This window comes from Clostridium sp. MCC328, from assembly GCF_018785465.1.
GTDB classification, from domain to species: Bacteria; Bacillota; Clostridia; order Lachnospirales; family Lachnospiraceae; genus Pilosibacter; species Pilosibacter fragilis.
In genome coordinates this window covers 140,147-192,662 of sequence record NZ_WQPW01000018.1, presented here as the reverse complement: position 1 = coordinate 192,662, position 52,516 = coordinate 140,147, and the positions used below count along the sequence as shown (strand labels likewise).

Genomic DNA, 52,516 nt, shown 5'->3' with positions numbered 1-52,516 from the left:
AAAGCAATATTCAGCTAAAATACAGTAACTATGTGGCTTTCAGCCACTTTCACGGCTGATCCGTGAATAATCTAGGTTTAATATTGTCTTCTTCATTTGGTCCGTTCTCTCTCACCCCCTCTCGTCCTCTGTTGCGAACAGGTATTCTAATGTGTGTTCTGGGAAAAAGTGATCTCTAATTCTCACACATTCTGAATATTCCCACGGCACTTTACCATTGAATCTCGAATGAATCGTTCTATATGAAACTCCCAGATATGTTGCAATTTCAAGGCGAGAGACTTTTTTTCTTTTCATCTCAGCCTCAAGATTATCAATTTTTACCGTGCACAACTTTTTCACCTCTTTCAAATTGCGTAATTATGCAATTCATACCTTTGCTATATTGCATTATTGCGCGAATGTCAACATATTATTTGCAGAATTTTGCAATTTTGTGTTTACTTTTTTGGCGCAATATTGTAATATCATCGTAGGAGGTATACACATGGATCAAAGAGCTGAATTACTACGGAAATTGATGGACTCAAAAAACATGAAGGTTTCTGATATTGTAAAGATATCTGGTCTTCCCTACTCTACAGTAAAAGCAATCTTAGAGCGTGGGGCAGAAAAAGCCGGTTATATAAATGTTTGTAAAATATGTAATGCTTTAGGAATTACCGCGGATGAATTGGAGCGAATGGTTGCAGAAAATAACTATCAACCTACCACCATCGCCGCCCACTTCGACGGTGACGATTTCACAGAGGATGAGCTGGATGAGATCCGCCAGTTCGCTGAATTTGTTAAGAATAGAAAGAAATCATGATCCCCAGAAAGGAGACGCACATGACAACTACAGAATTTATTCAGTTCCTGCTGGAACGTTTTCAAATAGAATGGAAGCGCCGTGACCGCTCCGGAATCTACGGTCTCACTCAGCGCTTACTTGCTTATAACTCCAATAAAATCGAAGGCAGCACTCTGACGGAAGAACAGACGGCGTCTCTCTTTGATACCGGCACACTTCCAAAATCAGATGATTATTATCGTGCAAAAGATGTAGAAGAAATGAACGGACATTTCTTAATGTTCAATAAGATGTTAGAAACAATTGACCAGCCTCTCAGCCAGGAACTGATCAAACAGTTCCACTATGAACTGAAAAGCGGTGTCTTTGAGGATCGCGCCAACGGGTATGCGATCGGTGACTACAAGAAACGTCCGAACATTGTCGGTATGTATGAGACAGTTCTTCCAAGCAAAGTTCCGGAAGAAATGGGAAAACTGCTCTCCTGGTATTCCTCCCAGGATGTCACTCTTAAAATTCTGGCTGAATTTCATGTTCGCTATGAAAGCATTCATCCTTTCCAGGATGGAAACGGACGCACTGGTCGAATGATCCTTTTCAGGGAATGCCTGCGTCATAATCTTTCTCCGTTGATCATCGAGGCTGCTCACCGGCCGGAATATCTGGAAGCGTTGAAAGAATATCGTGAAAACGGATCCGTGGCAAAAATGTGTTCTCTATTCCATCTGGAACAGGATTATTATCGGAACCGCTGTCAGTATTTTATGGAGGAATAATTTTTACGGAGGCTCTTATGAATTCATACGAATATCTACAGGAAGAAGCCCGCGAAGATGGAGTCAATGTGATCGACTATCCTTTCGACAGCAACCGAATCCGCGGTCTGTAATGTGATGGTACGGTAGCTATCCGTCAGGATATGACCACGGTAGAAAAGTCCTGTGTTCTCGCGGAAGAGCTTGGTCACCACCGCATGACAGTCGGCAATATTTTAGATCAGAATGATGTGGCTAATCGCAAACAGGAACATCTTGCAAGGCTGTGGGCCTACGACCGTCGGATCGGACTCTCCGGGATCATCCTGGGATACCGGAACCATTGCCATAACTTGCATGAATTAGCAGAATGTCTGGAAGTGTCAGAAGAATTTCTGAATGAAGCCTTGGAATGCTACCGGGAAAAATATGGCTGCTACACAGAGCTGGATGGATATGTGATCATGTTTGAACCGCACTTGGCGGTGATGGAAAAGATATAGAACGAACCTTGAAAATAATATACTTACCCGGGGAACCGAAGGGGCGATTATGTCAGCCGCCGGACACGAAAGTGAAAGGAGTCTGGTGCTGATGGTTACATATTCTGATCTGTTTCAGTTTGTAATTATGCTTTGTGCTGTAATAACCCTCGTTGCTTATTTTACACACAAAAAATAGCGCCCTCGTCCTGGTAAGATAAGGCGCTATTTTTTAGGTTGATGCTTGCCGGCGGCTAGGTGTACTCTAGCTTTCGGCTCTCTCGTTAAGTATATTATACAGGTCCGGAAATAATTTGTCAAATCACATAAATAGAAAAACCGCCCGGTGTTACCAGCACCGAACGGATTTTCATAGATTTTCTCTTGCCGGATGCTCCGGAAAGATATAATCAGCCTGAACAACTGAATTATATCATCTTCCAGGCATCTCGGCAAGGGGTGTATTTTTTATACCTTTTTCTGGAGGTGTTATATGAAAAAAGTCGCTATTTACGTCCGGGTCTCCACCCAGGAACAGGCCGTTGAAGGATATTCCATTTCGGAGCAGATCGACCGGCTTACAAAATTCTGCGAAGCTCATTCCTGGAAGCTCTATAAAGTATATACGGATCCGGGCTTTTCTGGCGGAAATATGAACCGTCCATCTCTCCAAAAGCTCTTTGCTGATTGCACACAAAAACGTTTTGATACCGTTCTTGTCTACAAACTGGATCGATTATCCCGTTCCCAGAAAGATACCCTCTATATTATCGAGGACCTTTTCCTTACAAACCATGTGGATTTCATCTCCATGTCGGAAAATTTTGATACCAGTACCCCGTTTGGGCGGGCCATGATCGGAATTTTAAGTGTCTTCGCGCAGTTAGAGCGGGAACAAATTAAGGAACGAATGGCAATGGGACGGGAAGGACGGGCAAAGCAGGGAAAATGGCACGGCGGCGGAAATGTCCCAATCGGCTATGACTTTATTAACGACTATCTTATCCCGAACGAATACGAAGCAGCGCAGGTTAAACAGATCTTCGATCTGGCGATCCGCGGATATTCCTATTCTGATATTGCCCGCTCCATGTCTGGATACACTACCAAATATGGACCTTATAAAGTTGGTTATAATACGATTTCTTTAATACTGCAAAATCCTATCTACATTGGAAAGATAAAAACAAATACTGGATATATGAACGGGATCCACGAACCACTTATAGACGAAACCACATTTAATGAAGTTCAGAAAAAGGTTACCCAGATCGCTGAATACTACAAAAAAGAACATACCGGGCACTACGGTCAGTATCTTCTCTCTGGGCTATGCCGATGTGCTTCCTGTGGGGCCACATATTCTGCTCATTATGTAGGCACGAAAAAGCATCGCTATAAATATTACAAATGTCGTAATCGTGCTTACAACTGGCGTGATGGATCTCCAAAATGTATGTCTCCCAACATAAGAGTCGAGGTCTTAGACAATGCTGTTTTAAATGAAATCCGTCATCTCCAGCTGGATCCTGATTATTTTGATGAAGTTTCCAATTCCCCCGCTGCGGACTCTTCATCTCTTGTTGAAACATTAAATAAACGTCTGGAAAATATACAAAAGCAAATTGCCCGCACGATCAGGCTCTACTCGCTTGGTTCAGTCGAAGAAAAGGATATAGAAAATCAGCTGCAGATCCTCTATTCCGAAAGAGATACCCTCTCTCTTGAAATTGAGAATGCTACAGCTGATCAGAAAGATACTGCCGATTTCAAATGGAGATTTTGAGATTCATTGGACCTTTTAGGTTATGAGTGAATATCTTCGATCGCCTTACCAATATCATGTCTCATATACTTATTCTCAAATGATATCCATTCCGTAGCCTCATAAGCCTTCTTTCTGGCTTCCTTCAGATCTTTTCCGGTGGCGGTCACACCGAGGACACGGCCGCCGTTGGTGACGATCTGACCGTTTTCGTTGAATTTTGTGCCGGAGTGGAAGACATAGTAATCGTCTTTTCCCTTGAACTTCTCAAGTCCCTCGATCGGGAATCCTTTTTTATACTCTACCGGGTAGCCGTCGGACGCTAAGATCACACATACTGTCGCGCGGTCATTGTCGAACTTTAAGTCGACCTGATCGAGCGTTCCGTCGATACATGCCTCGAAGACGTCCACAATATCGTTTTCCAGTCTTGGGAGAACGACCTGCGCCTCCGGGTCGCCGAATCTCGCGTTGTACTCCAGGACCTTCGGGCCGTCCGGGGTCAGCATGAGACCGAAGAAGATAACTCCCTTGAACGGTCTACCCTCTGCCTTCATGGCATCAACAGTCGGCTGATAGATATATTTCTTACAGAACTCATCGACTTCCTTCGTGTAGAACGGGCTCGGAGAGAAGTTTCCCATACCGCCGGTATTTAAGCCCTGGTCGCCGTCCTTTGCACGCTTGTGGTCCTGAGCAGAACTCATGATCTTCACGATATTTCCGTCCACGAAGGACAGTACGGATACCTCACGGCCTGTCATAAATTCCTCGATGACGATCTCATCACCTGCGGAGCCGAACTTCTTATCCATCATCAGGGTCTTAACGCCCTCTTTTGCCTCTTCCAATGTCTGGCAGATCAGAACGCCCTTTCCAAGCGCAAGACCGTCTGCCTTCAGTACGATCGGCATCTTTGCGGTCTCAAGATACTCCAGCGCCTTTTCCGGGTCTGTAAATGTCTCATAAGCCGCTGTCGGGATATTGTACTTCTTCATAAGATCCTTGGAAAATGCCTTGGAACCCTCGAGGATCGCCGCGTTCTTTCTCGGTCCGAATACACGGAGTCCCTCTTTCTCGAAGACATCAACGATTCCGCCTACAAGCGGATCGTCCATACCGATCACGGTAAGATCGATCTCTTTTTCTTTCGCGAAAGCAACTAATTTATCAAATTCCATGGCACCGATCGGCACACACTCCGCTACTTCAGAAATACCTGCATTGCCCGGTGCACAGTAGATCTTATCGACCTTCTTGCTCTGTGCGACCTTCCATGCGATCGCATGCTCTCTTCCGCCGCTGCCAACGATTAAAACCTTCATTCGTTTTTCCTCCTGCTTATCAGTGAAGCCGTTCCTGTATACGCCCCGCGCAGCCAGGAACGGCTGTCTTCTATCCTGTATCAGATCTCTCCGTTTGCGATCATGTCGATGGCCTTCGGCAGGATCTTCCACTCTGCCTGTTCCATGACGCGGCGCTGAAGGACCTCCGGCGTGTCACCTTTTTCCACTTCAACAGCCTTCTGTAAGATGATCGGACCGGAATCCATTCCCTCGTCCACAAAATGTACCGTCGCACCGGTGATCTTTACACCTCTCCGAAGAGCAGCCTCATGGACCTTCAATCCGTAGAAGCCGACACCGCAGAAGGACGGAATCAAAGACGGGTGGATATTGATGATCTTATCTCTGTATTTTTCGATCATGGCTGCAGGGATCTTCACGAGATATCCTGCCAGCACGATGAGGTCCAGCTCATAGGAATCGATTTTAGCAACCAGGGCCTCATTGAACTCCTCCCTGGACGCAAAATCCTTCGGTGAAAGACACTCAGCCGGAATCCCATGCTTTTTCGCGCGCTCCAAAGCAAACGCGCCTGCGTTGTTGCTGATGACAACCTCTACCTTCGCATTGCGGATCGTTCCCGCGTCGATGGCATCTAAGATCGCCTGAAGATTCGTTCCTCCGCCGGAAACAAGAACGCCGACTCTTAACATAAGGTCACTCCCTTTTCTCCTGCCTCGATGGATCCGATGATGTATGGGATATCTCCTGCTGCCTTCATGGCTGCCATCGTTGTGCGGACATCTTCCTCAGCGACTGCAACGACCATGCCTATTCCCATGTTGAAGGTATTGTACATGATCTTCTCATCGATCTCGCCCTTTTTCTGCATCAGCGGGAAGATCGGCGGGATCTGGTAGCTGTCTTTATGAATCACAGCGCGGACGCCATCCTTTAACATACGCGGAACATTCTCGTAGAAGCCGCCGCCTGTGATATGGCTGCATGCCTTTACGGTAACGCCTGCTTTTTTCACGTTCTTTAAAGCTTTCACATAGATTCTTGTCGGAGCGAGAAGTGTCTCACCAAGAGTCTTTCCAAGCTCGTCGTAATATGTATTTAAGCCCTCCGCAGTCATCTCTTTCTCAAATACCCTGCGGACAAGAGAGAAACCGTTGGAGTGAACGCCTGTGGAAGCCATTCCGATCAGCACATCACCCGGCTGAAGATTCTCGCCTGTGATCATATCCTTTTTATCGCAGACGCCAACGGAGAAACCTGCAAGGTCATACTCATCCTCTGCCATAAGACCCGGATGCTCTGCGGTCTCACCGCCGATCAGGGCAGCTTCAGACTGGAGACAGCCTTCCGCAACACCTTTTACGATATCCGCGATCTTTTCCGGATAGTTCTTGCCGCATGCAATATAGTCTAAGAAGAATAACGGCTCACCGCCTGCACACGCGATATCGTTGACACACATGGCAACTGCGTCGATACCGATGGTGTCATGCTTGTCCATGATCATCGCAAGTTTCACCTTTGTTCCACATCCGTCAGTACCGGAAAGAAGGACCGGCTCCTCCATATCTTTGATCTTTGCGAGGGAGAATGCACCGGAAAATCCGCCAAGACCTCCTAAAACTTCCTCACGCATGGTCTTCTTAACATGCTCTTTCATCAGTTCTACAGACTTGTAACCAGCCTCGATATCAACTCCGGCTTTCTTGTAATCCATATGTATTTCCTCCTGGAGAATCTTATGTTCTCGGACATTCTCTGCACATTCTGCATGTTGCATGCGCGATCATGTCCCGATTTCTATATTTTTTATGCTTATATGAGTTTACACTGTGTCTTCAGCAGACCCTGCTGGAAACACAATGCCCGGCAGCTACTCATCTTTCTGTCTGCGGGAACTCTGTTTTTAATATCTCTGTTACTTGTCATTTTTTCATGGAAGCAAGATACTCTTTGTATCCGATCTTGTCGAGCTTCTCAGCCTTGCTCTCAACTTCCGTCTTCATCTTCTCGGAATAAGCTTTTAATTTTTCAAGGAGTTCCGGATCGGATGCCGCAAGGATCTTTGCCGCAAGGATTCCGGCGTTCTTTCCTCCGTTGATCGCTACGGTCGCTACCGGGATTCCGGACGGCATCTGTACGATAGAATAGAGGGAATCCACGCCGCCTAAGTCAGAAGTCTTCATCGGGATTCCGATGACCGGAAGCGGGAAGATCGCTGCGCACATACCCGGAAGGTGAGCTGCCTTGCCTGCGCCGGCGATAATGACCTTCATGCCTTTGCTCTCGGCACTCTTCGCGTACTCGAAAAATGTATCCGGCTCTCTGTGAGCGGAAATGATCGTCATTTCAAAATCAATACCAAACTGTTCCAGTACCTCGGCAGCCTGTGCCATGATCGGCATATCAGAGTCACTGCCCATTACAATTCCAACTTTTGCCATTGTTTTTTCTCCTTATGAGTGTAACGATTATTGATAAGTCATTCTAATAAATAGCTTTTTAGTAACAATATTTCCTTATCAATCATAATACAAGGTTTTTTTATGCGCGTCAAGTAGGAATCCGTAGATTCTGCCAACTTCATGCAGTGATGTGATACTGCAAAATATAATATTCTTCCCATCCATCGGTCTGTCAGCGGCTTTTCCTGGGATCACAAGTGTCCAAACTCAGTGTAATTATGTAAAAACACCCTGAAATACATAAATGAATTACATATTTCAGGGTGTCCTGTCATCAGCTGCATAACCACTGTGTTCATAATTTTCTCTATGCTATTCCGGTTTTGCAGTCTGATAAAACTTTTTGTAACGATTCTGTATCTTCACAGTTACAACTTTTTCTTATTTTTCATCCAGCGGCCTATTTAATTCATCCAGCCCCGCCAGCACAAACCTTCCGTCCAGAATAATATCTGTCTTCGTTCCGTCTGTATGGACTGTGGAAATTCTCTCCAGCTCCTTATATGGGATCGTGATATCCGTGTGGACACCGAAGTACGCCTTCGAGACATCTTCCTTCCTTAATATAGAAACTTCGTTGTCTCTCGCGATCATCTCCTTGCCGTCCGGATTGTACATCGGGCTGTCCTCAGACCAGCTGTAGCAGGTGTCGCCAACTGCAAAGTGCGGTCCCATCTTCTCGACGATAAGGATCGGCAGGCGGTCCAGAATTCCAAACTTCTCCGCCATGGCGTAGGCCGTCGTGTTCGTTCCGATGGCAAACTCGCCGAGGGGCAGCGTCTCATGACCGTTCATGATTCCCTGCACGATGAGACGGTGTCCGGCTTCCTGATCGATCACTCCATTTTCCACGAAGTTATCGCATACCGCTGAAACCACACGGCCGTCCTTGAATTCCATGCGGAGATTCCGGTACTGGATATCTCCGATATAAACCGTTCCCACATTTAAGATTCCGTTCGTTCCCGCAAGCTTCGGGGAAGTGAACACCTCGCCAAGCGGAATATTTACATCCGCCACACAGTTCTCAAACTTCGTCTGCTTTTCCGGGTTGGAAATCGCAGCCAGCTGGACCTGCATGTTCGTCTGGTTCTCCCCTTTTCCGGTGATCTCCACATACTCCGCCGTATCGAGAACATCAATGATCTTCTGCTGCATGTCACGGTAAAGTTCGTAATCCAGGGTGTTGATCCGGATCGTCTCCTTAAAGATCTCCGGGAACAGTTCCCCGATTGCCGGAACCGGGAACGCGATGATCGTAAAGCTCGTCTCATCCCCCGGAATATATTCGTTCACCACCGGCATAGAGAGATTCCTGTACTCCAGATAAAGGTTCTGCTGTTTCTCCGTAAACGCCCATGCCTCCGGCTTATTCACTGGCTCAAAGCCCGGCTCGCCGAAGGTCTCGATGACCGCCGGTCCCGCGTAAGCGGCTGCGTCCTCTTTATACTGCTCGTAGGCCGTCTTTAAGACACCGATCTTCCGGTCACGGAACGCCTTATCCATATAGACTGCGCTGTCATAACGATGGTCATAATCATACTGTCTGTTCGGGGAAGAGGATGCGTATCCGCTGTGTCCTGCCGGATTCCGGTTGATGCTGCCCACAGCACTTCTGCAAAAGATCACCGAAAGCCCCGCTGACTCGAAATTTTTTACTGCCTGGCGTACCATGCGTTCAAAACCGATCGGATAACGCACTGACACCGTCTTCTTCTTCGAAAGATCCCGGCCCATGACCTCAAATCCACGGATATATCCGTCAGTATAGGTATCTGCCATCTTCCTGATCTCTTCCTCCGGCAGGCTGTTTAAGAACGCCGCTGTCTTCTCCTCTTCCGGGGAAATATACGCACCGAACCGGTAGAGATACGAGAGATCGGAAAGGTCACTCTCCATGATGATCTTTTTCGCGAAGTCAAGCTTTGGATCCACGCCTTCCTGTACACGGTAAGTCAGAGTCACATCACAGTAGTCGCTGGCGCTCCAGTAGAGCACGTCCTTGATCTCCTTCGCTGCCGGAAGTGTCTCGCCCTCAAAGAGGTTGTAGATCTCGATCAGTGCCTCGTTTCCGATCACGAGATCCAGAACACGTCCCTCAAACGCGTAAATGATATCCCCGCGGATCTCCGCATAGAGATAGGAAAGAAGCTTTCCGTACTCCTCCCCCAGTGTCTTCACCGCGTAAGCCGGATTCGTATAGCTTGTCTCATAGTTTTCTGGAAGAACATCCACATAAAGCTTATGGTTTAACGTTCTTCCCTCTTCCAGTGTCATCTGATCCAGGCTTCCGTCCTCTTTCGCCTTTAAGACCTCGCCGCACTGGATAATGAACTCTGTCACTTTTCTAAAATAATCCCGGTAGTTTTCCGGTACCGTCTCTTCCGTCAGAATTTCCTGGATCCGCGCCATGGAAAGGTCATAGCGCTCTCTGATCAGATCTTGTTCCATGTGTCATGCCTCCATTTCACGTTCATTTTCCGCACCTGAAAAAGATGCGCTCCGGACCGCTGTTCCCGGTTCCGCCCTGTCATCTTTACAGCGCAAACACGATCATCAGTACCCACACCAGCAGCAGGATCCCCGCCGCCGCAAGGCTGATCTTCGCCAGAAGATAATTCTTCTCTTTCTCCATCATGGCAAATACACCATAGACCACCGATGACACCGCAATGATAATACTGCAAAAACCCAGAGCCGCAGCCGCAAGCGGTGCATTCCCCTGGGTATAGTACGAAAAGCTGATGGCGGCGGCATAAAAGACAAGTGCCGCCGCTGCGAGCCCTGCCGCCACAAAACTGTTCTTTGCAAACGGCTTTTTTATATACGATACTTTATTTCCGATTCGTTCCACTGTATCTCTCCCAAACGCCTCTCGCAAGGACAAAAATAATATACCCGGCAAAACCACCGATGGTATTTAAGAGCAGGTCATCCACATCAAAGCTTCCGACTTTGCCGACAAGCTGCATCGTCTCCACAAGAAGACTCATGGCAAAGCTTAAGAGTACTGTGATATACCAGTGTCTCGTCCGCACCCAGATGACCGGCAGAAAAAAGCCAAAGGGCATAAATGCCAGCACGTTACCGAAAATATTCAAGAACACCGCGCGCCAGCCAAGAATGTTCCTGTATAAAAGAAAGCGCCGAATCTCTTTAAAAAGGGTCAGGTTGTAGGAATATTCGGCCCTCGCGTCGGGGCTGCGCCCCATTTCTTCGGCGAAAAACAGGAAATATGTCAGCAGAACCAGATACAGGACAAAAAGAACCGCCCCGAGAATCCGATGTCTGTGTTTTTTCATTTTCAAAATTCTCCATTCCCATCAAAACAGGGGTTCCTGTTTCGTGGTCCTTCTCTCCGGATACTCTCCGAATTTTTAAGCAGGAAAGGAGATGCCGCCATAAAGGCCACATCTCCCACTCCGCTCATTTCACTTTTCAGGCATGCTTCACCGCTCTTTTTGTTTTCACAGCCGCGTTAAAACCGCCCTGATCCGATTAAAACGTAATCTCAGATTTTCTCTTAAGAAGCAGTGCCCCGTTCACGATCGCGATGATTCCGGCAGCAAGTCCGACAGATGCAACGATAACTCCAACCGCGATGCTCGCTGCCCCTGTGTTTCTCATGGTCTTATAAATTTTTTCCATAAAACCGCTCCTTCTTATTTTACGCCATACTGCTCATAGTATGCGTCGATCGCTGCTTTTAATGTGTCGTCGATGATAACTTTTCCCTTGTACTCTTTGTTGTAAAGGTGCTCAACTACTTCCTTCATGGTTACGATCGCTGTTGTGCGGAAACCGTATTTCTCCTGAATCTCGGCAAGAGCGGACTTCTCACCTTTACCTCTCTCGCAGCGGTCTACGGATACAACAAGACCGAGAACATCGACATCGCCCTGTGCCTTGATGATCGGAAGTGTCTCCTCGATGGATGTACCCGCTGTTGTCACGTCCTCGATGATAACGACCTTGTCACCGTCAGCGATCGGGCTGCCGAGAAGGATTCCCTTGTCACCGTGGTCTTTTACTTCTTTTCTGTTGGAGCAGTACTTGATGTCTGCGCCGAAGTGCTCACTGATCGCCATGCTTGTTGCAACGGTCAGCGGAATTCCCTTGTAAGCCGGTCCAAAGAGAACATCGAAGTCTGTTCCGAATGTATCATTGATCGCTTTTGCGTAGTACTCGCCAAGCTTTCTGAGCTGGGTGCCTGTGCGGTAGAATCCTGTGTTTACGAAAAACGGAGTCTTTCTTCCGCTCTTTGTTACGAAATCTCCAAATTTTAATACGCCGCAATCAACCATGAATTCAATAAATTCCTGCTTGTACTTTTCCATGACCTAAAAACTTCCTTTCAAAATAATATTCTTAGTGCACAGCACCAATTAACTCGTGGATATCTTCCACACCGTACTTCTTCATGTACGCCTCGATGCCCTTGATCACCTGGATCGTCGTATCCGGGTTGATGAAATTCGCGGTTCCGATGGACACTGCTGTCGCACCTGCGAGGATGAACTCCAGCGCGTCCTCAGCCGTCATAATGCCGCCCATTCCGATCACCGGGATCTTCACAGCGTTGGCGACCTGATATACCATGCGGACAGCCACCGGTTTGATCGCCGGGCCGGACATACCGCCGGTCTTGTTTGCCAGGGCGAATGTACGCTTGTTGATATCGATCTTCATTCCCGTGATGGTATTGATCAGAGATACCACATCAGCTCCGCCTGCCTCAACGGCTCTCGCCATCTCAGCGATATCCGTAACGTTCGGGGAGAGCTTCATGATCAACGGCTGCTTTGCGACCTTCTTTACCGCCTTTGTGATCTGCTCCGCGCATTTCGGATCCTGGCCGAATGCGATTCCGCCCTCTTTTACGTTCGGGCAGGAGATATTGATCTCAAGCATATCTACATCAGCGTCAGCGAGACTCTCCACAACATCCACATAGTCGCTCTCGGACTTTCCGCAGACATTGACGATGATCTTTGTGTCATGCTGTCTTAAGAACGGAACGTCGCGCTTCATGAACACGTCGACGCCCGGTCCCTGAAGACCGATAGCATTTAACATTCCGCCGTAAACTTCCGTCACTCGCGGGGTCGGATTTCCCGGCCACGGCACGTTTGCGATTCCTTTTGTTACAACAGCGCCGAGACGGTCAAGATCGATCATCTCGCCATATTCCATACCGGAACCAAAGGTACCGGAACAGGTCATCACCGGATTCTTTAACTCTACACCGGCAAGTGTTACTTTTGTATTCATGCCTGCTCCTCCTTTTTGATCATGATGCCGGAGGCGATGCGCTCGCGCTGCTCGTCCGGAGTCAGAAGTTCTACCTCCTCTGCGCGGAATACCGGACCGTCCTTGCAGATTCTCTTGTTTCTCACGTTACTGTGCTCATCAATGTCCTTGCTGTGGCATACACAGCCAAGACAGGCACCGATTCCGCATGCCATCTTTTCTTCCAGAGAGATATAGCACTCGATCCCGTTCTCCATTGCGTAGGTCTTTAATGCCTTCAACATCGGAGTTGGTCCGCATGCGTAGATAATATCCGCGGTAAGCTTCTCCGCGCGGATCGCGTCGATGACATTTCCCTTTGTTCCGACACTTCCATCCTCTGTCGCGATCACGACATCGGCGTATTTGCGAAGCTCGTCTGCGAGGAAGGTCTCTTTATCTCTGTAACCGATGACTGCTGTCTTCTCGCAGTCCAGGTTCTTAGCAAGCTCTAACATCGGCGGGATTCCGATTCCGCCGCCGATCAGGAATGCTTTTTTCTTCTTTAAGGGGAATCCATTTCCCAGCGGTCCCATAATATCGAGGGTATCGCCTTCTTTGTATGCGGAAAATTCCTTTGTTCCGGCTCCCGCGATGCGGTAAACGATCCGAAGTCTTCCATTCTCCTTGTCCGCCTCGCAGATACTGATCGGACGCGGCAGAAGCTTTGACTGGTCATTGGTGTAAACAGCGATAAACTGTCCCGGTACGGCTGCTTTTGCCATCTCCGGTGCGTCAAGCCACATGCTGTAGATTCCCTCTGCCAGTTTTTCCTGGCTGTGGATCACAGCGTTTACTTTTTTCTGTGCCATGGTTTCCTCCTGGTGGTTTACTATCAGTATTCCGGTGCTTTTCCAACTTTCCGGAACACTGTTTTTATATGGTTACAACACATCAGCCACGGACATACGCCATGGCTGATAAATTTTCAATGTACTATTATAATACGGAGTTGATATCCGCGATCATATCCACAACGGCCTGTCTGGATGCCTCTGCGAAATGTTCCGGACCGAACTTTGCGTATTTCTCCTGCTTATACGCAGCGATGATTCCTCTGGAGGAGTTTACGACAGCTCCGAGACCATCCTCGTTGAAGCAGTGCATTAAGTCTTTCGCGGTACCGCCCTGTGCGCCGTAGCCCGGTACAAGGAAGTATGTCTTCGGCATGAGCTTTCTTAAGATCTTGCTCATCTCCGGATATGTAGCGCCCACAACAGCGCCTACGTTGCTGTAATCGCCGTCCATGCTTGCTTCGCCCCACTCAACGACCTTCTCTGCGACTAACTCGTAGAGCGGTCTTCCATCTACAAGGCGGTCCTGAAACTCGCCGCTGGACGGGTTGGATGTCTTAACGAGAACGAAAAGGCCTCTGTCCTCATCGTTGCAGACATTGACGAACGGTTTGATTCCGTCTGTTCCGAGGTACGGGTTTACGGTGATAAAATCCGTATTGAAACCGCGGCATTCATTGCTTCCAACTTTTACACTTCCGATATGTCCAACTGCATATGCGGAGGAAGTGGATCCGATATCGCCTCTCTTTACATCTCCGATCACAAGGAGTCCCTTGTTCTGGCAGTATTCGATCGTGCGGGCATATATTTTAAGACCCTCAATGCCAAACTGCTCATACATTGCAATCTGCGGTTTCACTGAGGGAATCAAATCATAAGTGTTATCAATAATTTCTTTATTAAACTGCCATACAGCCTCGGCAGCTCCTTCCATGGTCTCGCCGAAGTCCTTAAATGCTCTCTGGACAATATGGTTCGGGATATAACCTAACATAGGGTCAAGACCGACGCAGATCGGTGCCTTTGTCTTCTGAATCTTCTGTATGAGCTGACTGATCATAGTTTCCTCCTCCGATGTAGTTGCGTTTCTACAACACCTTATTCTTTCCAATTTTAGCATATGGTGTTTCCGGTTTCAAGTAGAAATATAGAGGTTGGGAAAATTTCTGCAATTTGAGGAGAATCGGGGAATATTGTGACAGATGGGGAGGAGGCCGATGGAGCTGGTCTCCCCTCTTATACTACTTCCCAATGTCCTTTATGGCTGGTACCGACACGTTTGATAATGTTCTGCTGCCTCATCCTATTTACATGATATTTTACCCTGTTGATTTTCCAACCTAATTTTTCTGCAATCTCTTTCTGAGTCATGTCTGGATCCTGGCTTATTATCTGCAAAATAGTTTTGGCCTCTTGGCTTAGTTTCGTTTGGGTGGTACTTTGGGTGGTATCTTGGGCGGTTTGGGTGGTGTCATGCACAGTTTGGGTGGTACTTTGGGTGGCTTGGATATTACCTTGGGTGGCTTGGGTGCCACTTTGGATATTTTCTTCCGCACATCTTATCACTGTATCTTCCGTATTCCGATAAAGATTAATACGGAACCCGATCTCTAAATCCTGAAACTCTGGCTCCCGCAGTCCATACTCTTTCATCGCCTCCAACAATTTCGGAATCCCACTGCCCCATGCTTCAATCAGATTCATGTATGAAAAAGCATGTGCCAATGCACGATTTCGAATTTTAGAGTATCCCTCTCTCATTTTATCCAATGTCACACCTGGCATCAAACCGCCCGGAGAGGTGATCTCCAACCGATCATCATAAATCGCCACCTGGATATGTGAACTTTGTAAATAGCTACAGTTCATCACAGCATTAATAATCAACTCACGAATACTGTCCGGCGGTAATTCATAAATATCTTTCCGATAAATTCCCTCAAGTTTTGCGCCTAAATGAATATTTCTCAATACAAACTGGAACGAATCATCGATCTGCTGCCATAATGGACCGCTATACTCACGCTTGTCCACAAATACAGCACGTGTTTTTCCTTTGAACATTCCACATTGGATATGTGACAAGAATTCATCCTTTCCCAACAGGAAAACATATCCATTTGTAGGATGTATATTTCCATCTTCTGCTTCTGCCAGTAGTCCCCAACTGAGCAGTACATTCTTTGTTATATCCTTAACCGCTTCTTTCTGCGTCTTTGACTTTCCATTCGCAATAGCTACTTCTTTCATCTGCCTGCACAGTTCTGCAATCTCTTCATCTGTGACTGTCAAATCTCTGCGAATAACCTTGTCATAGGATCGTCCCTCATCCTCATAATACATTTCAGCTGTTAGGTCACGTCCAGCAGGACGGGATGTCCCAGAAACCCGGATATAAGTGCCATCCTTAATTCCCATGGACTTGATATAATACGGTCTCTGTTTTCCCGGGCTGATCTCAGCAATAATGATCGTCTTATCCTCAATCGTCTGTAAGTAAACATCTGGAATAACGACCGGTTCACAGCTGTCCGATATTGCTGTAGTAATCGCATCAATCTCCGAAAAGACATTTTCCTTAGGAATACCGACTACCTCACGAGTATCATCATCAACACCAAATACAATGCGTCCACCCTCTCCATTTGAGAAGGCAATAACTGTTTTCATGTATTTTATACTATCCTTCGGTCTCTGGACTTTAAACTCTACATTTTTTGATTCACCTGCTAAGATTTCTTCAATAGTCAATAAATTCACCTCCACTCAGTTTCTACTATATTTCGCAATTATTTTCCATTTCCATATGGTGTCTTCGTTTCCGCAACCATCGATAATGTATCCCGACTATTAAAATCGTAAGTTACTATCTTTTGCTCCGGCTCAGTAAATGTAGATGAGCCACCAATTCCAAAATATTTTTCAAAGAATTGTTTCAATTTGTCAATAACGCCCTGCTTCTTCTTTGCTCTTCCACCGCCGCCGAAACGAGATATTGGCGGCATAAGCCTATCTATATCCGTTCCCGCCGTCTTGATCTCTCCATCCCGGAATGCATTCTCCATAAATTTTCTGGTATCTTCCGGTTTCAGGCGTTCTTCCGCAATAATATTATCGAGGTCATGATCTCGCTGCTCTACCACATAGCTATGCCACTCATTCATAACATCATCCACATCATTGATTCCCGCTATAAAGGTTTCAATGAGCTGTTTCTTACTGCGCAGTTCCGGACTGGCGTCAATTGCCTTGTTGATGGTTATCAATACTTCTTTATCCTCGCAATGGGTATCATGATACTTCTTCACAAGCATCAGAATATAATCAATATTGATTTCTATCTGACGAATCAGTTCAATCTCAAATACCACATCATCTGTAATATCCGTACTTTCCTGCCGCTTGCGTTTCCACTCATCGCGCAGATCCTGATAACGACCAAGATAATCCTGCAGATCACGCTCAGTAATCAATTCTTTCTCTTTAAATTCATCAAATGAAATCAAAAGATTTCTCATTCGGAGAATTGCCCCAAACAAGGCAATAAACTCTTTTTGATTTTGTTCCCCGATGATCTGGGGTTCTGACAGTGGAAACTTATCATTCAGTTCTTCCACCATATCCACATATCCCGGCATCGGTTTGCCATCTACCGATTCATATCCATAATAATAATCCTTAAAGCTCTGCAGAAGAACAATGCCTCCTGCATTCTTGTCCCCAAACAGGGAAATGGCACTGTCCACCCGCTTTTGCAGATTGCGAAAGCATACAATATTTCCAAAGGTTTTAATAGAATTCAAAATGCGGTTTGTTCGCGAGAATGCCTGTATTAATCCATGCATTTTCAAATTCTTATCCACCCACAAAGTATTCATGGTTGTCGCATCGAAACCAGTAAGAAACATATTTACTACAATCAGAATATCCAATTCCTTATTCTTCATACGAAGAGACACATCTTTATAGTAATTCTGGAATTTATCACTTGAAGTGTCATAATTTGTATGGAACATCTGATTATAATCTTCTATTGCCTCTTCCAAAAAATCTCTGGACGGCTGATCAAGTGCAGAAGTATCTTCGGAGTTTTCCTCATCCAGAATGCCATCCGATTCTTCCTCATTTGCGCCATAGCTGAAAATAGTCGCAACACGTAATTTCTTAGTCGGATCTGCTGACATCTGCTTTTTGAATTCCTGATAATACAGCTTTGCCATCTGGACACTTGATACAGCAAAAATAGAATTAAAGCCACTGATTCTCTGTTTCTGCTTGATTTCCTCTACTTCGTCCCTTTTAGCTGAAGCAACCTCTGCAATGTTCGTAAGTGTGTTGTATATGTATGTTTTATCTCCACGATATGTCTTCTGGTCAAAATGTTCCAGTATATACTGTGTCACAATATGAATACGCTCAGGAGCCATCATAACCTTTTCCCTATTGATGTCCCATACCATCTCATCCATGATTTCTTCCTCAGCATCCATCGTTTTAATATAATCGACACGGAACGGGAGAACATTTTTATCATTAATCGCATCCACGATCGTATAACTGTGAAGCTGATCGCCAAAAGTCTGTCCTGTTGTGAAAAATTCTGGATTCTTCGCTCTGCCGGAATTGACCGAGAATATTGGCGTTCCTGTGAATCCAAATAAATGATATTTCTTGAAATTCTTTACAATGGCCGTATGCATGTCGCCAAACTGACTGCGGTGACACTCATCAAAAATGATGACAATATGCTTCGTGTACACTTCATGCCCCGGATTTTTCTTTATGAATGTAGCTAATTTCTGGATTGTAGTAATAATAATATGGGCATCCGGGTCTTCAAGCTGACGTTTTAATACAACGGTTGAAGTATTGCTGTTTGCAGCTCCTTTTTCAAAACGGTCATATTCCTTCATGGTCTGGTAATCCAGATCCTTACGATCAACCACGAACAATACTTTATCAATATACGACAATTTTGACGCCAGTCTTGCTGTCTTAAAAGAAGTGAGTGTTTTTCCTGATCCTGTGGTATGCCAGATATAACCTCCACCTTCAACACTGCCATACTTTTTATAATTATTAGCAATTTCAATGCGATTGAGAATTCTCTCTGTAGCCGTGATCTGGTATGGACGCATAACCATCAGCATGTCCTCAGATGTAAAAATACAATACTTTGTGAGGATATTGAGAATCGTATGTTTCGCAAAAAATGTCTTGGTAAAATCAATGAGATCAGGGATCACTCGATTATTAGCATCGGCCCAGAAACAAGTAAATTCAAAACTGTTGCTCGTCTTTGTCTTACTGGCACCACGTTTTTCATGTTCCTTTTCTGCATTTCGTCTGGTACTGTTGGAATAATACTTTGTATTTGTTCCATTTGAAATTACGAAAATCTGAATATACTCGTATAATCCACAACCCGTCCAGAAAGAATCCCTCTGATATCGATTGATTTGGTTAAACGCCTCTCGAATAGCAACACCTCTGCGTTTCAGTTCGATATGTACGAGCGGCAGGCCATTCACCAGTACCGTAACATCATAGCGGTTGTCATGCTTTGCACCATCTTCTGTACCGATCACATATTGATTGATGACCTGCAGTCTGTTGTTATGAATATTCTTTTTATCTATGAGCGTGATGTTCTTGGAAGAACCATCATCACGAGTCAGTACCTGAACATTATCCTCCTGTATCTTTCGGGTCTTTTCCACGATATGCTCATTTGGATTAGCAACAGCATTTTTGAAAAAATCTTCCCATTCTGTGTCAGAAAATCGATAATTATTCAGTTCTTCTAACTTTTTACGGAGATTTGCAATCAAATCTTTCTCCGTGTGAATAGGCAGATATTCATAGCCCTGCTCACACAACAAACGAGTAAACCCCTGTTCCAATTCCGCTTCACTCTGATAACTGTCAGAGCGCTTCTTGACTGGTTCATATTCTGCGACAACAGTATTTTCTGATGTCTCCGCTACAATATTAAAGTATGGCACATGATCGCCTCCTTATCTTTGTAATTCTTTAAAAGATAACAGCTTGTCTCTGTAATATTCATATTGCTTTTGACGTGCCTCGATTTCAGCTGGAAGACCCGCGGTCAGGTCATTGCAGAGATTATCAAAACGGTTGAGTATAGAAATAATTCTCTTTTGTTCTTCCAAAGACGGTACGCAAATCTTAGCTCGGCTAATATTATCATTATAAAGTCTTGCAATTGTTCCTCCCGTGGACACCGCCCAAGGTTGAAGTTGATAGCAATATAATAAATATTGATTTAGAGCAATGCTTTCATCGTTCGCAATCCATACAATATTTGAATCCTGATAATATGCATCCTCGCCATCATACACAATAGTTTTCCCTATTGTTCCGGCTGCAGAAATTAAAATATCCCCCTTATTTGGATATGAATATGTATTTCGATATTCTTCGAATTTTTGCTTGGTAATATATGCATCCGGTTGCTTTCCAAATGTTCCAATTTTGTAAAATGGAACATCGCCATCAGAGCTTGTTTCCGCTTTCATTATACGTTTACACATGGATACCTTGCCAACACTCCCTAATTCAATTCGCACATACCCAAACACATATTGAATGAGCTTAATTGCATTCAGCTCTGTCTGTCTGTCTGTCTGTCTGTCTGTCTGTCTGTCTGTCTGTCTGTCTGTCTGTCTGTCTGTCTGTCATAATCGTGCTGCCCATTTCAGTGAATGTCAAGAGCAAATCTCGATAATATTCATATTGTTTTTGACGCGCTTCAATTTCTGCTGGCAAACCAATATTTAAATCTGTACAGATAGATTCAAAATTATCAAGTACATTAACAAGTCTTTTTTGCACATCCATTGATGGAATAGGAACAGGAAATTGATTTAGCATTGGTCTCCGAATAGATGCCACAGAACCCTGAAACATAGTTTTCTGGATATATGGCAAAAATGCTGATCTCATATAGTGAAAATAGTATCGTGGTAATACATCTGGCGTATTTATATGAATTCTGTATGCTCTTTGATGCAAAGCATATTTTCCTTCAACATAATGAAATACCTTCCCCACACCGACTCCATCACCAGCTGTAATAATAGCTGTCTCATCATATTCATATTCATTTTTTCGCAACGGTTCCTGTGAACGAACATAAAAAGGATACTTTCCCTCTTCAAGACCTTCATTAGTGTTACTACTGCCAGTACTAATATCAGCAATATCAGCTAATGAAACCATTTTAATACTGTTATCAAATGTCAGTAGTCTATTACGATAAAATTCATACTGTTTCTTCCGAGCTGTAAGCTCGGCTGTAAGCTCGGCTGTAAGGAACGTGAAAGAGTCCAGCACGCGGACTATTTCACGTTGTACCTCCAGAGGAGGTACAGGGAGATTATACTTCATAACAGCCTCTTTATCACCTCTTGGCATTTTAGCCCCCTTTGAATTTTGTACATCGTATAAGAAAAATTTATCTGAGGACATTACATAATACAAGAATTCGGGAGTGATTTGAGTTCTATCATTAATTTGAATCGCTAATACATCTCCATTTGTCCCCCCAGCACAATCTGACAACCATATTTTTTTCAAATATGGGCGAATATTACCTATCAGAATATCCCCTTTTTCAAACTGAATTACTTTTCCATTGTTTGGCACGCTACTAGAAATCGTTTTCCCCTGTTTATTTTGAAGTAGATTTTCAACCCCTACATAGGTATTTTCATTGATTTCCGTAGCGTTAATCCTTTTTTTTGCATAATGCGCTATTTCGTTCAGTTCCTTATATTCCACGCCATTTGGGCAAAACTTTTCTATCAACTCTGCTAATTTACTCATCGCATCATCCCCATTATTTGTTTATATGAATAATCTTCACCTTGTTTACGCAGTGAATATTCATCACTCATTATATACGTGTCATCATAATTGATCTTTGCAATTGGTGAAAAATAGTGACCATATCCCTTTAATACTGGCCTAAAATCACTTGTAACAGCACAAGTCACCTTTGTCGTGTTTTTTCCTTTATAATCTCCTAAACGTAATGCAACTTCACGAAGTGAAAGTTTTTTAAACCCTTGTTCAAAAAATAAAAAGCAAATACCTCCTGCTCTGGCTTCTGAATGATACGCAAGACAATCTGGTTTTTCACGTTCTATTCTATTGATAAACTCTTTTTCGTGATTTGTTAGTTCTTCGTGATTTCCAACCTTTTTCAAAATCTTGTCAAAGCCAAAATGGATACCATCTATTATCCGAATATTTTCGACTGGATAAATTGTAGGGATAAAGCTACTTCCGTCATCATATGCCCAAAATGTCAGAATATTATTACCAGCTTTCCACTTTTTTATCTCTGCTCTCGCCGTTTGAGAACTATCCGCCCAATATGATAGTTTTTGTCCTGGAAAGAGATTCGAATACCTATTATCTTTTCTACTTACTCTAAGGTTTCCACAGTGAAGTTCACTTACCGTTTTCCCATAATAGGTGCCTTTAAATTCAAGACATCTAAAAAAGTTAAAATCATGCGATTCTATTATTGGCAACTCCTTATGTTTCCATATGTCCATGCCCCAATACTGGTTTGGAAAAAGTTCTCCCATAAAATCACACCTCGATTTCTGCAATAATTCTATCAATCTCATCACGAAGCACCTGTTCACGAGCAACAATTTCTTTAATTTCAGCATTCAACTTCACAATATCAATTTTTTCTCTGGTATCCTCAGCTTCAACATATGTAGATACCGATAGATTATAATCATTGCCGGATACTTCCTCATAACTTGCCAGATGTGCAAAATGCTTTACTTCTTCCCTCTTTGCAAACGCATCTACAATATGCTCAATATTCTCTGGTGTCAGTTTATTATTGTTGGTAACCTTCACGCACTCATTTGTAGCATCAATAAATAACGTCTTATTATCTGTCTTATTCTTCTTCATGACCATGATACAGGTTGCAATTGAAGTACCAAAGAACAGATTACTCGGCAGCTGAATGATACAATCCACATAGTTGTTATCAACTAAGTACTTGCGGATTTTCTGCTCTGCACCTCCGCGGTACATAATTCCCGGGAAACATACAATAGCGGCAGTTCCGTTGGAGGCAAGCCATGACAGACTATGCATAATAAACGCCATATCTGCTTTACTTTTCGGTGCTAAAACTCCCGCCGGTGCAAAACGTGGGTCATTGATCAGCAGTGGATTTTCCTCTCCCGCCCATTTGATCGAATATGGCGGATTGGACACGATCAGCTCAAATGGCTCATCATCCCAGTGTTGCGGACTAATCAAAGTGTCTTCACATGCAATGTTGAATTTATCGAATCCTACATCATGCAGGAACATATTAATGCGGCACAGGTTATAGGTTGTAATATTGATCTCTTGACCATAAAATCCGTTGCGGATTGCATCTTTGCCAAGAACTTTCTCTGCTTTTAAAAGCAACGAACCCGAGCCACACGCCGGATCATATACTTTATTGATTTCTGTTTTTCCTACCGTTCCAAGCCGTGTAAGCAATTCTGATACATCCGCTGGAGTGAAGAACTCTCCGCCAGATTTTCCGGCATTTGATGCATACATCATCATCAAGTACTCATACGCATCACCAAACGCATCAATGGAGTGGTCTTTCACATCTCCCAGTTTCATTTCACCCACACCATTCAGTAATTTCACAAGCTTTTCATTACGTTTTGCAACCGTAGAACCCAATTTATTGCTGTTCACATCATAGTCATCAAACAGTCCGGCAAAATCACTCTCCGCCTCACTGCCTTTCGCAGATTCCTCGATATGACGGAATACCCGTTCCAATGTTTCATTTAAATTCTCGTCATCTGCGGCATTGGCCCGAACATTGCAGAACAGTTCGCTCGGCAGAATGAAAAATCCTTTTTCTTCTACAAGTCCCTCTCTTGCTTCCTCCGCATTTTCATCTGCCATTTTTGCAAAGTCAAAATCGGTATTGCCTGCATCGATCTCACCGCTATTTACATAATTACACAGATTCTCTGAAATATAACGATAAAACATCGTACCCAGAACATAATTTTTGAAGTCCCATCCATCAACTGCTCCGCGCAGTTCATCCGCGATTGCCCATATTGCACGATGCAGCTCATCACGTTCCTGTTCTTTTTTTGTATCAATCATTCCCTCTTCCTCCATTATCCTCTGGTACAAATTCCAAAATATCATCCACTCCACAATTTAAAACACGGCACATGCTTTCCACGCTTTCCAAAGAAATATATCCGTTTCGTTTCAAACGTGTGATAATATTAGCCGAAAAGCCAGCCTCCTGTTGAAGCTGCGCATTCGTCATATCTTTTTCTATTAACAAATGGAATAATTTTTTATAACTGACTGCCATACCATATCCTCCATTATTTTGTTAGCAGGTATATGTAAATATTATCACGACATCGTGAGTTTTTCAACGACCACGAGTTAAAAACAGCCACTTGAATTTTCATATTCAACCAAACTGGTTGTTGATCTATTATCTCGAAAATGATTTACTTTTACCAACACTTGCATGTATGGAAACTTATAGTGATTTATTTCAGAAATAAAGAAAAATAAAGCAGCGTTTACATCCGTACAAATCGTCCTCAAGTTGAGGACGATTTGCCGTATATGACTTTCCGAAATAAGTATACATAAAAGCGGCACCCAGTATTTACACCAGATGCCGCATCCTGTTATTTTCTATTTTCTTCCCTCAACTATGAAACACAATCGTACAGACATACTCCCCATTCTTATAATCCTTCTTAGCAAACTGCTCCTCCACCAGCGTCTCCATGTTCATCCAGTATTCCTCAGCAGCCAACATGATATGGGACAGCATGATTCCCATGTTGAACTCTTTTAATGCCTTTGCTCCTTTTCGGGAGAAAGGAGCGGTCTTTTTCATGAAGATGTAGAGGCGGTCGGAGTAAACGACGAATCGCCAGGGCTGGGAGTTGAAGGAAGACGGGGCGAGGCGGGCGGCGCGGAGGAGCGACTTTACCTGTTCTCCCGGTTCATCCTTGAAGGCACAGAGAGCTGCCAGGGAGTTTCTGTGGGCCATGGACGAATCGCGGAACGGCTTTGCGGATGCCTTGCCGAAGGCGATGACGAGAAAGCGCTTCAGTCCGTCTTTTTTATCCTCCCCTGCTTTTGTCGCGCCGAGATAGCAGGTTCCGAGTTCCTTTGATGTAAGGTAGAGGACTGCCTGCTCTGCTGCGTACCCGGCATTTCGCATGGAAAGGCGGTCGTCACCGCAATATACCGCAAGGTAATACGGCGCTTCCGTCTTCCAGAGTCCGTGGACTTTCAGCTTTTTGTCGGTGTTGTCCACGATCTCAAATTCTACCGGCTTTTCCTCATCTAAAAGCGCTACGGTTTTCAAATACCGTTTCAACGCTTCCAATCTCTCCGGCTCAATCTTTTCCATCCGGTATTCTCTGACGGAACACCGGTTAAAAATTGCCTCATAAATACTCATAACTACTCGCCTCTTCCCCTCATGCCGAATCTCTATCTCTTGATCGGCAAACACTGAACTCTGATTTCATAATTGATAAGCTCTGGCCCGCACTGCATTGGCACGGGCCAGAATCGCTTTTTCCAAACTTATTTTTTTACGCCAGCTCTTCCATCTCATCCAGCAGATCTTTAAACACCTTCACAGCCTCATTCACAACCTCCGGCTCTTCCATGTCAAGACCTACAAGCTTCAGTAATTCCACCGGTGTCCTGGAACAACCGCCTTTTAAGAAGCGGAAATAGCCTTCCTTCGTCTCCGGGTCGCCTGCCAGGATCCGTTTCGCGATGGCCATCGCCGCCGAAAATCCGGTGGCGTACTGGTACACATAAAACTGCATGTAAAAGTGCGGGATCCGCTCCCACTCGTGGTCGATGTCGGAGTCGATCACGGTCTCTTTCCCATAATACTCCGAATTCAGCTCATGGTAAAGACCACAGAGCAAATCTTTTGTGAGCGGGGTTCCATTCCAGGAAAGCTTATAAGTCTCCCACTCGAACTCCGCGAACAGGGCCTGACGGAAAAGTGTCGTGCGGAACCGTTCCGCAAGCTGGTTCACCAGATAAAACTTCTCTTTTCTGTCCTTTGCCTCGTTGATCATGTAGTTTAAGAGCAGAATCTCATTGCAAGTGGAGGCCACCTCAGCCACAAAGATCCTGTATCCGGCATAGGTATAGCTCTGGTTCTCGTTGGAATACCAGGAGTGAATGGAATGCCCCATCTCATGGGCCAGCGTGAGGACAGAATTCAATGTCCCATCAAAGCTCATCAGCACATACGGGTGAACGCCGTAAGCGCTGTTGGAGTACGCGCCGCTTCTTTTTCCCTCGTTCTCATAGACGTCGATCCAGCGGTTCTCAAATCCTGTTCTCAGGAGATTCAGATACTCCTCTCCTAACGGCTTCAACGCCTTTAAGATCAGCTCCTGCGCCTCCTTGTAAGTGTAGGTCTTCTCATAATCTTCCGTCAGCGGCACATAGAGATCATACATGTGGAGCTCAGAGACATTCATATAGCTCTTTCTGAATTTCATGTACCGGTGCATCAGCGGCAGAGCGTTATGGACGGACTCGATCAGGTTGTCGTAAACCTTTTCCGGGATCTCATTCCCCGCCAGGTACATGGCTCTTGCGGACGGATATTTTCTCATTCTCGCATAGAAATTTCCCTGCTTGACATTTCCCTCATAATTCGCAGCCACGGTGTTCGCAAACTGGCGGTAAGAAGCATACAGGGAGTGGAACGCCGCCTCGCGGACATCTCTGTCCCTGCTCTCGATAAGTTTTCCGTATCTCGCATGGGTCACATCCACAAGCTCTCCGTTTTCATCCTTCACCGGCTCAAATTTCAGATCCGCGTTGTTGAACAGGGCAAACACCGATGACGGAGTTCCGGAGATCTCAGAAGCCGCAGCTAAGATCGCCTCCTCCTTCTCCGATAACATGTGGGCCTTTTTCTCCAGCAACCGTTCCAGCTGCTTCTTATAGTGGGCAAGCTCCGGAGATGCAAGAAATCCTGCCATCTTCTCATCCGGGATACTTAAGATCTCCGGGTCTGCGAAGGAAGATGCCGCCATTGCCTTCACGGCCAGGGACCGGACTCTCGACACAAGCGCCTGATTTTCGCTGACCGAGGTATCCTGATCCCGCTTCTGCATTGCGTAAGCAGAAAGCAGGGAAAGCGTCTCGTCCACTGACTCATCATATGTCAGATAGTTCTTCAGGTATTCCGCGGAGTTTCCAAGTTTTTCCCGGTATGCCTCATACTCCTGGATCCGCTCCTCCACACCGTCCATGAGTTCCTCGAACTTTTCCGGTGATTCGATCATGTCCTCCAGTTTCCAGGTATCCTGTTCTTCGATCTCTGAACGTTTCTTTACACTCTCAGCCATGGCTTTCTCTCCTTCTTAAATCAGATCTTTTTCATGATCTAATTTTTGCACAATCCCGCGCAAAAATCCATCCCATTTTTAATTTTTTCTCAAATTATTGCGTGTCCCCCCACTCCGTTCATCACGAAGCAAAGGTCATGAATGTTCACCAGTGACAGAATTCAATGTTGGTATATTTCGTTTATAAAAGAATGTGCCCTGATACATTGATTTGCCCCGCACAGCCACGTACAGCAGCTTACACATTTGCGCAGGTTCATGCATTCAGGACACATTTCTCCATTTATTGGTCGGACCAATGCAGCTATAAAAATACGTCTAACGATCAGATCAATCCCGACATGATCGGCACGCTCACAACCGTCATAAGTCCTGCTACCGCGATAGACAGGCTGCTCATGGCACCTTCCACTTCACCAAGCTCCAGGGCCTTTGCTGTTCCAATAGCATGGGCGGATGTTCCCAGTGCCAGGCCTTTCGCGATCGGCTCCTTGATTCCGATGAGCTTGAACCAGCCGTCCGCAACGATATTTCCAAGAATTCCTGTGATGATGATGCTCACGATGGTCATGGTCACGATCCCACCTGCTTCCTCAGATACGCCCATTCCGATCGCTGTGGTGATGGACTTCGGAAGCAGGGATACATAGTGCACATGTTCCAGCTTAAAGACCATGGACATCACATAGACGCTGACAACGCTTCCGATGACACCCGCGGTGATCGCCGTCGCAACAGCCGTCAAGTTTCTCTTCAACAGTTCCAGCTGCTTGTAAAGCGGGATCGCAAGGCATACCGTCGCCGGGGTCAGAAAATAGCTGATATAGGACGCTCCCTCATTATAATCCGTGTAGGTGATCCCCGTGGCCTTTAAAAACGCGATTACGAGAATGATCGCCACAAGCAGCGGATTTAACACCGGCCAGCCGAATTTCTTCTTTAATTCCATACCGATCAGGTATGCGAAAAGACTGACAAATACTCCAAAATATAACGGCATCTCTATTTCTCCCCTTTCTTCTGTCTCTTGATGATCCACTCTGCCGTTACTCCGGTGATGGACATGACGATGAATGTGGTCACGAAGGTAATGATGAGCATCGGGATCATGACAGCCTTCAGCTCTTCGATCTTATCAATAATTCCCACAGCCGCCGGGATAAACATCACCGGCATCAGATCCAGAAGCAGGTTTCCCGTAACTTCCACGTCAGAGAGCTTAATGATTCCGCTGCACAGACCGCCAAGAAGAATGAACAGACCATATACTCCGGCAGGTACCGGAAGCGGAATGAACTTATTTAAGAGTTCTCCGACCATTGTGATCCCGAAGATGATCACAATTTCCTTCACGTACTTCATAATGTTTCCTCCTCATTTTGTTGTCTCACGCAAAGACTAGCAACCATTTTAGCACCGCTTATGCGGAACGGCAATAGAAAAAAGCACGGAATTTTTCTTGAATTGGTCGATTTTTCTGTATATACTTATGTTCATGATATTGGAGACAAAAAGCTTTTACTCTCTCCGATACAGGATCACTCCGCACTGCGTGCTCTGGCAATCCGCAAAGCATTCCACTGCCCGGAATCAGTATGGTATTCCAGTAAATGACTTTCGGAAATTTTCCGGCTTTTTTCAGGAGGATTTTTTTATGAAATTACACAGGGTCCATTCCCTTGATTCTTCCCAGATCAGACAGCTCCAAACCATGGTAAATAAATGCACCGATTCTGACAGAACCAGACTTTCGTTCCCGTTTGATGAGGCTGATCTCTTTCTCTATTTTGAACACGACGGTTCCATCGTCTCCGCCATCGCTTTTATCCCTATAGAGGGCCTGCTCTATGAATGCTCTGCCTTCACGGATCCGAAGTTTCGCGGTCATGGACTCTTTTCTGGGCTTCTGGATGCGGGAATCGATGAACTTCCGGAAGATTCGGAGTTGATTTTTTATGCGGATAAGAGAAATTCTGCCGCTGCTGCCGTTCTGGAGGCGATCGGAGCAGAAATGAATTCCGAAGAACATATGATGAAGCTACTGCCAGAAAACTTTTCCATCACTGACTGCCGCTCCAGCCAGACAGGATCCGATGTCAGTGCCCTTGATTTAATTGCTGATATTCACTCGGAATGTCTGAATCTTGACGGCGCTCTGACTCTCCGCTTTCACTCTGACCACGCCGTTATCAACTTCTCCGTCTTCCCTTCCCACTACTACCTCTATGGCTTTGAAGTGGAAGAATCCTGCCGCGGTAAGGGATATGGGACAAAGTTTTTAAGTACAGTACTTGCACAGTTGCTGAACGGTAACGCAGCCGCCATCGAGCATTCACCACTTTCGCCGGAAACTTCGTACCATATTTCAGACGTGAGAAGCGCAGGTGCCGCTGCTGACAATACTGCCCCACGCCCGGTCCTTCTCCAAGTATCCGGCGGCAACGCCCCGGCTCTCACCCTGTACAAAAAAACAGGGTTCCGTATCACCGAAACCCTGTGCTGCTATCTCTATTAAGTTATACCTTATCGGGACTGCTGTGGACTTTACGCTTCCGAAGTCCCCGAACCGCTCCTTACATCGGATCCTTATCGAACTGGAGCAGATTTTCCTTACTCTCCCGGTCCTCGATCTTCCGGCGGAGCGACAGCATCTTTAGATCTGTCTGCGCGATCACCTCAGCGCATTCCTTCAGCTCTTCACTGATCTCACTTGCATCTTCCACATCTTTCTTATACTTCATCTGGTGGTCCAGACTAGCCCAGAAATCCATCGCGATGGTCCGGATCTGGACCTCCACGCGCATATTTTCTTTCCGGTCGGAAAAGAATACCGGAACTTCGATGATCATATGGTAACTGCGGTATCCGTTGACCTTCGGGCATCGGATATAATCCTTTACCATAAGGACATTGATATCATCCTGGCGTGCTAACATCTCAGCCACCGTATAGATATCGTCCACGAAGGAACAGATCACGCGGATCCCCGCCACATCGTAAAGGTTCTCCCGTACCGATTTTACGGAGATCGGGAAACCGCGGCGGTGAAGCTTCTCAATAATACTCTCCGGCTTCTTCACTCTGGATTTGATCATCTGGATCGGGTTTCTCTGATTCCGGATCGCCAGATCATCGTTCAATACCTCTAATTTCGTCTTCACTTCCCGGATCGCACATGTGTAACGCATATTCAATTCCCGGAACTGACGTGCCTCATTTAAAAAACTCTCCGGGATCTCGATCGTTCCCGGCGCGTTGACAGCAGACTGATACAGTTCGCCGTTTGGGTTCATACTGATGTTCATTGGTAGCTTCCTGCACTTTCCTGATTTTATTTATACCGGCAGATCTTGTCCAGATATCTGCCGCCATGCCGCGAAAAGCTGCTTTGCTTCCGCCCTGCAAGATTTTCATAATTACGCGTAACTGTTCAGTACCCTCACAGTTACGCGCAAAAATCCATTCCAAATCGGCTGCGCCGATAGGATTTTTGCCTTCCAGCCTAATTTTTCTTACGGTCAGCGCAGTAAATGCGCAGACCTACTGAACAGTTACAATTATTCTATATTATACATGAAATTCTCACATATGACAATGGGAAAATATAGGGCGTTTTATACAATACGTCCAAAAACATTGGCTGAAATGCTTCCTCTTTCCTTTACTTTCCTCCTGTTCCATGCTATGATAGCAATAGAATAATTTCAGTTATATCCGAAAAAATTTTTCGTGAATTCAGGAGGAAATGTAAATGAAAACACTTGGCTACTACAACGGCAAATTCGGGCCTCTGGAAGAGATGACCGTTCCGATGAACGACCGCGCATGTTACTTCGGAGACGGAGTATACGAGGCAACGCTGGCAAGAAATGGAAAGATCTTCGCCCTGAAAGATCATCTGGATCGTTTTTTCAACAGCGCAGGTCTGATCAAGATCGATATTCCCTATACTAAAGACGAGCTGGCAGCAATTCTCTATGATATGCTGGCAAAGATGGACGATAAGGATATCTTCATCTACTGGCAGATGACCCGGGGAACCGGTATCCGTCAGCACCAGTTCCCGGAAAAAGGAACAAAGCCGAATCTCTGGATCTTCATGAAACCTGGAAAACCGGCCGACTCCGGCAAACGCTTAAAGCTCACTGATATGGAGGATACGCGTTTCCTGCACTGCAATATCAAGACTCTGAACCTTCTTGTCAACGTCATGGCTGCAGAGAAAGCGGAGTCCCTCGGATGCGGCGAATGTGTCTTCCACCGCGGCGATATCGTCACTGAGTGCGCCCACAGCAACGTCTCCATCATCAAGGACGGCGTATTTAAGACCCACCCGACAGACCACTATATTTTACCGGGAATCACAAGAATGCACATCATCCAGATCTGCAAGGATAACGGAATCATCGTCGACGAGACACCATTTACCATGGCAGAACTCATGGATGCCGACGAGATCATTGTCTCCAGCTCCACAAAATTCTGCTCCCCGGCCTGCGAGATGAATGGCACTCCGATCGGAGGAAAGGCACCGGAGTTAGTGGATCTGATCCAGAAGAAGTATACGGAAAAATTTGAAAATGAGACCATGTAAATGATCAGGGGCTGCCGCTCAGCGATATTCACATATCACTGAGACGGCAGCCCCCATTTTTATCCGTAACTGTTCAGTACCCTCACAGTTACATACAAAAATCCATTTCAGATCGGCTACGCCGATGGGATTTTTACCTTCCAGCCCAAGTTTTCTTACGGTCAGCGCAGCAAGTGCGCAGACCTACTGAACAGTTACCCTTATCCATCTTTTCTCTGGAACACGCCTCCAATTCCAAGTTCCATCCGGTACTTGGCAACGGTTCTTCTCGATATCGGCATTCCTGCATCCTGTAAAAGACCCGCGAGCTGTTCATCGCTCCAGGGCTTTTTCTTATCCTCCGCCGCAACCAGTTCTTTCAGCTTTGTCTTTACTGTATTTCTGCTCACATCGCCGTTTCCGTCCGATGAGACGATTCCAGTCGTAAATAAGCTGCGGAACAGGACACATCCCGACGGCACTCTCAGATATTTGTCACGGATCGCGCGGCTGACCGTGGATTTGTGGATCTCCAGTACATCGCCGATATCCTCCAGTGTCATCGGTTTCAGCTGACCTTTTCCGAGGAAATAATCTTCTTGTCGTTTCAGGATTTCCCGTGTGATTCCCAAAATTGTTGTTCTGCGCTGCTCCACCGCGTTCATAATAAAGCGGGCTCTGCGCAGTTTATTCTCAAAATATGATTTTAATTCCTCATCCTGGGCGGTCTCCATCATATGAATGTAGAAATCGCTGACCTGGAGATTTCCAGTCCATTTATCATTCAGTTCGATGTTCCACTGCCCATCCTGAAACTCCAGGATCACATCCGGGAGAATATATTGGGCTTTCTCACCGCCGATCCCATTTAATGGGCGCGGATTTAAGTTCTTGATCACATGGATCAGTTTTCTCACCTCTGCTGAAGAGATTTTCAAGCCCCGCGAGATCGTGCTGATCTTTCCTTCCGCGATGTCTTGGAGATGGTTCCTTATTATGTCGGACAGGAGTTCTTCCTCGTCCATCCCACGAACCTGCATCAGAAGACATTCTTCAAGTCCTGACGCAAAGAGTCCCTGCGGCTCCAGCTCCTTCAACATAGAGAGAACTTCCTCCACCTGTTCTTCCGCAACTCCAAGATCTTTCGCAATATCTTTAGGCGGAATCATCAGATATCCACTCTGTTCCAGGGACTGGATACAGAAGTCCACGATCTTTCGTTCCGTCTCCCCGATCTGCTCCCACTGGAGCTGCGTATTCACAAGGTCTTCCAATGATTTCTCGCTGTCCTCAATCTCGTACAGCTCATTTTCCCTTCTCTCATCCCGGTCTGTACCATTGTAAAACCGTTCCGTCTCTTTATAGGTAATCGGCGCTGCTTCTTCTTTTCCCGATGTATATTCCACCAGCGGATTTTCGATCTCCTCATTCTGCAGAAAATCCTTTAACTCCGTCATGGACATTGCCAGAATATTCAGAGACTCTACCTGAAGCTGCGAAAGCTGCTGCTTTGTCTGCAATGAAATTCCTGTCTTTATCTCCATGTCTCTTTACTCCACTCCGTTCTTCTCACAAAATTCTGCCAGACAGCATTTGTCACAGTACGGTTTCGTCCGCGCTGTACAGACAGCCCGGCCATGTTCTACAAGTCTGTGGCAGAAATCATTGCCCTCTTCCGGCGGGATGATCTTCCAGAGAGCCATCTCCACTTTTTTCGGCTCCTTGATCCCGTCCACAAGACCGATCCGGTTCGTCAGGCGGATACAGTGGGTATCAGTGACGATCGCCGGTTTCCCGAATACATCCCCCATAATAAGGTTTGCACTCTTTCTTCCAACGCCCGGAAGCTTTAAGAGGGCATCGAAATCGTCCGGTACGTTTCCGTGATACTGCTCGTAAAGAATCTTCATGCAGGCGCTGATGTCCCGGGCCTTGCTTCTTCCAAGGCCGCAGGGGCGGACGATCTCCTCGATCTCGTCCACATCTGCTTCCGCCAATGCCTTCACATCCGGAAACTTTTTGTAGAGATCCTGGACTACCACATTGACTCTGGCGTCGGTACACTGAGCCGCAAGACGGACACTGACTAAAAGTTTCCACGCCTCGTTGTAATCCAGGGTGCAGCCGGCATCCGGGTATTCTTTTTTTAATGCCGCAATCACTTTTGCCGCAAGTTCCTTCTTTTCTTCAAGTGTTTTTTCCATATGTATGCTCCTGTATATTTCCTGCCTGTTTTCCCCGCATGTCCAAAATCAGCTGCCGTTTATGTTTTTCATAGACACCAGCCAAAATTTTCTTCGGCAGTTGTTCTAGAATTTGATGCTGTCCGCAATTTTCTGGCAGTCAGTTTTTCTGATTCAGCTGATCCAGCATGTCCTGGACCGTCATATATTCCACATGTTCCGGCATCTCGATCGTCACGCCGAACCGGTCATCCACTTCCGATATAAAGTATACGATCAGGAAGGAATCAAGCCCGAGATCACTGATCAGAAATGCGTCTTTTTTGATCGGTGTGTCGATGTACGCTTCCAGGATCTCTCCGAGAATTTTCAGTTCTTCCTGTTCTGTCAGATCATTTTTTTGAGGATCCATTTATCCACCTCCGTTTATGTGCTCCCAGGATCTGAAGATCCAGGAAGACGAAGTTACGTTCCTTTTAGTATAACGCTGAAATGTCTGGTTTACAATGATTTTCCTTTCAAAAAGATGCCGCATGCCAAATCGGCAAAATCCACTACCACTACTGTCCTGTACGGAATTTTCAGTTCAGAAAATTCCTACCCGTGTACAGTAATCTGCAATGCACACCAGTATGAAATTGCTTGCCGCCGCGAACATCTATGCCAGGCATATGGATGTGCCAAGACATATTTAGAACATGATTTTCCGAGATATAAAACTCGTTCCACTATAAGAAATCCCAGGTTCTGCTGTCCTGTCATAACTCCGATTTCTGTTAAAATTACTTCTCAAAATTTGAATATTTTGGAAAAAGGTATGGACGAAACATGATTTTTGTGAGAAAATGAAACGGGTATGATGTGATTTTTTTAACGAGCATTAAGAACCATATATTGAAAGGAGTCTCAACATGATTTATTCACATGAAGTAGAACAGATGTGCACGGTTGCGCAGGGCGTGAACCATGGCGCAGCTCCGATCCCGGAGGAAGCGAAATGGGTACAGTCTAAGGAAATCAAAGATATTTCCGGTCTGACACACGGTATTGGCTGGTGTGCTCCGCAGCAGGGTGCCTGTAAGCTGACCCTGAATGTAAAAGAGGGTATCATTCAGGAAGCACTTGTAGAAACCATCGGATGTTCCGGTATGACCCACTCCGCAGCTATGGCAGCAGAGATCCTTCCGGGCAGAACGATCCTCGAAGCATTAAACACAGACCTTGTCTGTGATGCGATCAATACAGCAATGAGAGAGCTCTTCCTCCAGATCGTTTACGGAAGAACTCAGAGCGCATTCTCCGAAGAAGGACTTCCGATCGGCGCAGGTCTTGAGGACCTCGGTAAAGGTCTCCGTTCCCAGGTTGGTACCATGTACGGTACTTTAAAGAAAGGACCGCGTTACCTTGAGATGGCTGAAGGCTATGTAACCGGTATCGCTCTTGACGCTGAGGACCAGATCATCGGTTACCAGTTCGTAAACCTTGGCAAGATGACTGACTTCATCAAAAAAGGCGACGATCCGACAACTGCTTACGAGAAGGCAAAAGGACAGTACGGCCGCGTAGCAGATGCAGTGAAGATCATTGATCCGCGTCAGGAGTAAAGTAAAATTTCACGCCTTGTGGGAAATTTTACGCTACGCAAACGGAGCAGCGCGGAGTTCGCGTTTCCCGTTTTCACAAAGAATAACTGACGTGACATTTCCGTGAGGTTTAATGGAAGAAGGAGAATAAAATGGCATTATTTGAATCCTATGAGAGAAGAATTGACAAGATCAATTCCGTATTAAACAGCTATGGCATCGCATCCATCGAAGAAGCTGAGAAGATCACAAAGGATGCTGGCCTTAACGTATATGATCAGGTAAAGAAGATCCAGCCGATCTGCTTTGAGAACGCATGCTGGGCTTACACGGTAGGCGCTGCGATCGCGATCAAGAAAGGCTGCCGCCGTGCCGCAGACGCTGCTGCTGCGATCGGTGAAGGTCTTCAGGCTTTCTGTATCCCGGGTTCCGTTGCTGACCAGCGAAAAGTAGGTCTTGGACATGGTAACCTCGGTAAGATGCTCCTTGAGGAAGAGACCGACTGCTTCTGCTTCCTCGCAGGACACGAATCCTTCGCTGCTGCTGAGGGCGCGATCGGTATCGCAGAGAAAGCAAACAAGGTTCGTAAAAAACCGCTCCGCGTTATCTTAAACGGTCTTGGAAAAGATGCGGCACAGATCATCTCCCGTATCAACGGCTTCACATATGTTGAGACAAAAATGAACTACTATACCGGCGAGGTTGAGGAAGTATTCCGCAAGTGCTATTCCGCTGATCCGGAAAGCCCGCGTGCAAAGGTAAACTGCTACGGTGCTAACGACGTAACAGAGGGCGTTGCGATCATGTGGAAAGAGGGCGTAGACGTTTCCATCACCGGTAACTCCACAAACCCGACACGTTTCCAGCATCCGGTTGCAGGTACATACAAGAAGGAATGCGTAGAAAAAGGCAAGAAGTACTTCTCCGTAGCATCCGGCGGCGGCACAGGCCGTACCCTTCACCCGGATAACATGGCAGCAGGTCCGGCTTCCTACGGTATGACAGATACCATGGGCCGTATGCACTCTGACGCACAGTTCGCAGGTTCCTCCTCCGTTCCGGCTCACGTTGAGATGATGGGTCTGATCGGTATGGGCAACAACCCGATGGTTGGTGCGACAGTTGCTGTTGCTGTTTCCGTACAGCAGGCTGCTGATGAAGGTAAGTTCTAAAAAATCCTTATTTTATGGGACTTTTAACTTAAATATAATATTTAGGGAGAGCATCGCTGCTCTCCCTTTCTTCATACATATTTTCACTCAAAAATCTATATTCAGGCCACATTCCGCGGTTCTTTATCCGCTTCCGCTGCTTTTCCTTTCAGCTCCTTCAAAATCCCAAGTACGATCACCGCTCCCAGCACAAATGTCAGAGCATCCGCCACCGGCTGGCACCACTGCAGCCCTCGGATTCCAAACCGGACCGGAAGAACGAACAGGGCCGGGATCAGGAACAGTCCCTGACGGCCTGCAGCGACGAAGGACGCCCGGAATCCGTATCCGATGGTCTGGGTCAGCATGTTGGACATAACGATCCAGGCGGAAAGCGGCAGGGTAAGGCACTGGAACCGCATCGCCCAGGTTCCAATCTCGATCACGTCAAGATCCTCCTTCCGGAACACCCGCATGATCTGCGGCGCGCCGATAAAGCTTACAACCGCCAGTGTCATCAGAAATACCGCTGAAACCTTCACACAGAACCAGAAGGACTCCAGCACACGGTCATACCGCTTCGCTCCGAAGTTGAATCCACACACCGGCTGGAAGCCCTGCCCGAATCCGATCATGGCGGAGCCGATAAACATCATGTAGCGGCTCACGATCGAAAGTGCCGCGATTGCCGCGTCCCCGAAGGGGTTTGCCGCAAGGTTTAATGCCGCAGTGGCAATACTTGCAACGCCCTGACGGCAGAGGGATGGGATTCCTCCGTGGAGGATCTCTCCGTAGAGTGAAAGGGAGAGTGTGATCTTTCCCGGCTTTAAATGGACACAATCTTTTCTTAATAAGCTCTGGAAAAACAGGATCCCGAAGCTGATGCACTGGCTTATCGCTGTTGCCAGCGCCGCGCCGGAAATTCCGAGGTCCAGACCGAAAATAAAGATCGGGTCTAAAATCATATTTAAGATTCCTCCGGTGGTGATCCCGATCATGGAGTAAACCGCCAGTCCCTGAAATCTTAAAAGGTTATTCATGGATAATGCTCCCGTCATCACCGGAGCCGCGATCAAAATGTATCTGGCATAATCCTTCGCATATGGCGCGATGGTATCGGTAGCTCCTAAAAGCCGCACCACCCGGTCAAGATTCGGCAGGCAGATCAGCGCAAACAGAAGTCCCACAAAAATTGCGGAGTAAAACCCCGTGGAGGCGATCCGCTCCGCTTTTTCCGTATCCCGGCTTCCGAGGACTCTCGATAGATAGTTTCCGCTTCCCATTCCAAGGGTAAATCCCAGGGCCTGGATCATGGACATCAGGGAATAGCTGACACCCACAGCGGCCGACGCGCTGGTGCTGATCTGGCTCACAAAAAAGGTGTCCGCCATGTTATAGATAGATGTCACCAGCATACTGATGATCGTTGGTACCGCAAGGCTCGGGATCAGCCGTGAAATCGGTGTCTCTGTCATTTTTATGTAGCGCTGTTCCTGGGTCATGGGACTGCTCATGTTCTTTTTCCTCCGTTTTCTCTATTTCCTATACCGAATTGCTCCGCACTGCGTGCTCCCACGTCTTCGCTTCGCTCCGGCCGGGTCCCAAGGTCAAAAATCCTCCTACAGGCAGGCTCGCGTCGGACTTCTGACCTTTTGCCCCCGGTATAAGCATAAAGAGCCGCCAGCGGAAGAATCCCCTTCCAACGGCAGCTCTCTATATAATTATGATTTACGCACCCGCAGCCGGACCACGTCAGCGGACCCGGTATACGGCCTGCTTTTTATTATTCTGCTTTCTTACCGCTCAGATACTCATGGATTCCGCGTGCTCCTGCTTTTCCTGCCTCCATGGCGAGAATTACGGTAGCGGCACCGGTTACGGCATCTCCGCCTGCGAATACACCCTCGCGGGATGTCTGGCCATTTGCCTCATCTGCAACGATGCATCTGTGCTTGTTGATCTCAAGTCCACCTGTTGTGGAGGAGATCAGCGGGTTCGGGGAAGTACCGAGAGCCATGATGACGGTATCGACATCGATGGTGTAGTCGGAACCTTCGATCTCTACCGGACGGCGTCTTCCGGATGCATCCGGCTCGCCGAGTTCCATCTTTCTTACAGTCATGCCCTTTACCCAGCCCTTTTCATCGGTCAGGATCTCCGTCGGGTTTGTTAAGAGGTTGAAGATGATTCCCTCTTCCTTTGCGTGGTGAACTTCCTCCGCTCTTGCCGGAAGCTCAGCCTCACTTCTTCTGTATACGATATGAACCTCCGCACCGAGACGGAGAGCGGTTCTCGCTGCATCCATCGCAACGTTTCCACCGCCGACAACAGCAACCTTCTTTCCTGCTGCGATCGGAGTATCGTAGTCATCGCGGAACGCCTTCATCAGGTTGCTTCTTGTGAGGTACTCGTTCGCGGAGAATACGCCGTTCGCGTTCTCACCCGGGATTCCCATGAATCTCGGAAGTCCGGCACCGGAACCGATGAAGACTGCCTTGTAGCCCTCCTCGTCCATCAGCTCGTCGACCGTTACAGACTTACCGATAATTACGTTTGTCTCAATATCAACACCGAGCTTCTTCACATTCTCGATCTCCGGCTGTACGACACCCTGTTTCGGGAGACGGAATTCCGGGATACCGTAGGTTAAAACTCCACCCGGCTCATGAAGAGCCTCGAAGATCGTTACCTCGTAGCCAAGTTTCGCGAGATCACCTGCACAGGTAAGACCGGACGGACCGGAACCGATGACAGCGACCTTGATGCCGTTTGTCTTCTCCGGCTTCTCCGGAACGACACCGTTCTCTCTGGACCAGTCAGCTACGAAACGCTCGAGCTTACCGATGGAGACAGCCTCGCCCTTGATGCCGCGGACACACTGGCCCTCGCACTGGCTCTCCTGCGGGCAGACACGTCCGCAGACAGCCGGAAGCGCGGAGGATCTGCCGATGACCTTTGCAGCCTCTGCGTAATTTCCTTCTTTTACTTCTTTTACGAATGCCGGGATATCGATCTTAACCGGACATCCCTGTACACATCTCGCGTTTTTGCAGTTTAAGCATCTGGACGCCTCTGCGACTGCCTCTTCTTCATTATATCCATAGCAGACTTCCTCGAAGTTCGTTGCGCGAACCTTCGGCTCCTGCTCTCTTACCGGGACTTTTTTCATTCCATCCATGTCATTTCCTCCATATCACCGATCATTCGCTGCAGTTACCGCATCCGCCGTGGTGGGTATCGCCCTCACGGAGTTTTAAAAGTGCACGGCCTTCCTCGGTCTTATACATCTGCTGACGTTTCATTGCTTCGTCGAAGTTTACGGCATGTCCGTCAAATTCCGGTCCGTCTACGCAGGCGAATTTCACCTTGCCGTCTACGGTCACACGACAGGCACCGCACATACCGGTTCCGTCTACCATGATCGGGTTTAAGCTTACGACTGTCGGAATCTCAAGTTCTTTTGTGAGAAGACATACGAATTTCATCATGATCATCGGTCCGATCGCAACGCAGACATCGTATTTCTTACCCTGATTGTTGACAAGATCCTTGATGACCTCGGTAACCATTCCCTTGTGTCCGTAAGAGCCGTCATCTGTTGTCACATAGAGATTTCCGGCAACAGCCTTCATCTCCTCCTCAAGGATCAGCAGATCCTTTGTCTTGGATCCCATGATGACATCAACATCGATCCCATGTTCCTTTAACCATTTTACCTGCGGATATACCGGAGCTGTTCCGACACCGCCCGCAACGAACAGATATTTTTTCTTCTTTAATTCTTCAATGTCTTCATTTACGAAATCGGACGGGTTTCCAAGCGGTCCGACAACATCGCGGAAGGAATCCCCTGCCTGTAATGCGGACATACGCTCTGTGGACGCGCCCACTGTCTGGAATACGATGGTGATCGTCTCCTTCTCACGGTCATAATCACAGATCGTAAGCGGAATGCGCTCGCCCTTCTCATCCATCTTCACGATCACAAACTCACCCGGTTTGCAGTTCGCGGAAATTCTCGGGGCTTTTACGACCATCAGATAGATCTTATCTGCAAGCTTTTTTGCCTCTAAAATAGGGTACATATCCCATACCTCCTGTTTCTTGGGTCTTTCTGCGCCTGAGCTTTGCGGCACAGAAGTCATACGATTGCAGCACAATAACTGCTTTCTCATCCATCACACACTGATTGCAGATCCGACTCCGATTCATTTTCGGATATCAGACCATTCACACACACTTATTGCCCGCTGTTCTTGCAGCAATATGGCAATATTAGAGATATTTTATCATCTTTTGCCTGGATGCGCAACATAGTTTCCTTTATTTTTCTGTACTTCTGTATCACTTTCCTGTAACGCAGTGATTATTTGTAACTGTTCAGTAGTTCTGCGCACTTGCTGCGCTGACCGTAAGAAAACATAGACTGGAAGACAAAAATCCCATCAGCGAAGCTGATCTGGAATGGATTTTTGCACGTAACTAGGAAGGTACTGAATCGTTACGATTATTTTCACAAGCCCACTTCTTTTCTGCAGCTGTACCTGACAATTTCTAGACTTCTCCCAGTTCCAGCGCTTTCTTTCCAGTCCGCTCATATCTGCGGAATTCATAGCAGAGATCAAAATATGTCTGCTCATCGCTGTCCGCTGTAACTTCCCAGTCCGGGTCTTTATCCAGGTTCGGAAGCCAGGTGTCCGCCATGTACTCGTAATCGATCCATGTGATGTGGGCTGTGTCGCAGTACGGGAGGAATGCCTCGTAAATTTCAGCGCCGCCAATGATGTAGATGTCCTCCGACTTGAACTGTTTTAAGAATTCCATGGCATCCTTTAAATTATGAAAGATCTCGCATCCTTTTACTTTGTACGCCTCATCTCTCGTGAGGACCACATTTTTTCGTCCTGCCAATGGCTGTCCTGCCGGAAGACTTTCCAGTGTCTTTCTTCCCATGACGATCACTTTTCCCTTTGTCTCCTCACGGAAAAGCTTCTGGTCATCCGGGATCGTCACCAGGAGTTTTCCTCTGTTTCCAATGGCCCAGTGTTTATCTACTGCCGCAATGATATTCATGGCTGTTTCCTCCTTTATATCCTGCCGTTTCGTAACTGTTCCGTACCTTCGCCTGCTGAACCTGCCACCGACAGTTTTTTCCTGGTCCACGGCAGCAGTTACGCTGTTTATTACATTGTTTAACATTTTATCGTTCTGGATCCGCGTCATTCATGCATTCCCGCCGGATGACCTTCAATGTCGCCGCCGCGTTTAAGAGAAACGCAAAATCCGGCTGTTCTTCCTGCTTTACGCCTTTATGGTATGTTGCGAGCATGATTTTCAGCTGCTCTTCCTCTGTGGGGTATTTCCTGATGATCTCAACGATCTCATCTTTTGTCCGTTTTAATCCCGCTTCCAGATAATCCCATACCCGGTCCGCGGAAAATTCTTCCTTCTTTAAGCCCGGAAGCAGCGCTGTCCCTGCGTCCTCCGGTGTCAGAATCCCTACATGGGTGATGAATATCCTTTTTGCTCCCGCATGGCGCAGCTTTTCCAACGCGTCCAGAGACATCTGATACCCTACAAGATAGCATGGCATGTAAACCCCGCTGGTGGTCACACCCACAGTCTCACTCGCAAAGATCACATCATGGTCTACCATGTAGGACAGGGAACATTTCGTGTGTCCCGGTGTCTCGAATACCGTGATCTTATGATCACCGAAATCCAGGATATCTTCCTCTTTTACGACCTTGTCTACCACAAGATCTTCATCCCGGTAGTCCGGGGCTTTTGTAAGTCCAACTCCCTGCGCTGCCGCGTCAGAGAGCTCACGCATCGTCTTTTTCGCCGACGGCTTTTCCAGGATCTTCTTTGCGTAAGCACTTCCATAGACCACAAGATCCGGCCATTCCTTTCTGAGAAACGGGACACCGGAAATATGGTCATAATGGGAATGGGACAGGAGAACCGCGTCTAACGGCCTGTCTCCCAGTTCCCGTTTTATATTTTTGATCATTTTGTCCGCAGAATATGCCATTCCAGCGTCAAAGAGCACGTTTTTTTCTCCCTTTATGAGGTAAGCTGCCCGGCTCGCGTCTCCGCAGACGCAGACGATATAGTCGTTTTTCATTTTGTCCTCCGTTCAACCGGCACACGCCGAAGTCCATTTTTTTTCGAATCCCTATTATAATGAATTTCTCTGTGATTGGCAAGTTTTCATCTTGTGTATACAAAAAAAAGCCGTTATAATGGGAATGCATCCGGCGGTGTGGACGGTGCTCAGAAGCACCGGACTGCTTTTTCGCCAGACTTTAACCAAGGAGAGAACACATTATGATAAAATTTGAACGCACAAGCGTCATGAACTTTGAAAATGCCATGCGCGGAGCAAGAAACCCGATGAACAGCTGGGGACGTATGGACAGCAGCTATGATGAGGACGGAAACTTTGTCTTTGGACCGAACGATCTCGATCTTGCGAAGCGTCTCCGCATGGCTGGAAGCGACCACAGAAAGTTTATCCGCCAGATCTTTGTATCCGTGGATATTACGGCTCCGCTCTACTGGTGGAAGGAATATGACACCTACAAAGTGGCGACTGTTGCAAACTCCACAAGCACCATGCATAAAATCCACTCCAAGCCGTTCGACATCGATGATTTCAGCCATGACCATATGACTCCGGACACTCTCGCTTACATGCAGACCGTTGTAGACCGCCTTGAGCAGATCCGTCTGAAATACATGAACGAAGGAAAAAATAAGGAGGACTGGTACGACATGATCCAGCTTCTCCCGTCCAGCTACAACCAGATGCGCACCTGCACGATGAACTATGAGACACTCGTCAATATTTATCATGCGAGAAAGTCTCACAAGCTTGTGGAGTGGCATACCTTCTGCGACTGGATCGGGACTCTGCCGTATGCAAAAGAGCTGATCATTGCGGACTGATTTTTTTGTGATAACTTCATAACTTGAAAAAGAATGTACCTTGGCACATTCTCGCACCTCGCGCGGTCGCTTGCGACAATCTACGTCTTCGCGCGAGTACGCATCTTTGTGCCTTTTTATGTAACAGGGAATTCCTCTGAATTTCCTGTTACATAAAAAACCGCTGCCCGGCGCCTTAGTTATGGTGCCGGGCAGTTTTTGATCATATCTTATCATAAATTGATCGGGACCGGAATCTCTTTCTGCAGCGCCAGAGAGTAGATCACGGCTTCCTTCACCTTTTTCCCGGTGATCTGGGCAAGTGCCTTTGCGTAGTAGAAGAGCTGGATCTGGTAGCGGTCCAGAAGTATATTCTCTCCGCCTTCTTTTACCCGGTCTGTCTTGTAATCCACAAGTACGAGACCGTCATCCTCCTCGAACCAGGCGTCGATGATACCCTGTAACAGGATCAGCGCATCGGAATCCGCCTTGTTCATCTCCCGTGCAGGGATGCCCACCACAAACTGGCTCTCTTTCTGCAATTTTCCGTTCCGGTCCGCCTGTTTCATGCGGGCTGCAATATCTGAGTGGAAAAACTTCGTCAAAACGCCCGGATAAACCATATCGATGGCGGTCTCCTGCATCCGCTTTTCCTCACGGATCCGGTCGAGTTCTTTCACGATATCATCGTAACCGGAAATTTCCGCGAAGTGGATCAGCTCCAGGGCACGGTGGTAAGCGGTACCGCGGTCGGAGGCACTCTTTATTCTGGCTTTTTCTTCGGCCGCTGTATCAGACACTTTATCAATAATTTCTGAATCTTCTTTTTCCCTGACGTTCTTAATCAAAAACGCACTCTCCGCGTCATCCACGAACTGCCCCTGTTCCTTAAGCTCTGAAACCGACATCTTTGCGTGCAGCGCAAGGTCCGCCGCGTAAGGATATTTTACCCCGATGAGCCCCGGAATTTCCTCCGGCTGCGCTTTCCGCAGCTGTTCCAGTTCCAGATAGATCTTTGCCTTCTCCTCCTGGTTCTTCGCCTCCTCCACGAGAAGGTCCTTCACCGGAACATTCTTCACATCGAGGGTGTTTTTCGCCCCGTTTGACGCCATCAGGATCCAGTCCAGATAGGAGGATGCCGCGCTTAAGATCGTAAACGGCAGCGCGCCGCCAGCCGGGATCCCACCCCATTTTTCCAGCTTGTTGTCCATATACTTGTCGCCTGCGGTAATGATCAGTTTTTCCTTCGCACGGGTCATGGCAACATAGAGGATACGAAGCTCCTCGCCCATGTTTTCCAGATTTGACCGTCTCGCCAGGACATTTTTCTTTAACGTCGGTGCCTTGACCTTCTTCTCCGGGTCGAAGAAATCCGCTGCGATTCCAAGCTCCTCGTCGATCAGGATCCGTCCTCTCGCGTCCTGTCTGTTGAATTTCTTTCCGCATCCGGCTAAGAACACCACCGGGAACTCCAGACCTTTGCTCTTGTGGATGCTCATGATCCGCACCGCGTCGTCATGTTCCCCGGAGCGGGAAGCCTCACCGAAGTCGGTGTTGTATTTTTTTAACTTCTCGATGTACCGGATAAAGTCGAAAAGTCCCTGATAACTGGTCTTCTCGTAATCTTCCGCTTTCTGCACCAGCATGGCGAGGTTCGCCTGCCTCGTCTTTCCTGCCGGCATGGCGGCGGCGTACTTGTCGTACCCGGTGAGGTCGAAGATCCGGTAGATCAGGCGGGAGACCGGGAGGTACATAGATTCTTCTCTCAGAGTCGTCAGGAGATTTTGGAATGCTGCCAACTTGCGATAGATAACCGCATCTTCCTCCGATTCCCCGTGTTTCTCCAAATATCTTTTCACCGCCCCATAAAATCCAACGTCTTCCCCGCGGTCCGGATCTTTCTTGAATTCCGCCATCACGATGGCCAGCTCCCGGTCCTTCATGCCGCCGATGGGCGACTTTAACACACCAGCTAACGGAATATCCTGCATCGGATTGTCGATGAGCGCCAGCATGTTGAGCACGGTCTCCACTTCCACCGCCGTGAAATATCCGGTCCTGGAATCCGCGTAGGCGGGGATCCCTGCTGCCCCAAGGACACTTAAAAATTCCTCGGACCACCCGGAGAGACTGCGGAGCAGGATCACGATGTCCTTCTTCTTTAACGGCTCATACTCCCCGGTCTTCCCGTTAAAGATCTTCATCCCGTGTTCCGGGTCCGTGAGTTTTTTGACCTCCCCGGCGATAAGTCTCGCCTCCGCCTCCTTCGCGGTATAATCCGCCTTCTCCTCGTCCATGCCGTCAAACAGCGGATCCCCGGTATTTAAAAGCAGGACCTCCGTCTTCGCCTGACCGTCCACCGGCAGTGCCGGAAATTCCGCCCCCGGATACAACGCCGCGTCATCCGTGTACTTAATATTGCCAAGCTGCTTCGTCATGATCCGGTAGAACACGTCATTGATGCTGGAAAGCACCTCCGGCCGGCTTCGGAAGTTCTTGTGGAGCTCAATCTTCTGGTACAGCCCGTCCTCTTTCCCGTAGGACTCATACTTTTCCAGAAACAGCTCTGGTTTCGCGAGACGGAACTTATAGATGCTCTGCTTCACATCACCCACCATAAACACATTCGGCGTCCCGAACCGCTCCCTGGAAACACAGCGGATCAGCGTCTCCTGGACCTCGTTGCTGTCCTGGTATTCGTCCACAAGGATCTCCTCGTAGATCTCCGAGAGTTCATCCGCCACCAGTCCCGGCTTATGATCCAGGCTGCCTCCGGTGAGGACTTCCAACGCAAAATGTTCCAGATCATTAAAATCCACCAGGTTTTTCCCCTCCTTCGCCTCCTGGAATTTCGCAGAAAACTCCTCCGCAAGCTCCAAAAGCATCAGGATCGGCTCCCGGCAGGTGTCGAGATCCGCGAACACCTCATCGATATCTCCTGGAAGGTACAATGCCTTCATCTTCTTGATGCCGTCCTTTGCGAGGTTCCTGTAGGCCGCTGCCTGTTCTTTCTTCTCCGGGTCCACATTTTTTCCCCGGACAGCCGCCAGCCTTCCAAACTTCAGCTCCTCAAGGCACTCCGCAATCTCCCGGTAAGTCCCGGCTTCCCTGAGTTCTTCCATTCCCCGGATATCTTCCGCTAACATCGGTGCATATGCCTGGGGACCGTCTTCCTCAGCCGCGAGATCCGCTGCCTCGTAAAGTCCGTCTAAGAATTCTTCCGCCTGGCGTTTCACATCCTGGATCAGATACTTCATCCATGCGGTCTCCTCCATAGGATCCCCATCTTCACCGGTTCCGCCAGCCCAGAGTTCCTTCCTGCAGGCCGCGATCCACTCCCCCGGCCACGGATTGCTCTGGGAGAACTCCCATACCTTTAAAATATACTCTTCCAATCCACCGTCTGTCCGCCCTGTGGCGTAGGTATCCACAAACTTTATGAACCGCTCATCTTCCCTTCCGTAATATTCCTCCAGAAGTTCCTTCATCACATCGGCTTTTAAGAGCATCAGCTCGCCTTCGTCCGCCACCCGGAATCCAGGATCCAGGTCCAGCTCGTGGAAATGTTCCCGCAGAAGGTTTAAGCAGAAGCTGTCGATGGTGGTGATCTTCGCGTGGTGGATCAGCGTGTTCTGGCGCTCCAGATTCTTATTCCCCGGATCCTCGTCCAGAAGCTTTCCGAGTGCCGTCTCCACACGCTCCCGCATCTCCGCCGCCGCCGCGTTCGTGAAGGTCATGACCAGCAGCTTATCGATATCCACCGGGTGTTCCGGGTCCGTGATCATGCGGATGATCCGCTCAACGAGGACCGCCGTCTTTCCGCTTCCTGCTGCCGCCGAGACAAGGAGATTCCGGTGTCTCGTCTCAATGACTTTTTTCTGCTCGTCTGTCCACTTTGTCGCCATTACAGAATCTCCTTTCCGTCATTTTCTTTTCCAGGCGATTTCTTTTTCCCGCTTTCTATGCCCTCTAAAGTTTTCTTCTTCGTTTTACCGGGATCCAGCTGTACAGGATCGACCTTATCTGCAGCATCTTCCACTGCACCGGAATCCATCTCTTCCCCATCTTCTTCCTGGTCGATCTCCTTCCAGATCTCCTGCGCCTTCATAGGCTTAAATCTCCGGAATCCATACCCATCAGTTTTCAGATCAAACCCACACACACTGTGGTACGGACAGTAATCGCACGCCGTCCGGTTCCCCTGCTTGTAGGGATCCACTGCCACATTTCCATCCAGAATCTCCTCGCCCATCTCCCTGAGCTTCTGATTTACATAATCTGTCAAATGGGCAAACCGTTTTCCTCCAGCCACAGAGGACTTTAACTCCTGCACATACCCGTCCTTCAGTGCCACCGGGATCACATCTGATTCCTTCTCGATCTCCCGGTCCATATGCCGGATCACGTCGAGACTGCTGTTCACGAGACCATTCATGCGGAGCTTCCTTAAGATTCCCGCCTCGATCTCCTCGTCCGTCATTCCGTCCTCCCGGTCGATCACAGGATCATCGATATGGTAATAGAAGATTCCCGCCGGAACCGCCTGTTTCCCCGGATGCCGGCTCTCCTGGAGCTTTAACGCCGCGTCCATGTAGACCACAAGCTGGAGCTGCAGCCCATGGTACAAAAGCGCCAGGTCAAAGGACGTGCTTCCCGACTTATAGTCCATGATCTTCACATAGATCTTGTCCTCATCCTCAAACACGTCCATGCGGTCGATCCGCCCGCGAAGGTTCACGGCTTCCCCATCCTTCAGCGGGATCCGCGTGCTCACATCCACCTCGAACGCCTCCGGCTCAAAATCGCCCTTCCGGATCTGGTAGATCAGCGCACGCACCGTCCGGTCCGTGATCCGCTCCACCTTTTTTTCCAGGTAGGCGTTTCTCGCGGAACTCTTCATGATCGTGTTCCGGTACTTCGCGGAGACTTCCTCCACCGCCCGCTTCACGAGAGCTCGCCGCTCCGCGTCCGTGATGGTCCGGAAATCCTTTCCATGGTCACGCACATTGCGGAAAAAGGTGTCCAGGGACTGGTGGAACAGATTTCCCATGTCGGAGAGGTCCAGCTCATACTCCCTTCCCGCCCGGAGCCCAAGTCCATGATTCAGGAAGTGGGAGTAGGCGCATCCAGCGTAACCTTCCATTCTCGTCACACTGCCCCTTAAAAGTGTTCCGTAGAGCTCTCTCGCCGCCGCCCGGCCGATGCCGCCTTTCTTATAAGAATAGGCCACGGCTTTCGCGAGATCTTCCATCTCCTTCGCTTTCGCCTCATCGGAAGACAGGAAACTGTAAAGCTCCCGCGCCTTCTCATTCTCCGGATCCATCAGCCGGTCCGGCTCCTGAAGCCAGGAAAGTATGGCTCTTCCCGCCGCCGTCACAGAAACATCCGGTCGTTTTTCCGCTTCCGTCTCCCGGATAAAGAGGTCCGGGAACCGTTTTTTCATCTCCCCGATAATTCCGGACGGCCGTGTCTGTTTTCCCTCCGCCGTCACCGTCGGGTAAGATAAGATCAGCTGATCCGACGGCTTCGTCATCATGAGATAGAGGTAAAATCGTTCCATAAAGCCCTCTTCCCTGGCCGTTGGTGCCAGCTCCATAGAATTCTTCTTTAGGATCTCCCTCTCATTGTCCGTAAAAAGACCGCCTTTCGAGTGGTCCGCCGGAACCACGCCCTGGCTCACACCGAGGAAAAAGAGGACCTTGATCTTATCGAGTCTCGTTCTCTTCAGGTCACCGCAGACCACCCGGTCCGCCCCCGCGGGGATCATTCCCACAGAGAGCTCCAAAAAGCCCGCGGAAAGGATCTCCGCGTACTCTCTCCTTGACACGCACTCATCGCCCAACAGGCCCTTAAACTTCTCGAAAAGCTCGATGACAAGACCATAGATCTCCTCGTACTCCCTCGCCTCCCGGTCCATACCGGAATCCGCGAACCTCTCCGAAAACTGTTCCAGCTTTTCCTCGGCTCCCAGGATCTCCAGGAGCTCTTTTAAGGCATCCGTCACTACCGCCACCGGAACTCCCCGTCCGGCGCAGCGCTCCCTTAAAACACGGAGCGGTTCCATGATCTTCTCCCGGAACGCATTCATCTCCACAAGATTTAAATTTTCTCCGCCCTCAAAGGTCTTCTCCCACGCCGCGTCCCACTTCGCAAATCCCCGGATCCCCATGGCCCGCACATAGATCTCCAGCCGGTCCACGGCCTCCGTCTCCTCTGTCACGAGCCCGGTCCTCAGATACCGGAACATGCTCTCATAGTCAAAGCCCTTCTGCAAAATATCCAGGGCGCTCTGGATCAGCCGGATCAGCGGATTTCCCGACACATCCCGGTTTTCATCTAAGAACAACGGGATCCTATTCTCTTCAAAGCTTCTCGTGATCTCCCGGCCATATCCCGGAAGATCCCCGCAGACCAGGGCGATATCCCGGTAGCGGTACCCGTCCTTTTTCACCAGCTCCTCGATCCGGTTCGTGATAAAGTCAATCTCATCCGCCGGGTCCTTTGCCTGAACCAGCATAATCTCCCTCTCTCCGCCGTAGTACCGGGTATACGGATAGCGGAAAAACGTCCTCTCAAGATGGTCAAGAGCCGGGCTGTTCCGGAACCGAACAAGCGGGCGTTTGGAAAAGACGAGGTCCTGGTAAATTTTCGCCCCGTTTTCCTCCGCCAGCTGTTTCAATTTTCCTGTCATTTTCCGGCTCATATCAAAAAGATCCGTCTCATCCGACTCTGCCGTAAGATCCATCCCCGGCTCCATCGTCGCGGACACCGTCACAAAGACATTCCGGCAAAGTTTCAGTAAAATCCCGATAAGCCGGTACTGGACCGGCGTAAAGCCCGTGTAGCCGTCTAAAACCATGGTACTGTCCTTCAAAAGTGCAGACTGGTCCGCCACCTGGCAGAGCACATCAAGAAGTTCCTCCAGCGTGATATATTTCTCCTTCGTAAACTCCCGGAACGCCTCAAAGATCACTTCCATATCCGAGAGCTTCGCAGCCAGAATCTGTCCCACATGTTCCCCGGCTGTCTGCGCCTTTAAATCCTCCGGAGTCGCCCCGTACTGGTAGAGCTCCGAAAGCATGGACTTGATCTCACTGATAAATCCCGGGCGGTTTAAGTGGGAGGAAAACATGGTGAGCTCGTCCATCTTTTCCCCGGCAAGCTTTCTGAGGACCATATTTTTGCCCGTATCGTCTAGCACCTCCGGCTGCGGCAGGGAGAGCTCCGAGAAGATCCGGTAGGCCAGGCGCTCAAAGCTCACGATGTCGATGTTCAGCGTCCCGTGGTTCGGGTGGAGTCTCACGATCTCCTTCTGGGCCTGCATCGTCGCCTGCTCCGGCGTCACCACAAAAAACCTGCCCTCCGGTTCCTTCGCGGACAGCTCGATGATCTTCCTGTATATATATTCTGTTTTTCCGGCACCGGAACCGCCGGCGATGATGCATAATCCCATGTTATCCTCCTGCTATATGAAAAAGAATGTGCCTTGGCACGTTTCCACACCGTGCACGCTCTTCTGTGACCGTCTGCGCCTTCGCGCGGTATGCGCATCCGGACACTCGGAACATATCATTCTCTCTCAACCGTATATGCTCCGAAGAGAATTGTCAAGTTCTTTATCGCGCAGCTACCGGAGTCGGATTTTTCTCCTACGTCTCTCCTATCGGCTCCGGGATCATGAATCTTTTTCCTGCAGTTCTCATAGAATATACAAAATATTTCGTGAAAAGGATCTATTCCATGAGTTCAAAAACAAAGATCATCGTCCTCAGAATGAAGGAGATCATCTACACCGCACTTTTTATCGGTTTTGCCATCGTCCTCATCATGCTCTTCCTCTTTATGTTCCGCCCGAAGAAGGACAACATCTCCGGGAGCACGGCAGACCAGACCGCCGAGAACGCCTCATCGGCCGCTCCTGCCTCCGCTACATACGTTCCGGGACTTTATTCGTCCCCCATCGTTTTGGGCAGCGAGAACGCCAATGTGGAGGTCACAGTGGACCGTACAGGGATCCGCTCCGTATCTCTCGTGCCTTTGAGTGACTCCGTTGAGACTATGTATCCCCTGATGGCACCCTCCATGGATTCCATTGCGGCGCAGATCCTGGAAAACCAGAGTCTTGAGGGGCTGGAGTATCCGTCCGGATCCCAGTATACCTCCATGGCGCTGGTGTCGGCGGTGCGGACGGCGCTTTCCAAAGCAGTTGAACAGTAATATTGAATCCCGGTGATTTCTATTCTGAGACCACCGGGTATTTTTTGTTACAGTTCAGCCATGCGCTGGTTTGAATGAGAAAGTGTGTTGCAAGCTTGCTTGCATAAGCACTTTTTCATCCAAATCAGCATATGGTGGAACCACCAAGCTTCTTGTTTTCATGAATATGGAAACAAGAAGATGTAATGACTGAACTGTAACATTTTTTTCATATTTTTTTAATAACCTACTTGACAAATCGATTTTCCTCCTGTATACTCTTCACCATGATAACAATTTACCACGCTAAATCAGAATCTTGTTAACACGATAAATCAATCAGCATACAAGGAGGAACCAATCCATGAAGAAATTAAATCAGCTTCTCATCTTAGGTACAACACTTTTATTATCCGCTGCGGCACTCACCGGATGTTCCGGTTCCTCCGCAATGGGCGCTACGATCCCGCAGACAACTTCCGGAGAGACAGCAACTCCTCAGACAGACGCAGGAATCATCGCATCTGAGACCACCGGTTCCAACAACCGCCTGAACGAGATCTTAGAGCGCGGATACATCGAGATCGCAACTGAGCCGTACTTCGCTCCGAACGAATTCATCGATCCCACAAAGAGCGGCGAGGAGGCCTACACAGGTTCTGATGTCGAACTTGCAAAGTACATCGGTGAGGCACTCGGTGTTGAGGTCCGCTTAAAACCGATGGACTTCACAAGCGTTCTCGGAAGCATCACGACCGGAAAATATGATCTCGCGATCTCCGCCTTAGCCTAC

Annotated in this window: 48 protein-coding genes (1 of these 48 only partly in view); 11 read left to right on the top strand and 37 right to left on the bottom strand. The window is 47.7% G+C overall.

All coding sequences use genetic code 11. From position 1 onward, the window contains the following. Positions 1 to 111: 111 nt before the first annotated feature. A complete protein-coding gene (locus GPK83_RS04060) occupies positions 112 to 351 on the bottom strand; it encodes an XRE family transcriptional regulator (RefSeq protein ID WP_215704071.1) in 240 nt (79 codons plus the stop codon). Positions 352 to 487: 136 nt separating this feature from the next. Between GPK83_RS04060 and GPK83_RS04055 the strand changes: the two genes are divergently transcribed. The 3 genes from GPK83_RS04055 to GPK83_RS04045 all read left to right on the top strand — a co-directional run bounded on the left by GPK83_RS04055 (position 488) and on the right by GPK83_RS04045 (position 2,051). After that, positions 488 to 811, top strand: a complete 324-nt coding sequence (locus GPK83_RS04055) for a helix-turn-helix transcriptional regulator (protein WP_117485327.1) — start codon at positions 488 to 490, stop codon at positions 809 to 811. A 20-nt stretch (positions 812 to 831) separates the two neighbouring features. Further along, a complete protein-coding gene (locus GPK83_RS04050; RefSeq protein WP_215704070.1) occupies positions 832 to 1,569 on the top strand; it encodes a Fic family protein in 738 nt (245 codons plus the stop codon). Between the two features lie 143 nt (positions 1,570 to 1,712). Further along, a complete protein-coding gene (locus GPK83_RS04045; RefSeq protein ID WP_345941770.1) occupies positions 1,713 to 2,051 on the top strand; it encodes a hypothetical protein in 339 nt (112 codons plus the stop codon). A 412-nt stretch (positions 2,052 to 2,463) separates the two neighbouring features. On the opposite strand, the gene GPK83_RS17305 is transcribed toward GPK83_RS04045, so the two are convergent. Then, entirely contained in the window at positions 2,464 to 2,703 is a 240-nt protein-coding gene (locus GPK83_RS17305) for a hypothetical protein (protein ID WP_345941773.1), read from the bottom strand. Between GPK83_RS17305 and GPK83_RS04040 the strand changes: the two genes are divergently transcribed. Further along, positions 2,587 to 3,816, top strand: coding sequence for a recombinase family protein (locus tag GPK83_RS04040; protein ID WP_345941772.1), 1,230 nt, complete (start codon positions 2,587 to 2,589; stop codon positions 3,814 to 3,816). The two genes, GPK83_RS17305 and GPK83_RS04040, sit on opposite strands and share 117 nt — an antisense overlap. Positions 3,817 to 3,836: 20 nt before the next feature. On the opposite strand, the gene purD is transcribed toward GPK83_RS04040, so the two are convergent. The 23 genes from purD to GPK83_RS03925 all read right to left on the bottom strand — a co-directional run bounded on the left by purD (position 3,837) and on the right by GPK83_RS03925 (position 28,469). Further along, positions 3,837 to 5,120, bottom strand: a complete 1,284-nt coding sequence (gene purD / locus GPK83_RS04035; RefSeq protein WP_215704068.1) for a phosphoribosylamine--glycine ligase — start codon at positions 5,118 to 5,120, stop codon at positions 3,837 to 3,839. Positions 5,121 to 5,200: 80 nt separating this feature from the next. After that, on the bottom strand, positions 5,201 to 5,794 hold the full coding sequence (gene purN / locus GPK83_RS04030; RefSeq protein WP_015553538.1) for a phosphoribosylglycinamide formyltransferase: 594 nt from the start codon (positions 5,792 to 5,794) through the stop codon (positions 5,201 to 5,203). Next, the gene (purM, locus tag GPK83_RS04025) at positions 5,788 to 6,819 is read right to left on the bottom strand and encodes a phosphoribosylformylglycinamidine cyclo-ligase (protein ID WP_215704067.1); all 1,032 of its coding nucleotides are present in this window, start codon (positions 6,817 to 6,819) and stop codon (positions 5,788 to 5,790) included. The genes purN and purM overlap by 7 nt, the downstream gene beginning before the upstream one ends. Before the next feature lie 208 nt (positions 6,820 to 7,027). Then, positions 7,028 to 7,546 (bottom strand): 5-(carboxyamino)imidazole ribonucleotide mutase, encoded by a 519-nt coding sequence (gene purE, locus GPK83_RS04020; protein ID WP_015553540.1) that lies wholly within the window; start codon positions 7,544 to 7,546, stop codon positions 7,028 to 7,030. 402 nt (positions 7,547 to 7,948) lie between these two features. After that, the gene (locus tag GPK83_RS04015) at positions 7,949 to 10,018 is read right to left on the bottom strand and encodes an aminopeptidase (protein WP_215704066.1); all 2,070 of its coding nucleotides are present in this window, start codon (positions 10,016 to 10,018) and stop codon (positions 7,949 to 7,951) included. Between the two features lie 85 nt (positions 10,019 to 10,103). Continuing rightward, on the bottom strand, positions 10,104 to 10,421 hold the full coding sequence (locus GPK83_RS04010) for a DUF6142 family protein (protein WP_021904813.1): 318 nt from the start codon (positions 10,419 to 10,421) through the stop codon (positions 10,104 to 10,106). Then, positions 10,402 to 10,869, bottom strand: a complete 468-nt coding sequence (locus GPK83_RS04005; protein WP_181968511.1) for a VanZ family protein — start codon at positions 10,867 to 10,869, stop codon at positions 10,402 to 10,404. The genes GPK83_RS04010 and GPK83_RS04005 overlap by 20 nt, the downstream gene beginning before the upstream one ends. A gap of 196 nt (positions 10,870 to 11,065) precedes the next feature. Beyond that, positions 11,066 to 11,215: a hypothetical protein gene (locus GPK83_RS04000; protein WP_015553543.1), complete on the bottom strand. Its 150-nt coding sequence runs from the start codon at positions 11,213 to 11,215 to the stop codon at positions 11,066 to 11,068. Positions 11,216 to 11,229: 14 nt separating this feature from the next. Further along, positions 11,230 to 11,904 carry an orotate phosphoribosyltransferase gene (gene pyrE, locus GPK83_RS03995; protein ID WP_215704065.1) on the bottom strand — a complete coding sequence of 225 codons (675 nt, stop codon included), beginning with the start codon at positions 11,902 to 11,904 and terminating at the stop codon, positions 11,230 to 11,232. Between the two features lie 31 nt (positions 11,905 to 11,935). Further along, entirely contained in the window at positions 11,936 to 12,838 is a 903-nt protein-coding gene (locus GPK83_RS03990; protein ID WP_215704064.1) for a dihydroorotate dehydrogenase, read from the bottom strand. Continuing rightward, the gene (locus GPK83_RS03985) at positions 12,835 to 13,668 is read right to left on the bottom strand and encodes a dihydroorotate dehydrogenase electron transfer subunit (RefSeq protein ID WP_117485306.1); all 834 of its coding nucleotides are present in this window, start codon (positions 13,666 to 13,668) and stop codon (positions 12,835 to 12,837) included. Before GPK83_RS03985 ends, GPK83_RS03990 begins: the two co-directional genes overlap by 4 nt. Positions 13,669 to 13,795: 127 nt before the next feature. Beyond that, the gene (pyrF, locus tag GPK83_RS03980; RefSeq protein WP_015553547.1) at positions 13,796 to 14,713 is read right to left on the bottom strand and encodes an orotidine-5'-phosphate decarboxylase; all 918 of its coding nucleotides are present in this window, start codon (positions 14,711 to 14,713) and stop codon (positions 13,796 to 13,798) included. Between the two features lie 176 nt (positions 14,714 to 14,889). Next, positions 14,890 to 16,404, bottom strand: coding sequence for an ATP-binding protein (locus tag GPK83_RS03975; protein ID WP_215704063.1), 1,515 nt, complete (start codon positions 16,402 to 16,404; stop codon positions 14,890 to 14,892). Between the two features lie 38 nt (positions 16,405 to 16,442). Continuing rightward, positions 16,443 to 19,658 carry a type I restriction endonuclease subunit R gene (locus tag GPK83_RS03970; RefSeq protein ID WP_215704062.1) on the bottom strand — a complete coding sequence of 1,072 codons (3,216 nt, stop codon included), beginning with the start codon at positions 19,656 to 19,658 and terminating at the stop codon, positions 16,443 to 16,445. A 12-nt stretch (positions 19,659 to 19,670) separates the two neighbouring features. Next, positions 19,671 to 20,243, bottom strand: a complete 573-nt coding sequence (locus tag GPK83_RS03965; protein ID WP_345941771.1) for a restriction endonuclease subunit S — start codon at positions 20,241 to 20,243, stop codon at positions 19,671 to 19,673. A 25-nt stretch (positions 20,244 to 20,268) separates the two neighbouring features. Further along, positions 20,269 to 21,501 (bottom strand): restriction endonuclease subunit S, encoded by a 1,233-nt coding sequence (locus tag GPK83_RS03960; protein ID WP_215704060.1) that lies wholly within the window; start codon positions 21,499 to 21,501, stop codon positions 20,269 to 20,271. Next, a complete protein-coding gene (locus GPK83_RS03955; RefSeq protein WP_215704059.1) occupies positions 21,498 to 22,271 on the bottom strand; it encodes a hypothetical protein in 774 nt (257 codons plus the stop codon). The genes GPK83_RS03960 and GPK83_RS03955 overlap by 4 nt, the downstream gene beginning before the upstream one ends. A gap of 4 nt (positions 22,272 to 22,275) precedes the next feature. After that, a complete protein-coding gene (locus GPK83_RS03950) occupies positions 22,276 to 23,838 on the bottom strand; it encodes a type I restriction-modification system subunit M (protein ID WP_215704058.1) in 1,563 nt (520 codons plus the stop codon). Further along, positions 23,831 to 24,058: a helix-turn-helix transcriptional regulator gene (locus tag GPK83_RS03945; protein ID WP_015553550.1), complete on the bottom strand. Its 228-nt coding sequence runs from the start codon at positions 24,056 to 24,058 to the stop codon at positions 23,831 to 23,833. Before GPK83_RS03945 ends, GPK83_RS03950 begins: the two co-directional genes overlap by 8 nt. 351 nt (positions 24,059 to 24,409) lie before the next feature. Next, positions 24,410 to 25,177: a nitroreductase family protein gene (locus tag GPK83_RS03940; protein WP_215704057.1), complete on the bottom strand. Its 768-nt coding sequence runs from the start codon at positions 25,175 to 25,177 to the stop codon at positions 24,410 to 24,412. 136 nt (positions 25,178 to 25,313) lie between these two features. Continuing rightward, positions 25,314 to 27,107, bottom strand: a complete 1,794-nt coding sequence (gene pepF, locus GPK83_RS03935) for an oligoendopeptidase F (RefSeq protein ID WP_215704056.1) — start codon at positions 27,105 to 27,107, stop codon at positions 25,314 to 25,316. Positions 27,108 to 27,432: 325 nt separating this feature from the next. After that, positions 27,433 to 28,107 (bottom strand): LrgB family protein, encoded by a 675-nt coding sequence (locus tag GPK83_RS03930; RefSeq protein WP_117552573.1) that lies wholly within the window; start codon positions 28,105 to 28,107, stop codon positions 27,433 to 27,435. Positions 28,108 to 28,109: 2 nt separating this feature from the next. Further along, complete coding sequence (locus GPK83_RS03925; protein ID WP_015553554.1) at positions 28,110 to 28,469, bottom strand: CidA/LrgA family protein; 360 nt, start codon at positions 28,467 to 28,469, stop codon at positions 28,110 to 28,112. A 292-nt stretch (positions 28,470 to 28,761) separates the two neighbouring features. Between GPK83_RS03925 and GPK83_RS03920 the strand changes: the two genes are divergently transcribed. Beyond that, the gene (locus GPK83_RS03920; RefSeq protein ID WP_117552574.1) at positions 28,762 to 29,622 is read left to right on the top strand and encodes a GNAT family N-acetyltransferase; all 861 of its coding nucleotides are present in this window, start codon (positions 28,762 to 28,764) and stop codon (positions 29,620 to 29,622) included. 58 nt (positions 29,623 to 29,680) lie between these two features. Here GPK83_RS03920 and GPK83_RS03915 read toward each other — a convergent pair whose 3' ends face one another. After that, complete coding sequence (locus GPK83_RS03915) at positions 29,681 to 30,412, bottom strand: GTP pyrophosphokinase family protein (protein WP_015553556.1); 732 nt, start codon at positions 30,410 to 30,412, stop codon at positions 29,681 to 29,683. A 446-nt stretch (positions 30,413 to 30,858) separates the two neighbouring features. Between GPK83_RS03915 and GPK83_RS03910 the strand changes: the two genes are divergently transcribed. Next, on the top strand, positions 30,859 to 31,701 hold the full coding sequence (locus GPK83_RS03910; RefSeq protein ID WP_117470720.1) for a D-amino acid aminotransferase: 843 nt from the start codon (positions 30,859 to 30,861) through the stop codon (positions 31,699 to 31,701). A gap of 200 nt (positions 31,702 to 31,901) precedes the next feature. On the opposite strand, the gene rpoN is transcribed toward GPK83_RS03910, so the two are convergent. From rpoN to GPK83_RS03895, 3 genes are all read right to left on the bottom strand, one after another. Next, positions 31,902 to 33,224, bottom strand: a complete 1,323-nt coding sequence (gene rpoN / locus GPK83_RS03905) for an RNA polymerase factor sigma-54 (protein WP_117503532.1) — start codon at positions 33,222 to 33,224, stop codon at positions 31,902 to 31,904. A gap of 6 nt (positions 33,225 to 33,230) precedes the next feature. Then, positions 33,231 to 33,884 (bottom strand): endonuclease III, encoded by a 654-nt coding sequence (gene nth, locus GPK83_RS03900; protein WP_015553559.1) that lies wholly within the window; start codon positions 33,882 to 33,884, stop codon positions 33,231 to 33,233. A gap of 139 nt (positions 33,885 to 34,023) precedes the next feature. Continuing rightward, on the bottom strand, positions 34,024 to 34,275 hold the full coding sequence (locus tag GPK83_RS03895) for an acyl carrier protein (protein ID WP_215704055.1): 252 nt from the start codon (positions 34,273 to 34,275) through the stop codon (positions 34,024 to 34,026). A gap of 499 nt (positions 34,276 to 34,774) precedes the next feature. On the opposite strand from GPK83_RS03895, the gene GPK83_RS03890 reads away from it, so the two are divergent. Beyond that, on the top strand, positions 34,775 to 35,467 hold the full coding sequence (locus tag GPK83_RS03890; RefSeq protein ID WP_015553561.1) for a hypothetical protein: 693 nt from the start codon (positions 34,775 to 34,777) through the stop codon (positions 35,465 to 35,467). Positions 35,468 to 35,598: 131 nt separating this feature from the next. Then, positions 35,599 to 36,618 (top strand): GGGtGRT protein, encoded by a 1,020-nt coding sequence (locus tag GPK83_RS03885; RefSeq protein WP_021904832.1) that lies wholly within the window; start codon positions 35,599 to 35,601, stop codon positions 36,616 to 36,618. Positions 36,619 to 36,719: 101 nt separating this feature from the next. Here the strand turns inward: GPK83_RS03885 and GPK83_RS03880 are convergent, their stop codons facing one another. The 5 genes from GPK83_RS03880 to GPK83_RS03860 form a co-directional block, all read right to left on the bottom strand. Then, on the bottom strand, positions 36,720 to 38,111 hold the full coding sequence (locus GPK83_RS03880; RefSeq protein WP_215704054.1) for an MATE family efflux transporter: 1,392 nt from the start codon (positions 38,109 to 38,111) through the stop codon (positions 36,720 to 36,722). Between the two features lie 269 nt (positions 38,112 to 38,380). After that, a complete protein-coding gene (gene gltA / locus GPK83_RS03875; protein ID WP_015553564.1) occupies positions 38,381 to 39,775 on the bottom strand; it encodes an NADPH-dependent glutamate synthase in 1,395 nt (464 codons plus the stop codon). 22 nt (positions 39,776 to 39,797) lie between these two features. Next, positions 39,798 to 40,682: a sulfide/dihydroorotate dehydrogenase-like FAD/NAD-binding protein gene (locus GPK83_RS03870; RefSeq protein WP_215704053.1), complete on the bottom strand. Its 885-nt coding sequence runs from the start codon at positions 40,680 to 40,682 to the stop codon at positions 39,798 to 39,800. A 469-nt stretch (positions 40,683 to 41,151) separates the two neighbouring features. Continuing rightward, positions 41,152 to 41,670, bottom strand: coding sequence for a dihydrofolate reductase (locus tag GPK83_RS03865; RefSeq protein ID WP_021904835.1), 519 nt, complete (start codon positions 41,668 to 41,670; stop codon positions 41,152 to 41,154). Positions 41,671 to 41,797: 127 nt separating this feature from the next. Further along, positions 41,798 to 42,724, bottom strand: coding sequence for an MBL fold metallo-hydrolase (locus tag GPK83_RS03860; RefSeq protein WP_215704052.1), 927 nt, complete (start codon positions 42,722 to 42,724; stop codon positions 41,798 to 41,800). Between the two features lie 203 nt (positions 42,725 to 42,927). Here GPK83_RS03860 and GPK83_RS03855 point away from each other — a divergent pair, with 203 nt between their 5' ends. Beyond that, entirely contained in the window at positions 42,928 to 43,548 is a 621-nt protein-coding gene (locus GPK83_RS03855) for a hypothetical protein (protein WP_215704051.1), read from the top strand. 212 nt (positions 43,549 to 43,760) lie between these two features. On the opposite strand, the gene addA is transcribed toward GPK83_RS03855, so the two are convergent. Together addA and addB are read right to left on the bottom strand one after the other, a co-directional pair. Further along, positions 43,761 to 47,432: a helicase-exonuclease AddAB subunit AddA gene (addA, locus tag GPK83_RS03850; RefSeq protein ID WP_215704050.1), complete on the bottom strand. Its 3,672-nt coding sequence runs from the start codon at positions 47,430 to 47,432 to the stop codon at positions 43,761 to 43,763. Next, positions 47,432 to 50,980, bottom strand: coding sequence for a helicase-exonuclease AddAB subunit AddB (gene addB, locus GPK83_RS03845; protein ID WP_117552576.1), 3,549 nt, complete (start codon positions 50,978 to 50,980; stop codon positions 47,432 to 47,434). The genes addA and addB overlap by 1 nt, the downstream gene beginning before the upstream one ends. A 287-nt stretch (positions 50,981 to 51,267) precedes the next feature. Here addB and GPK83_RS03840 point away from each other — a divergent pair, with 287 nt between their 5' ends. Then, entirely contained in the window at positions 51,268 to 51,744 is a 477-nt protein-coding gene (locus GPK83_RS03840) for a hypothetical protein (RefSeq protein ID WP_015553573.1), read from the top strand. Between the two features lie 54 nt (positions 51,745 to 51,798). Here the strand turns inward: GPK83_RS03840 and GPK83_RS03835 are convergent, their stop codons facing one another. Continuing rightward, entirely contained in the window at positions 51,799 to 51,981 is a 183-nt protein-coding gene (locus GPK83_RS03835) for a hypothetical protein (RefSeq protein WP_215704049.1), read from the bottom strand. Between the two features lie 106 nt (positions 51,982 to 52,087). Here GPK83_RS03835 and GPK83_RS03830 point away from each other — a divergent pair, with 106 nt between their 5' ends. Continuing rightward, positions 52,088 to 52,516: the 5' end (the start) of a transporter substrate-binding domain-containing protein gene (locus GPK83_RS03830; RefSeq protein ID WP_117472096.1), read on the top strand. The gene runs 522 nt beyond the window's last position; 429 of the gene's 951 nt are visible here — the first part of the coding sequence; the start codon lies at positions 52,088 to 52,090; the stop codon falls past the right edge of the window.

What these genes read in the sequence shown, in the direction of transcription:
- GPK83_RS04055 (WP_117485327.1), top strand. Translation starts at nt 488, where the DNA reads ATGGATCAAAGAGCTGAATTACTACGGAAATTGATGGACTCAAAAAAC.
- GPK83_RS04050 (WP_215704070.1), top strand. Translation starts at nt 832, where the DNA reads ATGACAACTACAGAATTTATTCAGTTCCTGCTGGAACGTTTTCAAATA.
- GPK83_RS04045 (WP_345941770.1), top strand. Translation starts at nt 1,713, where the DNA reads ATGACCACGGTAGAAAAGTCCTGTGTTCTCGCGGAAGAGCTTGGTCAC.
- purD (WP_215704068.1), bottom strand. Translation starts at nt 5,120, where the DNA reads ATGAAGGTTTTAATCGTTGGCAGCGGCGGAAGAGAGCATGCGATCGCA.
- purN (WP_015553538.1), bottom strand. Translation starts at nt 5,794, where the DNA reads ATGTTAAGAGTCGGCGTTCTTGTTTCCGGCGGAGGAACGAATCTTCAG.
- purM (WP_215704067.1), bottom strand. Translation starts at nt 6,819, where the DNA reads ATGGATTACAAGAAAGCCGGAGTTGATATCGAGGCTGGTTACAAGTCT.
- purE (WP_015553540.1), bottom strand. Translation starts at nt 7,546, where the DNA reads ATGGCAAAAGTTGGAATTGTAATGGGCAGTGACTCTGATATGCCGATC.
- GPK83_RS04015 (WP_215704066.1), bottom strand. Translation starts at nt 10,018, where the DNA reads ATGGAACAAGATCTGATCAGAGAGCGCTATGACCTTTCCATGGCGCGG.
- GPK83_RS04005 (WP_181968511.1), bottom strand. Translation starts at nt 10,869, where the DNA reads ATGAAAAAACACAGACATCGGATTCTCGGGGCGGTTCTTTTTGTCCTG.
- GPK83_RS04000 (WP_015553543.1), bottom strand. Translation starts at nt 11,215, where the DNA reads ATGGAAAAAATTTATAAGACCATGAGAAACACAGGGGCAGCGAGCATC.
- pyrE (WP_215704065.1), bottom strand. Translation starts at nt 11,904, where the DNA reads ATGGAAAAGTACAAGCAGGAATTTATTGAATTCATGGTTGATTGCGGC.
- GPK83_RS03990 (WP_215704064.1), bottom strand. Translation starts at nt 12,838, where the DNA reads ATGAATACAAAAGTAACACTTGCCGGTGTAGAGTTAAAGAATCCGGTG.
- GPK83_RS03985 (WP_117485306.1), bottom strand. Translation starts at nt 13,668, where the DNA reads ATGGCACAGAAAAAAGTAAACGCTGTGATCCACAGCCAGGAAAAACTG.
- pyrF (WP_015553547.1), bottom strand. Translation starts at nt 14,713, where the DNA reads ATGATCAGTCAGCTCATACAGAAGATTCAGAAGACAAAGGCACCGATC.
- GPK83_RS03960 (WP_215704060.1), bottom strand. Translation starts at nt 21,501, where the DNA reads ATGAGTAAATTAGCAGAGTTGATAGAAAAGTTTTGCCCAAATGGCGTG.
- GPK83_RS03955 (WP_215704059.1), bottom strand. Translation starts at nt 22,271, where the DNA reads ATGGGAGAACTTTTTCCAAACCAGTATTGGGGCATGGACATATGGAAA.
- GPK83_RS03950 (WP_215704058.1), bottom strand. Translation starts at nt 23,838, where the DNA reads ATGATTGATACAAAAAAAGAACAGGAACGTGATGAGCTGCATCGTGCA.
- GPK83_RS03945 (WP_015553550.1), bottom strand. Translation starts at nt 24,058, where the DNA reads ATGGCAGTCAGTTATAAAAAATTATTCCATTTGTTAATAGAAAAAGAT.
- GPK83_RS03940 (WP_215704057.1), bottom strand. Translation starts at nt 25,177, where the DNA reads ATGAGTATTTATGAGGCAATTTTTAACCGGTGTTCCGTCAGAGAATAC.
- pepF (WP_215704056.1), bottom strand. Translation starts at nt 27,107, where the DNA reads ATGGCTGAGAGTGTAAAGAAACGTTCAGAGATCGAAGAACAGGATACC.
- GPK83_RS03930 (WP_117552573.1), bottom strand. Translation starts at nt 28,107, where the DNA reads ATGCCGTTATATTTTGGAGTATTTGTCAGTCTTTTCGCATACCTGATC.
- GPK83_RS03925 (WP_015553554.1), bottom strand. Translation starts at nt 28,469, where the DNA reads ATGAAGTACGTGAAGGAAATTGTGATCATCTTCGGGATCACAATGGTC.
- GPK83_RS03920 (WP_117552574.1), top strand. Translation starts at nt 28,762, where the DNA reads ATGAAATTACACAGGGTCCATTCCCTTGATTCTTCCCAGATCAGACAG.
- GPK83_RS03915 (WP_015553556.1), bottom strand. Translation starts at nt 30,412, where the DNA reads ATGAACATCAGTATGAACCCAAACGGCGAACTGTATCAGTCTGCTGTC.
- GPK83_RS03910 (WP_117470720.1), top strand. Translation starts at nt 30,859, where the DNA reads ATGAAAACACTTGGCTACTACAACGGCAAATTCGGGCCTCTGGAAGAG.
- rpoN (WP_117503532.1), bottom strand. Translation starts at nt 33,224, where the DNA reads ATGGAGATAAAGACAGGAATTTCATTGCAGACAAAGCAGCAGCTTTCG.
- nth (WP_015553559.1), bottom strand. Translation starts at nt 33,884, where the DNA reads ATGGAAAAAACACTTGAAGAAAAGAAGGAACTTGCGGCAAAAGTGATT.
- GPK83_RS03895 (WP_215704055.1), bottom strand. Translation starts at nt 34,275, where the DNA reads ATGGATCCTCAAAAAAATGATCTGACAGAACAGGAAGAACTGAAAATT.
- GPK83_RS03890 (WP_015553561.1), top strand. Translation starts at nt 34,775, where the DNA reads ATGATTTATTCACATGAAGTAGAACAGATGTGCACGGTTGCGCAGGGC.
- GPK83_RS03885 (WP_021904832.1), top strand. Translation starts at nt 35,599, where the DNA reads ATGGCATTATTTGAATCCTATGAGAGAAGAATTGACAAGATCAATTCC.
- GPK83_RS03880 (WP_215704054.1), bottom strand. Translation starts at nt 38,111, where the DNA reads ATGAGCAGTCCCATGACCCAGGAACAGCGCTACATAAAAATGACAGAG.
- gltA (WP_015553564.1), bottom strand. Translation starts at nt 39,775, where the DNA reads ATGGATGGAATGAAAAAAGTCCCGGTAAGAGAGCAGGAGCCGAAGGTT.
- GPK83_RS03870 (WP_215704053.1), bottom strand. Translation starts at nt 40,682, where the DNA reads ATGTACCCTATTTTAGAGGCAAAAAAGCTTGCAGATAAGATCTATCTG.
- GPK83_RS03865 (WP_021904835.1), bottom strand. Translation starts at nt 41,670, where the DNA reads ATGAATATCATTGCGGCAGTAGATAAACACTGGGCCATTGGAAACAGA.
- GPK83_RS03860 (WP_215704052.1), bottom strand. Translation starts at nt 42,724, where the DNA reads ATGAAAAACGACTATATCGTCTGCGTCTGCGGAGACGCGAGCCGGGCA.
- GPK83_RS03855 (WP_215704051.1), top strand. Translation starts at nt 42,928, where the DNA reads ATGATAAAATTTGAACGCACAAGCGTCATGAACTTTGAAAATGCCATG.
- addA (WP_215704050.1), bottom strand. Translation starts at nt 47,432, where the DNA reads ATGGCGACAAAGTGGACAGACGAGCAGAAAAAAGTCATTGAGACGAGA.
- addB (WP_117552576.1), bottom strand. Translation starts at nt 50,980, where the DNA reads ATGGGATTATGCATCATCGCCGGCGGTTCCGGTGCCGGAAAAACAGAA.
- GPK83_RS03840 (WP_015553573.1), top strand. Translation starts at nt 51,268, where the DNA reads ATGAGTTCAAAAACAAAGATCATCGTCCTCAGAATGAAGGAGATCATC.